General features: G+C 43.3%; 38 protein-coding genes and 1 pseudogene (1 of these 39 cut by a window edge). 9 read left to right on the forward strand and 30 right to left on the reverse strand.

What is annotated here, in order from left to right; all coding sequences use genetic code 11:
- Positions 1-175 precede the first annotated feature (175 nt).
- Positions 176-376, forward strand: a complete 201-nt coding sequence (locus AACQ38_RS04490; RefSeq protein ID WP_158538207.1) for a hypothetical protein — start codon at positions 176-178, stop codon at positions 374-376.
- A gap of 95 nt (positions 377-471) precedes the next feature.
- Here the strand turns inward: AACQ38_RS04490 and AACQ38_RS04495 are convergent, their stop codons facing one another.
- From AACQ38_RS04495 to AACQ38_RS04510, 4 genes are all read right to left on the reverse strand, one after another.
- Positions 472-2,322, reverse strand: coding sequence for a type I polyketide synthase (locus tag AACQ38_RS04495; protein ID WP_011146150.1), 1,851 nt, complete (start codon positions 2,320-2,322; stop codon positions 472-474).
- Positions 2,315-3,880 (reverse strand): biotin/lipoyl-containing protein, encoded by a 1,566-nt coding sequence (locus tag AACQ38_RS04500; protein ID WP_165577514.1) that lies wholly within the window; start codon positions 3,878-3,880, stop codon positions 2,315-2,317. Before AACQ38_RS04500 ends, AACQ38_RS04495 begins: the two co-directional genes overlap by 8 nt.
- A 9-nt stretch (positions 3,881-3,889) precedes the next feature.
- Complete coding sequence (locus tag AACQ38_RS04505; RefSeq protein ID WP_339367024.1) at positions 3,890-5,887, reverse strand: dehydrogenase E1 component subunit alpha/beta; 1,998 nt, start codon at positions 5,885-5,887, stop codon at positions 3,890-3,892.
- A gap of 950 nt (positions 5,888-6,837) precedes the next feature.
- Entirely contained in the window at positions 6,838-7,035 is a 198-nt protein-coding gene (locus AACQ38_RS04510) for a hypothetical protein (protein WP_125026226.1), read from the reverse strand.
- 481 nt (positions 7,036-7,516) lie between these two features.
- On the opposite strand from AACQ38_RS04510, the gene AACQ38_RS04515 reads away from it, so the two are divergent.
- A complete protein-coding gene (locus AACQ38_RS04515; protein WP_165577516.1) occupies positions 7,517-8,923 on the forward strand; it encodes a carbohydrate porin in 1,407 nt (468 codons plus the stop codon).
- Positions 8,924-9,212: 289 nt separating this feature from the next.
- Here AACQ38_RS04515 and AACQ38_RS04520 read toward each other — a convergent pair.
- A pseudogene (locus AACQ38_RS04520) lies at positions 9,213-9,320 on the reverse strand (transposase); the annotation flags it as partial.
- Between the two features lie 343 nt (positions 9,321-9,663).
- Between AACQ38_RS04520 and AACQ38_RS04525 the strand changes: the two are divergent.
- The 7 genes from AACQ38_RS04525 (at position 9,664) to AACQ38_RS04555 (ending at position 29,108) form a co-directional block, all read left to right on the forward strand.
- Complete coding sequence (locus AACQ38_RS04525; protein WP_165577517.1) at positions 9,664-9,837, forward strand: hypothetical protein; 174 nt, start codon at positions 9,664-9,666, stop codon at positions 9,835-9,837.
- A 388-nt stretch (positions 9,838-10,225) separates the two neighbouring features.
- Positions 10,226-11,044 (forward strand): 2OG-Fe dioxygenase family protein, encoded by an 819-nt coding sequence (locus AACQ38_RS04530; RefSeq protein WP_011146146.1) that lies wholly within the window; start codon positions 10,226-10,228, stop codon positions 11,042-11,044.
- A 93-nt stretch (positions 11,045-11,137) separates the two neighbouring features.
- Positions 11,138-23,707: a hybrid non-ribosomal peptide synthetase/type I polyketide synthase gene (locus AACQ38_RS04535; protein WP_339367025.1), complete on the forward strand. Its 12,570-nt coding sequence runs from the start codon at positions 11,138-11,140 to the stop codon at positions 23,705-23,707.
- Positions 23,704-24,969 carry an MFS transporter gene (locus AACQ38_RS04540; protein ID WP_165577518.1) on the forward strand — a complete coding sequence of 422 codons (1,266 nt, stop codon included), beginning with the start codon at positions 23,704-23,706 and terminating at the stop codon, positions 24,967-24,969. Before AACQ38_RS04535 ends, AACQ38_RS04540 begins: the two co-directional genes overlap by 4 nt.
- A 28-nt stretch (positions 24,970-24,997) precedes the next feature.
- Positions 24,998-28,195 carry a non-ribosomal peptide synthetase gene (locus AACQ38_RS04545; RefSeq protein ID WP_165577519.1) on the forward strand — a complete coding sequence of 1,066 codons (3,198 nt, stop codon included), beginning with the start codon at positions 24,998-25,000 and terminating at the stop codon, positions 28,193-28,195.
- Positions 28,196-28,246: 51 nt separating this feature from the next.
- Positions 28,247-28,606, forward strand: a complete 360-nt coding sequence (locus AACQ38_RS04550; RefSeq protein ID WP_165577520.1) for a nuclear transport factor 2 family protein — start codon at positions 28,247-28,249, stop codon at positions 28,604-28,606.
- Positions 28,607-28,940: 334 nt separating this feature from the next.
- A complete protein-coding gene (locus AACQ38_RS04555; protein ID WP_165577521.1) occupies positions 28,941-29,108 on the forward strand; it encodes a hypothetical protein in 168 nt (55 codons plus the stop codon).
- A gap of 145 nt (positions 29,109-29,253) precedes the next feature.
- On the opposite strand, the gene AACQ38_RS04560 is transcribed toward AACQ38_RS04555, so the two are convergent.
- From AACQ38_RS04560 to AACQ38_RS04680, 25 genes are all read right to left on the reverse strand, one after another.
- A complete protein-coding gene (locus AACQ38_RS04560) occupies positions 29,254-30,246 on the reverse strand; it encodes a hypothetical protein (RefSeq protein WP_165577522.1) in 993 nt (330 codons plus the stop codon).
- Positions 30,239-31,477, reverse strand: coding sequence for an MFS transporter (locus tag AACQ38_RS04565; protein ID WP_165577523.1), 1,239 nt, complete (start codon positions 31,475-31,477; stop codon positions 30,239-30,241). Before AACQ38_RS04565 ends, AACQ38_RS04560 begins: the two co-directional genes overlap by 8 nt.
- On the reverse strand, positions 31,474-32,607 hold the full coding sequence (locus AACQ38_RS04570) for a hypothetical protein (RefSeq protein WP_165577524.1): 1,134 nt from the start codon (positions 32,605-32,607) through the stop codon (positions 31,474-31,476). The genes AACQ38_RS04565 and AACQ38_RS04570 overlap by 4 nt, the downstream gene beginning before the upstream one ends.
- A gap of 2 nt (positions 32,608-32,609) precedes the next feature.
- Positions 32,610-33,773, reverse strand: a complete 1,164-nt coding sequence (locus AACQ38_RS04575) for an ATP-grasp domain-containing protein (protein WP_165577525.1) — start codon at positions 33,771-33,773, stop codon at positions 32,610-32,612.
- Positions 33,770-34,231: a GNAT family N-acetyltransferase gene (locus AACQ38_RS04580; protein WP_011146137.1), complete on the reverse strand. Its 462-nt coding sequence runs from the start codon at positions 34,229-34,231 to the stop codon at positions 33,770-33,772. The genes AACQ38_RS04575 and AACQ38_RS04580 overlap by 4 nt, the downstream gene beginning before the upstream one ends.
- Entirely contained in the window at positions 34,231-35,016 is a 786-nt protein-coding gene (locus AACQ38_RS04585; RefSeq protein ID WP_165577526.1) for a class I SAM-dependent methyltransferase, read from the reverse strand. Before AACQ38_RS04585 ends, AACQ38_RS04580 begins: the two co-directional genes overlap by 1 nt.
- A complete protein-coding gene (locus AACQ38_RS04590; protein WP_165577527.1) occupies positions 35,013-35,570 on the reverse strand; it encodes a LeuD/DmdB family oxidoreductase small subunit in 558 nt (185 codons plus the stop codon). The genes AACQ38_RS04585 and AACQ38_RS04590 overlap by 4 nt, the downstream gene beginning before the upstream one ends.
- Positions 35,563-36,573 (reverse strand): aconitase family protein, encoded by a 1,011-nt coding sequence (locus AACQ38_RS04595; protein ID WP_242685518.1) that lies wholly within the window; start codon positions 36,571-36,573, stop codon positions 35,563-35,565. Before AACQ38_RS04595 ends, AACQ38_RS04590 begins: the two co-directional genes overlap by 8 nt.
- Positions 36,574-36,590: 17 nt before the next feature.
- On the reverse strand, positions 36,591-36,803 hold the full coding sequence (locus AACQ38_RS04600) for a hypothetical protein (RefSeq protein ID WP_242685519.1): 213 nt from the start codon (positions 36,801-36,803) through the stop codon (positions 36,591-36,593).
- Positions 36,800-37,936: a homocitrate synthase/isopropylmalate synthase family protein gene (locus AACQ38_RS04605; protein ID WP_165577528.1), complete on the reverse strand. Its 1,137-nt coding sequence runs from the start codon at positions 37,934-37,936 to the stop codon at positions 36,800-36,802. Before AACQ38_RS04605 ends, AACQ38_RS04600 begins: the two co-directional genes overlap by 4 nt.
- 36 nt (positions 37,937-37,972) lie before the next feature.
- Positions 37,973-39,304: an LLM class flavin-dependent oxidoreductase gene (locus AACQ38_RS04610; protein ID WP_165577529.1), complete on the reverse strand. Its 1,332-nt coding sequence runs from the start codon at positions 39,302-39,304 to the stop codon at positions 37,973-37,975.
- Positions 39,305-39,500: 196 nt separating this feature from the next.
- On the reverse strand, positions 39,501-40,364 hold the full coding sequence (aepX, locus tag AACQ38_RS04615; protein WP_165577530.1) for a phosphoenolpyruvate mutase: 864 nt from the start codon (positions 40,362-40,364) through the stop codon (positions 39,501-39,503).
- 753 nt (positions 40,365-41,117) lie between these two features.
- Entirely contained in the window at positions 41,118-41,768 is a 651-nt protein-coding gene (gene cheZ / locus AACQ38_RS04620; protein ID WP_011146128.1) for a protein phosphatase CheZ, read from the reverse strand.
- Between the two features lie 9 nt (positions 41,769-41,777).
- Positions 41,778-42,167 carry a chemotaxis response regulator CheY gene (cheY, locus tag AACQ38_RS04625; RefSeq protein ID WP_011146127.1) on the reverse strand — a complete coding sequence of 130 codons (390 nt, stop codon included), beginning with the start codon at positions 42,165-42,167 and terminating at the stop codon, positions 41,778-41,780.
- A 196-nt stretch (positions 42,168-42,363) separates the two neighbouring features.
- Entirely contained in the window at positions 42,364-43,416 is a 1,053-nt protein-coding gene (locus AACQ38_RS04630) for a protein-glutamate methylesterase/protein-glutamine glutaminase (RefSeq protein WP_165577531.1), read from the reverse strand.
- Complete coding sequence (gene cheR, locus AACQ38_RS04635; protein WP_011146125.1) at positions 43,409-44,296, reverse strand: protein-glutamate O-methyltransferase CheR; 888 nt, start codon at positions 44,294-44,296, stop codon at positions 43,409-43,411. Before cheR ends, AACQ38_RS04630 begins: the two co-directional genes overlap by 8 nt.
- A 6-nt stretch (positions 44,297-44,302) precedes the next feature.
- Positions 44,303-45,937 (reverse strand): methyl-accepting chemotaxis protein, encoded by a 1,635-nt coding sequence (locus AACQ38_RS04640; RefSeq protein ID WP_165577532.1) that lies wholly within the window; start codon positions 45,935-45,937, stop codon positions 44,303-44,305.
- A 53-nt stretch (positions 45,938-45,990) separates the two neighbouring features.
- Positions 45,991-47,685 (reverse strand): methyl-accepting chemotaxis protein, encoded by a 1,695-nt coding sequence (locus AACQ38_RS04645; protein ID WP_011146123.1) that lies wholly within the window; start codon positions 47,683-47,685, stop codon positions 45,991-45,993.
- A 170-nt stretch (positions 47,686-47,855) separates the two neighbouring features.
- Entirely contained in the window at positions 47,856-48,353 is a 498-nt protein-coding gene (cheW, locus tag AACQ38_RS04650) for a chemotaxis protein CheW (protein ID WP_011146122.1), read from the reverse strand.
- A gap of 53 nt (positions 48,354-48,406) precedes the next feature.
- The gene (gene cheA, locus AACQ38_RS04655) at positions 48,407-50,470 is read right to left on the reverse strand and encodes a chemotaxis protein CheA (protein ID WP_165577533.1); all 2,064 of its coding nucleotides are present in this window, start codon (positions 50,468-50,470) and stop codon (positions 48,407-48,409) included.
- Between the two features lie 2 nt (positions 50,471-50,472).
- On the reverse strand, positions 50,473-51,474 hold the full coding sequence (gene motB / locus AACQ38_RS04660; RefSeq protein ID WP_165577534.1) for a flagellar motor protein MotB: 1,002 nt from the start codon (positions 51,472-51,474) through the stop codon (positions 50,473-50,475).
- The gene (gene motA, locus AACQ38_RS04665; protein ID WP_011146119.1) at positions 51,471-52,358 is read right to left on the reverse strand and encodes a flagellar motor stator protein MotA; all 888 of its coding nucleotides are present in this window, start codon (positions 52,356-52,358) and stop codon (positions 51,471-51,473) included. Before motA ends, motB begins: the two co-directional genes overlap by 4 nt.
- A 136-nt stretch (positions 52,359-52,494) precedes the next feature.
- A complete protein-coding gene (gene flhC, locus AACQ38_RS04670) occupies positions 52,495-53,076 on the reverse strand; it encodes a flagellar transcriptional regulator FlhC (protein ID WP_011146118.1) in 582 nt (193 codons plus the stop codon).
- Between the two features lie 3 nt (positions 53,077-53,079).
- Positions 53,080-53,433: a flagellar transcriptional regulator FlhD gene (flhD, locus tag AACQ38_RS04675; RefSeq protein ID WP_011146117.1), complete on the reverse strand. Its 354-nt coding sequence runs from the start codon at positions 53,431-53,433 to the stop codon at positions 53,080-53,082.
- Positions 53,434-57,216: 3,783 nt separating this feature from the next.
- Positions 57,217-57,671: the 3' portion of an MgtC family protein gene (locus AACQ38_RS04680; protein ID WP_041380037.1), read on the reverse strand. It continues 244 nt past the right edge of the window; the window shows 455 of its 699 coding nt (coding positions 245-699); its start codon lies off the right edge, out of view; the stop codon is at positions 57,217-57,219.

A 57,671-nucleotide genomic window follows, 5' to 3' on the forward strand; every position in this document is an offset into this window, starting at 1 on the left:
TAGAAATATATAATTCCATAGTAGTATTTTACAAAAGCTCACTCTGTGATAACAATCACTGTAAAACGCTTATTTTAAATTTCTTTGTAGAATATAATCCGAGTTGAAAATAATATCAGAAAAAAGTCAGGTTAATTATATTATTAAATTAGGACAATAATGGCGTTAATTAAGCTTGATCTTAACCCTCACTAAAAATAATTATTTCAAAGATATATATACCCTATGGATTTCAAGATGCATCGCGACGGCAAGGGAGCGAATCCCCGGGAGCATAGATAGCTATGTGACCGGGGTGAGTGAGTGCAGCCAACAAAGAAGCAACTTGAAAGATGACGGGTATAGATCTGATATTTCATCTTTATCACAAGGGTGAACAGCATAAATTGTGCCTCAAAGAAACCCCACAACCTCTTACGAAATTGTGGGGTCTCCACCATGCTTTCTGGTTTTCCTATCCCGCTTCACTGCTTACTGTTTTGCAACCACGGATTCATTGTGAGGTAACCAGTAACGCCGATGTTCAAAAGCATATTTGGGTAATCGAATACGCAACGGTTTCTGCCCGGAAGGCCAGCAAGTACGCCAATCTATATCTTGACCTCGTAACCATAAAAATCGAGAGTCATCTTCCGCCATATGAAGCCATTGATCTTCTTTCGTTGCCGTAGACGAAGCAAAATCCCGTAACTGCTTCAAAAGATCCTGTCGTGATGTTGCAACAAACAGTGCCCGATAGGATAACGCTGCCCTGCCAAACTGTAATGTCCAGCTAACCGCTGGTAGTTCAACACTTTCATCATTCTCGATAAAATCCCCTAGCATAGCCACTATTTTTTGTAACGATGCCTGGCTATTAGCCGAGATGGGATAATAATACCCCTCAAGGTTGGCTTTAATCTGTTGCTGCGCTTGGGTTGGTGCCTCCTCTAAAATGACATGGGAATTGCTGCCCCCCAATCCAAAAGAGCTGAGTCCAGCGAAACGCTTTTGCCCTGCCCCCACTCGCCAAGAATTTTCCTCTGTAGCCAGTTGTAAACGTGAATCCACACTATCAATTTCAGGATTCAAACGCTGAAACGCAGCGCTAGGTACAATAGATTTATGCTGCAACATTAATAAAACTTTAACGATGCCAGCTAACCCCGCAGCGCCTTCTAAATGCCCAATGTTGGCTTTTACTGAACCAATATAGCAAGGTTGTAGCGTTCCTCCTGATTCATCGCGATTAAAGACCTCATTAAGCGCATTAAATTCTATAGGATCACCCAACGAGGTTCCCGTTCCATGTGCTTCAAGGTAACTGATTTGTTCCGCAGAAATTCCAGCCTGTAGCAAGCAATCTTTAACCAACGCAATTTGCTGCTCAGGGTTAGGTGAAGTCAGTGAATTAGCACGTCCACCATGATTAACCGCCGATGCCCGAACGTATCCATAAATCGGATCCCGATCCTCTAATGCCTGTTTTTGCGTTTTCAAGAATAGACAGATAGCCCCTTCACCACGGACAAAACCATTAGCATCCGCGTCAAAAACCCTACAACAGCCATCTTTAGATAACATCCCCGCCCGGTAATAAGCAGCCATGTTGAATGTGTTGCTCAATAGGTTAACGCTGCCAACTATCGCCTGTTGGCATTCCCCAGAACGCAATGAATTCACCGCTTGAGTCAGTGCCGTCAATCCACTTGAACACGCGGTATCAATTTGCAAACTTGGGCCAATAAAGTTGTAATAAAATGACAATCTGTTAGCCAAGAGGCAATTCAGTGTCCCTGTCGGCGCATAAGCATTTGCCATCGCCATATCGGCCGCAACCAGTTCACGATAATCATTACTGCACGAGCCAATAAAAACACCCGTCTTTGATCCTGAATAGCCAAGCGGATTCGCACCACTATCTTCGATCGCTTGCCAAGTCAGCTCTAATAGCATTCTCTGTTGCGGATCCATCATGGCCGCAACTCGCGGAGAAATACCAAAGAATGGCGCATCAAAACCATCAATACTATCGAGCAACCCGGCTTTTAAGGCTTTTTTCGGCAATGGAATGACGTAAGGTTTCCCGGATGCAAACCGCTGCTCGGGAATCTCTTTTATTACACTGTGTCCAGATCTTAAGATCTCCCACATTTGCTCTGGGGAATCTTCCGCTCCAGGCAGTCGGAAAGCCATGCCCACAATAGCAATAGGCATCTGTTTGGTATCACCCGCACTACTTACTGAGGGGGTAATGGAACTTAAATGTTCCAACAAGGCAGATTTAGCTATCCGTTGTTCATCCGGACTAAGCGAATGATATATGTGGTGCAGATTATCCATGCTTTCCTCCTTCTATGAGGCGCTGTAACCTTAATGCTGCTTCGCCATCAAGACCACGCATCGCATTAATAAAGTCATCTAAGGAATGTTTGTTCTCAGTCAGTTCAGTTTTGGCAGTGTCAAGATATTCAATCAATCGATGCGGTGAACTATAACGCCAGAACAGCGTCGGCGATAATTTCCGACGAAAATGCACTGACATTAACTCTGCAAGCTTTACTGCCTTGAGCGAATCAATGCCCAAATCAGCCCAAGTGCGCGGCATCATTGATTCAGTAAAATCTTCGTCCCAATGCAGGAAATCCGCCAGCAACGTGCGTAATTGCCCAGAAACCGATTTACCTACTTTACCTTCTATCTGATGTGCGGCAGATCGTGGCCCAGACAGAGCACGAACCTGAACAATAATCTCGGAAATAAACTCAGATGCCTCTACCCCATTGAGCAGATAGTGATTAAAGGCCAGAACGAGGCTCATCTCTTTGTTGTGAGGCGCACCAATGAACAATGTTGACTGAGATGGCGGCACAATAACAGGTACGGCAAAGGTAGCACCATCGTTGCCGGTATAGGAGATCATCATAGGAACATCAATATCAACAGGCAGTTTTTCCGCATCGGGATCAAGTACACCATTCAAGTGTTGCCTGAACTCAAAAAAGCTCATGGTCTGCGTGTTCGGTACTTTTAATGAACTCAAATCGCCTTTCTCATCCAGAAAAGCAATACCCAAGTTGATATCCGTATAAGTGTGATAACGCTCCTGATCAAGCGGTCTCGAACGCAACATCGGGAATTTTTTCAACGCCTGAGAAATCGCATAAGTGATGACCTGAAATGGCGTTATCCACTCCTGCTGCCCGGAGGTTTCCGTTAAATGATGAATGGCGTTATCAACAAGCTCAATCGGTAGTGGTTTAGCTGCCCAACAAGGTTGTACCGCAGCACTATTTAACCGTATTGCACGATTAAGACGCTGCTGATCTCTGGACAGAAAACCCACATTGTCATTTTCTGTATTGCTCTTTTCTGATGGCCTGGTTTCTTCTGATATCTTAGTTTCGCGGTGCTGCTGGAGGTAATCATCTATATGACCAGGCAATAATGTGCCATGTTTTTCCGCCAGTTGACTAAGAATGTGTGGCTCAATTTGGTGCTCTTGTGCGTACTGACGGGTTTTTGGCGGAATACGCGCAGGAGGAGCGGAGACTTCAGGAGCCGCCTCCACTTTCTCTATTTTTTCGACATCCTCCGCCACTCTCTCCATTTTCTCCGGCGGAGGCGTTAACGCTTCACTGACAGGGGAAGGCTCTGCCATCTCGCCAACAGCTCTGATAACGGCAATAGGCGATCCAACAGGGATAATATCATTTTCCGCCGCCAACCATTTTTCCAAGATCCCCTCAACATCAGATTCAATGGTAAAGGCAGCCTTATCCGTCTCCATTTCATAAACAGGTTCATCACGTTTGACATGATCCCCCACCTGCTTAAGTAATTGGATGATGACGACTTCAGTGGTTCCTTCTCCCATCGGGGGAATAAGCAACTGTGCCATAAGTTCTCCTTAGCTCATTACCGCATAGACGGAGGCTAAAATGTCATCCGTGCCGGGTAAAACAGCTTTCTCTAAACAAGGATTAAAAGGAATATGAATATCTTCACGCGTCACCAAGCGCGGAGGTGCCAATAAAGAGAAGAAATTGTCATTCTCATCCAAAATATCAGCAATAATGGATGCACCAACACTGGCCGTCCGGGTATCCTCCTGCACAACGATAAGCCGCCCGGTTTTGCGTAAAGATTCCGCAATCCGTTGTTTATCCCAAGGTACCAGACTACGTAATTCAATCACTTCAATGTCAATATTGTCTTTTTCCGCCTGAAGAGCCGCCATCGTCGCAAGCTGAGTCGTATTTCCCCAAGCAACCAGTGTAATGTCCTTTCCTGCCCTGACGATATTTGCCTGCCCAAGCGACACTGGACTCACCAGCCGGCGTTCATGGCGCTCTCTCATAAGGTGTTTAGGGATCAGAATCAGACTCGGCATGTCCAGACTTAACGCGGTACGGAACAACGCGACGGTATCAGCCGGTGTCGTTGGAACCAGAACGTTAATACCGGGAATATGCGCCAGGATACCGTCCGAGCTTTGGCTGTGCCATATACCACCGCCAGGGAGATAAGCGCCATAAGGAGCATATATCACCACCGGACAGCGCCATTTTCCCACCGTTCTCCAACTTAAAGTGCCAAGTTGTGACTGTAACTGATTGAGACCTAGCCCAACAAAGTCAATAAATTGCAGTTCAACAATCGGACGCCAACCACTGGCAGATAACCCAACAGACGAGCCAATAATCGTGGCTTCGGAAAGGGGAGCATTAATAACGCGATCAGGATAGCGAGTGGATAAGCCACGGGTGAAACCAAAAACACCACCTTTAGGATCTTCAATATCCTCACCAAATATCAGCACATTCGGATGCTGACTCAATGCCTCGTCCAAAACTTGATTTACCGCTTTGACCTGTGTCTCTTCGGCTTCCATCTCAACATGTACGGTAGGCGTCCCTTCACGATTGCATAAATAGGTACTGACACTTGCAGGATCAGGCTCTTCTTCGTGGTAAACACGCTCAAATATTTCCGCGACATCCGCTTTAATGCGCTCTTTTTGTTCAGCCAGAGCTTGCTCGGTAATCGCTCCTTTTTCCTTTAAATAAGCGACGTAATTTTCAATAGGGTCCTGTAGTACCTCCAGCTCATCCGGGGTACGGTACAGTTTGTGAGAATCTGAATTGGAATGAGAATCTAACCGATCCATACGACAAACCAATATGCAGGGAGTCCGCTCAAATCGCGCCTTATTGAATACCTCCTGTGCAACAGGAAACAAAGTTTCCGGCTTACGGGCATCAACACGACGGATCAAACACTCGTTAAATATTCCCAATCGATACGGAGCCATCTTCTCCGTTGAGGTACTAATACCTAATTTATTATCGGAAACCACAAAGACGACGGGCAAACGCTTTTCAACCGCAAAGCTGACCGCTTCATAAAATTCTCCCTGCCGAGTTGCCGCATCGCCGACACCACACACAACAAGCCCATTTTTATTGTCCAACACGCTTGCCCAAGCAGCGCCAGCCGCGGGAATACATTGGGTTCCGGTCAAGCTGACTACCGAGAAGATATTATGCTCTTTGGAGCAGAAATGATTCGACATGGTTCGGCCGGCCGAGTGAGAAGTGGCCTTACCCATAAGTTCCCTTGTCATTTCAACAATAGACATACCACGCGCTAATACTAACGCCCGATCACGATAGTAAGGAACCAGTACATCATTTTTTTCCATAAGCTGAGGCAACACAGCCAACCCTTCATGTCCAGCAGCCGACACATGAAACCAAGCTCGGCCTTGTCGTGTGACTATCGCACTACGATTATCAAATTCCCGTGACAGCAGCATGTCATAAAGTAACTTTTGCTCATCCAAACAATCATTAATTGAAGGGCGGTGTTCCTTAAGAGGTACTTCATTGATCTGTACGTCTATCACTCTCTTTTTCCTCACAAATAGTTAACGTGGTAGTTGTCGTTATTGCGCTTAATGCTTGATAAAAAAGCGAACACGGGGTAGTCCCGTTCATGATTACTTGAGAGACTATAGATCCCGATAAAGAAGTGAATGTAGGGTTATTGCCTACACGAATTGCAAAAGATAGAGATATACGGCCACAATTTTTAATTACGTTTATACCCGTCATCTTTCAAGTTGCCTCTTTGTTGGCTGCGCTCGCTCCCTTGCCGTCGCGATGCATCTTGAAATCCATAGGGTATATACATCTAACATGGGGGGAAAAATTATCTCCATAACCATAAATGGTTTCGGCTGTCATGGTATTCCCTAAATTTTTAGCATTGTCCTGAACATAATGTGACACCATTTAAAAAACTCCAACCGATGAACAACAGCCATTCGTTAAGAGTAGGACCAACAAGCACCGGCATTTCCATGATTACAATACAATATAATCACAATACGAATAATCACAATACAATTAAAAAACAGGTTCTTACCTATATCTTTGAGCCCTGCAATGATAAGACATAGGAATAATTCATTACTTTGCTAAATTATTTTGATAATCAGATTTTTTCGACAAGCTCTTCATTAGGTATTTTTATGTTTAACCAAGACATAGCCTCAATAATAACACGTATTATATCAATCGAACTTGAGGCTTTATGCTCACATTAGAATTCATTATGTTTTGTGATGAATATCAATAATGACCTCCTCATATCAAACAATAGATAAAGCTGAATTGATGAAATCATCCAACATCAATCCTGATATTTTATACAAATTTAGCTTATTATCTCTTATGTTTTATCATAAAAAAAACTGTAGTAATGCGGGAATGATCACAAAAAGGGCAGCAAAAAATTTAACTATATGATTATTATGAAGTTATCATCCCAAACAGCGCTGATAATATAATGCAATTAGTAGGATATCAACATATATCCGTTATCTTTCAAGTTGCTTCTTTGTTGGCTACACTCGCTCACCCCGGTCACCCCGGTCACATAGTTATCTATACTCCCGACTCCCGGGGATTCACTCCCTTGCCGTCGCGATCCATCTTGAAATCCATAAGGTATATAAAAATATATTTTATAGGTTTTTGAATATATTACCAATCATTCAAATAGTAAATTAAAAAAATGATAAGATAAAATATAATTTCCAAAAGATTGATTTTAATGAACTTATCTCTATAAATTATTTCGATAAATATAGAATAAAATAGATCATTTTCATACTTCGAAAAATGATTAATTCATGCAATTATTCCTATTTCAGATATTTTCTCTCATTTCAAATAACAACGGCTTTGACAACCCCCTTGGTTTAACATTGACAAACAGCTCCAGCACTTTCGCACCATGCCAATCATTCCTGTTGATCTTGCAAACGCAAACCTGAACACTCGGTGGTGGTCATCCATTCCACTGTTACTTATCGTTCATGTCAAATTTGCGTATTCGATCACAATAGTTTTATCTGGTTAGTCGACTTGATTGCGATCTGCCAATCAACTCAATTATCTTTTAATCCAAAAAAACCAGCTTGATAATTTAGCTACGATATAATAACTAATATCCTAAAGAGTACAGTATCATGAAGAACCTTCGCTATCTGATTGTCACACCAGGATTAATGCTTTCGGCCTCAGTCCTTGCTTCACCTGCTAATAGCATCGAAGCACGCCTTGATGCACTGGAGCAGCGACTACAACAAGCAGAACAACGAGCCGCCCAAGCGGAAGCACGCGCCACTGCCGCCGAGCAACACGCACAGCAACTAGAACAACGCGCTATCGAAACCAAACAACAGACCACACAAGTAGCACAACACCCCACTTCGCAGGAAAATAGTGCTCCATCAACCAGCAACTTGAAATTGAATGATTTTGGCGATCTAAAATTGTATGGCGATGTAGAATTCAACCTCGATAGCGCCAGCCGAACCGGTCAGCTTACTTCACTTAAAACCAGCGATAATAAAGACTGGAAACCTGGCGACAAAGAGCGTTGGAATGTTAATGGCCGCATTTTGATCGGGCTGGACGGTTACCACCGTGATCAAAACAACAACTTTGCCGGCTTTAGAGTGCAACCATTAGCAGACATGACTGGCAAAATGAATCTCGACGACGCCGCTTTCTTCTTCGGCAATGAGAAAAACTGGCAGGTAAAAATCGGGCGTTTTGAAGCTTACGATATGTTCCCACTCAACCAAGATACTTTTATTCAGTATTCTGGTAATACTGCCAACGATTTGTATGCCGACGGTTTCGGCTATATCTACATGATGAAAGAAGGACGTGGCCGCAGTAATAGCGGTGGTAACTTGATGCTGAGCAAATACGCAGGTAACTGGTATTTCGAACTCAATACTCTACTTGAAGATGGCACTTCACTATTCCGAGATAACACTTACCACGGCAACACACTGGAAAATAAAAAAAATGTCGCCTATTTGCGCCCGGTAGTCGCTTGGAAAAAAGATCAATTTAGTGCAGCCATAGCGATGGAGAGTAATGTCGTCAATAACGCCTATGGCTACCAGAATAATCAAGGGCAATGGGTCGATCAATCCAGACGCAATGGTTACGGTATGACATTAAGCTGGAACGGCCTGGAGGCCGATCCTGATGATGGCATTGTCGCTAACCTGAATACCGCTTATCTGGATGCCTCAGATGAACACAATTTCACTACCGGAATTAATGTGATGTGGCATCGTTTCGAACTGGGTTATGTCTATGCCCATAACAATATCAAAGCGTTCAATACTGACGATACAACCGCATATATTAATCACCCATTCAATGAGCCGGGTAAATACGATATAAATACCATCCATATGTCATATCAGATTCCTAGTATCATGAATATGAAGAACTTTAATCTCTATCTTGGGGCCTACGTCTCTATGTTGGAGGCAAATGATAGCAACAAAATTGCCAACAGTAATAATGACCGACGCTACGGTGCACGTGCCAGATTTAAATATCTCTTCTAATTGCAAACGAATAAGCCTTGAGGTGACTCTTCCAACAGGTAAACGCATATACCCGTTATCTTTCAAGTTGCCTCTTTGTTGGCTGCACTCGCTCACCCCGGTCACATAGTTACCTATGCTCCCGGGGATTCACTCCCTTGCCGTCGCGATGCATCTTGAAATCCATAGGGTATAGCTTTCCACCTTTAAGGAAGAAAGCCCGCTCTGCGGACTCAGATTATTGACAAAGTGCTGGTTTTTATCCGGCACTTTGTCTTAATTAACCTCGGTTTCGTTTAAAAAGCCATAAAAACCAGCCCGTACTCGTTTTTCCTCGCTGCTCAACTCCCTCAAATACTCTATGACGGGGAATATAGAGGTTGTGACAAACAGCAATTTTGGTCGAATCAATAAAAGCGGTTGATGATATACCAAAGTTAAAATCAATTAAGATTAATATCATATTCTAATACCTCTTTATATGTAAATTTTTTTTGCCAAATTAAAAATAAAGACCCGAGTTGACATTGTATACTTTGAGATCTATTTTCTATTTAATTTTAGTGAACATATTTTTATTATTGGACTACTTAGAGCCTATCTCAATAGGCGTAATTGTTGCAGACAGTTTGAACACGGACAGCGCGGAAAAACCGGAGCGTACACGTAGTACGTGAGGATTTTGAGCACTGCCCAGGTTCAAAATGGCAAATAAAATAGCTCTATTGGGATAGGCAGTTATATACCCAATGGATTTCAAGATGCATCGCGACGGCAAGGGGGTGAGTGAGTGCAGCCAACAAAGAAGCAACTTGAAAGATAACGGGTATATATTGTTTCACCCGGCAAGAAAGGTAATACTATTGAGGTCATTAATTCCCTCAAAAAACAGTTGCTATAATATAGTAGGTTTTTTTAATAGCCTATTTATTTAAATTTAGCTCTCTTACTTATCCAGCAATATCCTTTACTATCTGATTTGTCAGAAATTGATTGATTGACTTTGTAGATCGACAAAAAGCATGGCAGTGTTGTTCTATGCTAAATCGAGATATTCTTATTTATAGGTGTTTTTTTAAATCATTAAATATATACCCTATGGATTTCAAGATGCATCGCGGCGGCAAGGGAGCGAATCCCCTGGAGCATAGATAACTATGTGACCGGGGTGAGTGAGTGCAGCCAACAAAGAAGCAACTTGAAAGATGACGGATATAACTAAATAATTTTTTGAGTTAATCAGTATTAACTGTTTTTTCCCAAGATATCGTAATTAATTTAATACGATGTCATCGTAATTCACCCTAATAAAGAGATATTACAATGGGCTGGAATATATTTATTAACGCACCAGATAGTTACCATCTTACTTCCACACATATCCGCAACAGCTTGCACCAACAAGGTTTTGCCACTTTCAATGCCACCGATCTTGACCTTTCTGACAGTGAAAAAATCGATCTTATCTCTCTGTGTGAATTATCTAAGTCACTGCCGTTAGATCGATTTGGTGAAGGTGGTCGTCACCGCAGTTATTGTGAGGGAGTGTGGCACCGTGAAACAGAAACTATTGATTGGAAAACAGGTCATCAGCAATCTGATGGTAGTATAGAGATTGATTATCATCAGGGAAGTGAATATCAACCTGAATTTGGTGGTGTGGTACGAAAATTCCTGCGTATGCCTGATGAGATACTTAATAAAGGGCTACTTAATAAACTCATTTGGCACGATCTGAGTCTAACCGGCATGGCAGAACATTATTCCCGTTTGCTATGTGGTGTACATCTGATCCGAATGCAGGCACTACCGGGTAAACCGGCAAAAATTACGCCTAACTGTTTTCATCGTGACGGTCAGCCGTTCACCGCTGTACATTTAATTGAACGTTACAATATCGAAGGTGGTACAACGCATATCGCGCCACCTTCTTATGCGAATTGCCAGCTTGAAGAAGTCCCTGCTCATGAGATAACTCGTTTTCTCCTTAATGATCCCCTTGATAGCTACATCATCGATGATGCAGCGATTTGTCATTACATCAATCCCGTAACTTGCGATGAAAACGCTAGCGTTGGCGTCCGCACTATCATTCTGATTGATTTCACCCCACTAGAACAGATTGACAGGTGTTCCCAGTAGCGCTTTTGCCATGAAAGTGGCTGACACCCAGGAGTGATAGCTTTTACGGCAATCACTAAGCTGCAAAAATCTTTTTATCTTAGGAAAAATTTCGTGAGTAATTATTCAAACACCTTATCGAATGTTCCATTCTTATTACCAACGCCGGCTCAACGCAGGTTATGGCTTATTAGCCAAGGAAATATGGACTCAGCATTATATAACGTGCCATTTTCGCTACGTTTGCGTGGTACGTTAGATAGAGAAGCGCTTGAAAAAACGATTATTTTTATGATTGAGCGTCATCCGGTATTGCGTTCACAATTTCATGTTGTCAATGGAGAATTACAGATAGTACTGAATCCGCAGTGGCCTGAATTACGTATCAGTGATCTCAGCGATTATTCCCCGGAGGAACGCGAAACCAAAATACAGTCAATCTGTGATAATGAAGTCAGATATTGTTTTAATCTCAGTAACGATTTGCCTTTTCGTTATTTACTGCTTCGTCGGCAAGAGAACGATCATCAGTTAATATTTACGCTGCACCACATTGTATTTGATGATTGGTCTACTCACGTTTTTCTTAATGATTTTAGCCATGCCTATAACCAGTATAAAGTAGGTCAACAACCTAAGTTGGCGACGATTACCTACCCGCATGTCAATGATTCTATAACAGATATTCATATAAATAGCGCTCGTCGGCAACGCTTACGCAACTATTGGGGAAAACAGTTAGTGGAATTGCCTGAACTGCATAAATTACCTACCGATCGGCCACGACTCTTGGAACAACGGGGACGTGGCGCGGTATATCATAAGTCACTTCCTTTATCTCTCGTTGGACGTATTTCTAAAATCTGCCAACGTTATGGATTGACACCTTATATGGTGGCAATTTCCGCTTTTGCGGTATTACTGAATCGTTATTCACACGATGACGACATCGTTATTGGCAGTCCATTTGCGAATCGTCACAATATTGATGAACATGTCCGCCTTGGCTTTTTTATCAATTTGTTACCGTTGCGTTTTCGCGTTAATGAAGGGATAAGTTTCAGTGATCTATTGGTCCAAGCACGCGATATATTACTTGATGCATATGAAAATGCTGATTTGCCGTTTGATGAGATTGTCGATGTGGTACAACCCCTGCGTTCTCTGAGCCATTCCCCTGTTTTTCAGATTATGTTTGATTATTTGAAGAGTCCGGGACAAGCATTGCAACTGGATGGGTTAGCAGCAGAAGTACAATTTATCCATTCTGGTACTGCTAAATATGATTTAACGTTATCGATAGAAGAATCCCCAAGTTCACTACTCTGTCTGGTTGAATTTGATACCGATTTGTTTGATAACCTCACCATTACTCGCATGGTGAATCACTATGAGACATTGTTGGATGCATTGCTAAGTGAACCTGAGCGTTCTGTCGCCAAATGTAGCATGTTGCCGCCAGAAGAGCTGGAAACACTGGCTCGCTTCTCCCGGCCGGCAGAACCTCTGCCGGTATTGGAATTTATTTCGGTAGCTGAACGCATCAAGTTACAGGTGCGTAATCATCCAGATGCACGGGCTATGGTGTGGCGTGATCAACGTTTCACCTATGCGCAACTGGACGAGTACGCGCAATACCTGCTCGCGAAGATGCGCCAGTGTGGCGTTGGGCCGGGTAGCCGGGTTGCAGTATTGATGAGCTACCGGCCAGAAATTGTCATCTCTTTTTACGCTATTCTCTCTGCCGGTGCGGTTTATGTGCCGTTGTCCCCTTCTGATCCTCGCTTCGCCGATAAGATAAATGATGCACAACCAGTACTGATCCTCACCAGTGAACAGGATGCTGTTGGTTTGCTTGATTTTCGTGCCATTATGCTGGACGTTGATGAGCTGTTTCGTCAACCCGCGCCGCCGGATGTGCAACCCATTTGGCCAGTTCAGGAGAGTGATTCAGCCTATGTTATTTACACTTCTGGTTCAACCGGCAATCCAAAAGGGGTGGAGGTAAGCCACGGTAGTCTGCATGCATCGTACCATGCTTGGTGCCATGACTATCGTTTCACCCAACCCGGTGAGCCGGTATCACTACAACTTGCGGCACCGATTTTCGATCTCAGTATAGGGGATTTCAGTCGTACTCTGGGCTGTGGTGGATGCTTGGTTATGTGTCCGCGTGAGTGGTTGCTGGATGCCCCTGAAATGCACCGCTTAATGATGAGCGAAGGCGTGACCTTCGGTGATTTTCCTCCCGTGGTACTACGTCAATTAATTCAGTTCTGTCAGGATAATGGGAAACGTCTGGATGGATTATCAACACTGGTGTGTGGGGCTGATGTCTGGTTCGGTCATGAGCTGCATGCAGCACAAGCGCTGTGCCGCCCGGATACGCGTATTCTGGGTTCTTACGGTGTAACTGAAGCAACCATTGATAGCACTGTTTTTGATCCGGAAACACATCCATTGGAAGCCGGGCGAGTCATTCCATTGGGTAGGCCGCTGGCTAGCTGTGAGTTGTTCATTGTTGATAAACACCTGCAACAAGTGCCGATTGGCGTTAGTGGTGAATTGTTGATTGCGGGTGTTACCGTAGCAAAAGGATATCTCAATAATCCCCAACTCACGGCAGAGAAATTTATTACCGGCAAATTCGATAGCCATGGCCGTTTTGTGGCAGACGGCCTTGTAGCAGAGAATAGCAGTACGCGATTCTATCGCACCTCAGACATTTGCTGTTTCCTGGCTGACGGCACTATTGATTTCATGGGACGCAGTGATCATCAGATTAAAATTCGCGGTTTTCGCGTTGAATTAGGCGAGGTGGAGAGTGCATTACTGGAGCACGCCGATGTGCGCCAGTGTGCAGTTGTCGCCTGTAATGACAGTACAAATAATAAAGTGTTGGTCGCCTATGTTGTGTCATCGGCTGATACTGACAAGTTACGTGGTTATTTGTCCCTGCGGCTACCCGGGCATATGATGCCGCGTGCTTTCGTGTTTCTCGATAAATTACCAACCACCCCCAACGGGAAGGTTGATCGCAAGCGCTTACAAGTTCCGGATTTCTCACTACCAGAAAATCAGGAGTCTATGACAGAACCGGCTAACGCCCGTGAAGAACAATTGCTGGCATTATGGAGAACAGCATTAGGAGTTCAGGTCATCAGTACTGAAGATAATTTCTTCTATTGTGGTGGTAATTCATTAATTGCTGCCAATCTGATTACGCAGATCAATAAGACATTTAGTGTTCAGCTTAAACTTTCCGCTATTTTCAACCATCCAACTATCGTCGGGTTAGCCTCGTTACTGGGCAGTGTTGAAAAAGATAGTATTGAAAAAGATAGTATTGAAAAAGATAGTATTGAAAAGAACAGTATTGAAAAGAACAGTATTGAAAAGGACGGCGTTGAAAAGAGCAATGCGAAACAGAGTGTTACTGTGCAGCACGTTTTGCAGGTCAGTGATTTACTCTCATTCGGTCAACGCAGTTTGTGGTTGATTGCCATGCAACGACCGGATGATTGCAGTTACAACGTGCCTTTCACATTGCGTTTGCATGGTAATCTGCATTTTACTGCGTTAATGCAGGCGCTGAATGACATAGTGCAACGTCATGACGTATTACGTACCACATTCTCTAGCCAAGTCAGCAAAGTAAGCGAGCCAGATGGAACATCCAGTTTTGAACCTAGCCATCAGGTTGCGTCTGAATTAACGCTAACCCTGCGCCAGCAAAATATCTCCGGCGGTGAGTCTGCACTGGCATCGAAATTGCGGGAAGAGATGATGGCAAGTTTCGATCTCGTCAATGGGCCACTCATCCGTGCGGTACTGTTTACGCTGTCCCCGCAAGAGCATGTGCTTTGTATTACTCTGCACCACATTATTTCCGATGGTCGCTCACTGGCAATACTTTTCGATGAGTTACGGCACGGCTATCAGGCACGTCTGGCCGGTAAGGCACCCATGCTACCCATGTTGGAAGCAAACTATGGGCATTTCATTAGCTGGCAGCGCACCCGACTGACTGATCCAGCGGTGCAGCAACAGATTCATTTCTGGCGTCAACAATTGGCGGATGCGCCAGCGACTCTGATACTGAATGAGATGGCGGCACCAACTGACGAAGCGGCTGCAATAAGTTGTGCTATTCCTCATGTGTATGTTGAAGGTGTAGAGAAACTGGCTCGTGAGCAAAACTGTACACCGTTTATGGTCTGGTTGAGTTTGTTTGCCCTCCTGTTGCGCCAGCAGAGTGGGGAGCAGGATCTTATCGTCGGCACACCAGTGTCGCTGCGCACTATACCTGCATGGGATACGCTAATTGGCTACTTTGCTAACACTTTGCCGGTACGTATCAATAGCCGTGAGTTGCAAACTTTTCAGCAACTCCTGATGCACACGCGACAGGTTAGTCTCGACATTCTTGAAAATCGTGATTTGCCGTTCGATTATTTGGTACAAACACTTAATTTGCCGCGTGTGGCGGGTAAAAATCCCGTTTTCCAAACTATTTTTTCCTGTGAACTGGATCAACCAAACGATGCAACATTCGGGGACATGAAGGTTTCAGACGTTGAGTTGGGGGACTATCGCGCCAAAATTGATTTAGAGCTGGCAATTAATCGTGTAAATGGTCAGGTTTACGCTCACTTTATGGCCATGCCGGGGGGGTTATCTGCCGTCACTCTGGGACGGATGAGTGAGTATTTGCTGGCGATGTTGCCACAACTCATTGAAAAACCAGATACTGCATTGGCTGATTTGTTGACGGTTAATTCTGACCGTAGTGCTCAACCAGAACTCGTTGTTGATAAGCCACAAGGACTGTTTCAGTTGTTTCAACAGAACCTGTCCCGGTATGGCGGACATGTGGCGCTGGAAAGTGATGAATTAAGTCTAAGTTATCAGCAGCTTGATACATTGACCGCATATGTGGCGCAACAATTACAACAAGTAGGTGTAGGCCGAGGTGATCGAGTTGGCATTCTGATGGGACACCATCCACATAATGTCACGGCAATGCTGGCAATTAACCGAATTGGTGCGGTGTTTGTGCCACTGGCTCCTGATAACGCCGAACCAGCAAATCGATATGTGATTGATAATGCGGAAATAAAAGCGATATTGTGCCGAAATGAAACAGCGCCTCTGTGTCAGCGTCTTAGTCTGGCGGCAATGAATATCGATGAGTTAGATATAGCCAATGCACCTTATATGACTATGGCGGCGATCTGTCAGTCGGATGATTGCGCTTACGTTATTTACACTTCTGGATCAACGGGTAAACCAAAAGGTGTTGCTGTCACCCACCGCAGTGTCTGCCATAACATTCTGGCAATCCGCGATGAGCTGAGGCTTGAACCTTCTTCTCGCATAGTGCAGTACTCCTCGCCCGTATTTGATGTGATGTTGGGAGAAATTTTTCCAGCACTTGTAGCGGGTGCTTGCGTGGTCTTCGCTAATAAACAGCAACTGTTGCCTGGCAGTAATCTGACAGAGTGGCTGGCACATAAACAGATTACGCATATGTGGATTGTCCCTTCTGCGTTGGCGATAGTGCCGTTAGTACCGCTGCCAAGTCTCCAGGTGATTATCGTAACCGGTGAGCCTTGTATGCCCGAAGTCGCCCAGCGCTGGTCTGTAGGGCGCAGGCTGATGAATGGATACGGCCCTACTGAATGCGCAATTGTGGTATCCCTTACCGATTATCATGCCGAAGGGCAAAATCTGGTGCTGCGTCCAATGGGCGATGTTCGCTTCCATCTGCTTGATGAACAGAGAAAGCCCGTAGCACCGGGGGAAATGGGTGAACTTTATTTAGCGGGAACCTGTGTTGCACAGGGCTATCTGGGTATGGATGAAAAAACCGCTGGGGTGTTTTTACCCGATAGCTTTGCACCACAATTAAAGGCTCGCATGTACCGTACCGGCGACATTGTGCGTCAACGCATGGATGGCGCACTGGAGTTTATTGGTCGGGTTGACCGTCAGGTAAAAATCCGTGGTCACCGAATTGAGCTGAATGCTGTGCGTGCTGCCCTAAGTGCGCTACCGGGTGTACGTCAGGCCGAAGCACTGGCGATCACCGATAGCCAAGGGAATAAAGAGTTGGCGGGATACATTGTCGGCGAAACCAGCCGTAGTGAGATCCTGAGCGCATTACGCCAACAGGTTAGTGAGGTGATGGTGCCAACAGCGTTGTTCTTTCTTGATGCACTGCCTACCGGCATTACGGGAAAAGTCGATCTGAAAGCGTTAGCTGAAATGAAACTGACACGTGCCGGTCAGCATCAATCTTCTCCTTTGCCAGCCAAAGTTGTGTCATCACTCAGTCGCGTTGAGGCTATCTGGCGTGAACTGCTAGAGAGGGATGAAATCGGTTATGACGAAAACTTTTTCGATGCTGGCGGCCACTCACTACGGGTTATGGCGCTATTCCAGCAATTGAATGAAGCATTTGGTGTCAACTTGTCTGTGACCGATATTTTCGCCCATCCCACCATTCGACAACAGGCGCAACTACTGGACACGCTGTCGCAACAAAAAACACCCGTTACAGTCGCAGTCACACCGCTGATAGTCACTGAAAAGAGAGCAATACCAACAGCAATACCAATGTTGGATGTTTCGACTCAGGATAGCAATGCTATTGCGATTATTGGTATGACTGGCCGCTTCCCACAAGCGCCAGATCTCGACACTTTTTGGCAGCGGTTGTTGGCGGGTTACGATGCCAGTGTGGAGTTGTCTGACGAGGAATTGTTACAACGGGGCGTCAATCCAGCGCTGTTAAGTCACCCACAGTTTGTCAGACGCGCACGTTTGCTGGAGGGTTGTGCGGAGTTTGATGCACGCTTCTTTGGTTATTCATCACGTGAAGCGCAGGTGATGGACCCACAACAGCGGTTATTTCTTGAAATGGCATGGGAAACGTTGGAACTCTCTGGCTATGGCAATGATAGTACACCGCGTTCAGTCGGTGTCTTTGGTAGCAGTGGCTTCAATTATTACCTGCTGGAAAACGTCATGCCAAATAAAGACCGGATGCACCTCGACCCCGGTCAGTGGCAAATAGGTAATGACAAGGATTTTATCGCTACACGTGCCGCTTACAAACTGAACCTTAGCGGACCGGCTGTCAGTATTGGCACCGCCTGTTCGTCATCACTCACCGCTATTCACTTTGCCTGCGAAAGCCTACGACGTGGTGAATGTGACATGGCATTGGCAGGCGCTGTAGCACTCGATCCACAACAGGTTGGCTTCGTCCATGTCAGTGGTGGAATTATGTCTCCAGATGGCCTTTGTCGGCCATTTGACGCTGCGGCCAACGGTACAGCCAGCGGCAGCGGCGGTGGGATGATATTACTGAAACGTCTGTCCGCTGCTTTGCAAGATGGCGATACCATCCATGCGGTAATTAAAGGTTCTGCTATCAATAATGATGGTGCACAAAAGGTGAGTTACACAGCACCAAGTATTGACGGCCAATCTTCAGTGATCAAAGACGCGCTGCGTAATGCCGGGGTATCGCCTGCCAGCATCAGTTATATCGAAGCACACGGTACGGCGACTTCTTTAGGCGATCCAGTAGAAATACGTGCGCTGACTCAGGCTTTCCTGGAACAATCTGATGGTGAAGTGCTACCTGTAGGGAGCTGCGCAATAGGTTCTGTGAAAGGAAATATAGGACATATTGATGCTGCTGCCGGTATAGCGGGGGTAATCAAAACCGTGTTGGCGCTGCGTCACCAGACTTTGCCACCAAGTATTCACTATCATCAACCCAATCCTGCAATCCCCTTCGAACAGACCCCGTTTTCTGTGATCAATACAGCATGCCCGTGGCCGCAGACAAGTCAGCCACGTCGTGCCGGTGTAAGTTCTTTCGGCATTGGCGGCAGTAATGCGCACCTTATTCTGGAAGAAGCTCCGCACCAGCAAGATGCCCGTATATTAGATGACGAGCGCTGGCATCTGCTGCCAATTTCAGCGAAAACGCCGCAAACGTTGCTTCAGCAAGGGGAACGCTTGGCAGTAGCATTGACTACCGGTAATGAGCCATTAGCGGATATTGCCGGAACTTTGCAACAAGGACGCAGCGCTTTCAGTGAGCGTGCTTTTGTTGTGGGAAAAGATCGGGAGCAATTAATCAATCAACTACGCCAACTATCACCGCAGACGATTAATCGCAAACAACAGCCTCGTGCGGTGATTTTTATGTTTCCGGGACAAGGCAGTCAGTCTATTGAAATGGGGCAATCGCTCTATCTGCGTGATGGTGTATTCCGCCAGCAATTTGATCGCTGTGCCGAACTGCTACAGCCACACATCAAACTGGATATCAGGCAGTTGATTTATCCGCAATCGGAGCGCGACAATGCTATCAGCCGGTTAAATGCTACACGTTATACCCAACCTGCGCTGTTCACTGTTGAGTATGCGCTGGCCTGCCAGCTACAAGCTTGGGGTATTACACCGCAAGCAATGATTGGTCATAGCCTCGGTGAACTGGTTGCGGCCTGTGTAGGGGGTATGCTTGAACTGGAAGATACACTGGCATTGGTAGCAAATCGAGCGGCAATCATGCAGCGCCAGCCCACAGGAGCAATGCTGGCGGTACAGGCATCATCTGAACGTATGGTTGCGCTGGCACCGGAGTGTGAATTTGCAGCACTCAACGGGCCCGCACAGTGCGTGATAACTGGCAGCCATGACAATATTGCGGTACTGGAAGAACAATGCAACAAGGCAGGTATTTCTTGCCAGCGACTAACGACATCACATGCATTTCATAGTTCATTGATGGATGCTGCCGCACAACAGATGCGGGAATTCAGCGCAGGCTTCACGCTACAATCCAGTACCATTCCGATGATATCCAATATCAGTGGCCGTTGGTTCAGTGAACAAGATCGCGATAATTCTGGTTATTGGGGAGATCATCTGCGTCGGCCAGTACGCTTCTATGACGGTATTCTTACGTTACTGAACCATTATGACAATCCGATCCTGCTTGAAGTCGGTCCAGGGCGTGCACTGACCAGTATGCTGAAAGATCTACAGCAAACAGGCCAAGCCCAGATACTAACCACGATGCGCCATACTCGCCAGCAAAAACCGGATGAAGAGGTGCTGCTCAATACCGTTGGGCAGTTATGGCAGCAAGGAGTTGCTATCGATTGGGCTGCATTTGGTCATTCACACAAATTACATCGGGTTATGCTGCCAGTGTACCCTCTCCAACGACAACATCTCTGGCTGGAACAGCCTGTCACTACATCAGCCACCGTCATCAGTACACAGCGGAGAAAACTACCGACTTTCACACGGTCATCAGATAAAGAGGGAATCACCCGGTTTACTTGTAAGCTAGATGATAATGTCTGGTTTATCGATGAACATCGCATCTTCGAAGGGCAAGGTGTATTGCCGGGTACAGGTTGCCTGGAATTAGTGCGTCGTGTTTTCAACGAATTGCAACCCGGTGGCACAGCTACTTTCAGTGAAGTTTACTTCCCCTCACCGTTGGTACTATCGTCAGGTGTTGAACGTCAGATACGCATCAGTTTGACTGCCATTGATAACAGCCTGGCCTTTACGCTGGAGTCTCACGACGATGGTAATGACATGTGGCAACTCCATGCAAACGGCAATGTTACTGCCGTATGCTCTCCACCAGCAGAAATTGTTTCACCTTATGAGTTGCGTCGGAATTTGCAGCTTGAAGAGGTTGCAGAGGCACCGGAGCGTTTCAATCAGGCATTTGCTGACTATGGACCACGCTGGCAATGCATTGCAGGTGTATGGATGGGGGATCGCTGTGCGCTGGCACAGTTGCGACTCAATCAGGCATTTATCGATGATTTGCCGGATATTGCATTACATCCGGCTTTGCTCGACTTGGGCACGGTGTTCTTACATGCCTGTCTGTTGCCGGGTGATGCTTCAATACCGTTCCATTACGGTTCGCTGACGCTGCACCAGCCATTATGCGCCGAATTTTACAGTCTGGCGGTTGAAACGGCACCTCGGACTTATGACATAACGCTATTTAGTTGGGATGAGCGTCAAAATTGCAAACAGGTGCTGGCTGAAATCCACGGTTACAACTTACGACAGTTCAATTCCTTACCATTCCAGCCAGCCAGCGAGTCGAATGTAGCACGGTGGTGTCGTTACCCTCGATGGTTACCGAAGCCTCTAGGCGAAGCAAAACAGAATCGTGCGCCGTGGTTGATTTTTGGTGCCCAAGCCGCTGAGCTAAGTGATTTATCGGAAGCGGCGGCACCCGGTAGTATCGTTGTTGAAGATGCTGATGAATTTCTGCAACAGAGTACCTACCGCTTTAGTTTGCGTAAGGACCAGCCCGAAGATTATCAACGACTGATAGATTGCCTGATACAGCAACAAGTGCTACCAGAACGTATCATCTGGTGCTGGACTGCGGCGGGGATTTCTCAACCAGAGGCTGCATTTGAACAACTGGCGGCTGCAATTAAAGCACTTACCGGTCATCACAGGGTTTTTAATATTACCCTGATTTCCCGCGGGCTACAGGCAGCCAAAGTGCTAGAAGCCTGTAATGCCGCACCCGCGCTTGGTTTGCTCGGAATATTGGCGGCCGAGTATCCGGGATGTTCTGCACGTCATATCGATCTAAATGATGACACTTTTGCTACATATCAATCGCTGATTGCGGAACTGTATACGGATATGCAACCGGAAGAGACGACAGAAGGAATACCGGTTACCAGCATTTCGCTTAAACAGGGTGAACGTGAATTACAGACATTTACTGAGCTTGATGAGATACCTCGTCGGCAAATTCTGCGGGATGGCGGTGTTTACCTGATTACGGGTGGATTGGGGGGTATCGGTCAGTTACTGGCACGTCACATCAGCAATCAATGCAGTAAGGTTAAACTCGGTATTTTGAGCCGCCGAGGAACTAATGCGGTAAGTGAAGCTTTACTCGATGTGTTACAGAAATCTGGTGCTGAAGTCATGATGTTACGCGCTGATGTTGCTGATGATGCGGCATTGACTAAAGCACTGGCACAGATGCGGGCAAGATTTGGTGCTATCAACGGTGTGATTCATTCAGCGGGTATTGAAGCCAGTGGATTGCTGGAGCATGGCACGTCGCAGGACTGGCGGCATGTGATGGCAGCAAAAGTAAGTGGTACACAGCAATTGATGACGGCGATAAGTCAGGACCCTCTCGACTTTGTTCTGTTGTGCTCTTCACTTGCCTCATTGGTAGGTGGAATGGGTCAGGCAGACTACGCGGCGGCGAACCGTTATCTTGATGCCGTGGCGCACTACTGGCGACAGCAGGCTATACCGGTAACGTCAGTTAACTGGGATACCTGGGCAGAAGTGGGGATGGCCGTGGATTATGCTGCACGCCGTCAAGAAAGCGTGATCGGTCTCAGTAATCAAGAGGGCTGCGCTATTTTCGATCTGGCGATCGCTGGAATGGAAGCACAGATCGTTGTCAATAAATTTCCCCCTGTTCAGCGCACACAATTACAGGATTTATCAGTGATATCTGATTCCGCCAGCCCAGAGGAAGCGGTTCGTCAATTGTGGTATGAGCTACTGGGCGAAGAGACGATTCACTTGGAAGATGATTTCTTCGAACTGGGCGGTCATTCACTGTTGGCAACGCAGATGATCTCCCGTTTGCGTGATCATTTCCAGCACTGCCTGACGCTGGCGGAGTTTCTCGAACAACCGACAATGGCACGTGTTGTCCGTTCACTATCTGACGAGAAAAAGAGCTCGGTTCCTGAGAATGCCCATATCCGCTATTGCCTGGTGCCAATTAATCACGGCGGTAACGGTAATTATTCACCCTTCTTTTGTGTGCCGGGTATGGGCGGCAATGTTACCCAATTTATGCCCCTAGCCGGGGCATTACCACCAGAACTGCCATTTATCGGTATGCAGTATTTGGGGCTTGATGGAAAAACTGCGCCGCACCAATCGGTGGAAGAGATAGCAACACATTATATTGCCTGTTTGCGCTCGGCTCAAAAACAGGGGCCATATCATATCGGCGGTCATTCATTGGGGGGCAAAGTAGCTTATGAAATGGCACGGCAGCTTCATGCTGAGGGAGAAAGCATCGGTTCTCTGGTGCTACTCGACTCTGCCGCACCACCCTATGCACCGGTTCCATATCAGGAAGATGCTGATATTGCCAAAGTTATTCTTGGTATTTTTGCCTACTACACTAACCGACTGGAGATGATCGACAGCTTGGATGACAACGAAATGCGTGCATTACCGCGTGAGGCGTTACTGAGCTATATCAAAGAGCAGCTAAAACGTTTCTCGTTGATTCAGGCACAGAATGATATGGGCTCAATTAACGGATTGTTCAATGTCTATCGGGCTGCGTCGGATATGTCACCGAAATATCGACCAATACCCGTACAGTTGCCAATTCCTATGCTGTTAGTAAAAGCGGTAGACCCCCTACCGAAAGGGGTTGTTGTGCCGGAGATCCGGGAGACCAATGGCTGGGGTTGGGAAAAATTCTCCACTCTTCCCATTCGTATCGCAGAAGTGCCGGGGAATCATTATAGCTGCCTGATGGAAGAGCACGTAGCACATGTATCGCGGGCGATAATCCATCACTTTCCATCAATAATAATAGGAGGACAGATATGAGTGATTCTTCCCCAACGGTTCACTTTCCTGAAAACCGCCAACATAAACGCCGATTGGCCGTGATCCTAATGACATTGGCTGTGGATGCTTTGGGTATCGGGATTGTACTCCCGGTTTTACCCGATCTGTTGCGGGAGGTTGCCCCGCAACCACCGGAAGCGGGTATGCCGTTAATCGGGTTATTTGTCTCACTATATGCTTTTGCACAGTTCCTTTTCGCCCCGTTGTTAGGGGCGCTTAGCGACGCTTGGGGCAGGCGGCCGGTATTGCTTGCAACCCTGTTTGGCACAGCGCTGAGCTATGCGCTGGTGGCGACAGCACCGTCACTAGGATGGCTGGTAGCCGGTATATTTCTTTCAGGCTCCACCGCCGCCAGTACTTCCGCGGCATCGGCTTACGTAGCAGATGTGACACCAGAAGCACAGCGGGCCGCACGTTTCGGTCTGGTCAGCGGTGTTCTTGGCTTCGGCATGGTTGCCGGGCCAGCCTTCGGAGGGTTATTGGGCATGATTGCACCGCGCCTTCCGTTTGTGATTGCTGGCTCACTGGCCGCCGTGAACGCTATTGCCGCTATGTTCGTTCTGAACGAAAGTCTGACCAAGGAGAACCGGCGTTCGTTCGACTGGCGCCGTGCCAACCCTTTGGGCAGCCTGAAACTACTGGCGACGGATGGGGTATTAAGACGACTGGTTTATGCTTCAGCTCTTGGCATGGTGGCTTATGGCATTTTTCTGGCCTGTTTTGTCTTACTCAATGAAATGCGTTTGGGCTGGGGACCACGTGAAAACGGGCTGGCTCTCACCGGACTCGGCGTCGGGATCATCATAACGCAAACTTGGTTGCTAAAAATGTTCGTGGCGCGTTGTAACGAATACCGCACAGCGATCATCGGTTACGGACTCTATACGTTAGCATTTATCGCTTATAGCCTGGCGGTATCACCACTGATTGTTGCTGGTGCAATTGCTCTGCATGCACTGGCGTTGATCAGCGATTCAACGCTTCGTGCTTTGATTTCATTGCGTGCCGGCAATGAGCGACAAGGGGAATATCTGGGAGCGCAGAACTGTATGTTAGGTCTGGCTATCACTGCTTCACCCCTGTTAGGTGCATTATTACTGCATTTTTCATCTCGTCAGGAGCAATCTCTCTATTTTCAAGGAATTCCCTTTGTTATTGCTGTCGTTGTTTGCCTCTGCGCCATATTGATTTTGCTGCGTGGTTCTCAGGCAGACATCACATTACGCAATTTATATAAATAAAAATATCACCAGCCTGTGAGGATTAATTATGAAACAACATCAAGGAAGCTATTACCCCCTGACCGCAGCACAGCAGGAAATTTGGCTGGCTGAACAATTAAATGTAAGCACAGGAATTTATAACACTGGTTGTTATATTGATATTTCAGGTGCTATCGATATTGAGACACTTAACACGGCGTTGTCCCAATTGATAGATGAAGCTGAATGTTTACGAGTAGTCGTTGTGCAACACCCACAAGGACCACAACAACAGATTGTTACCAACCTGCAATGGAAATGCCCACTTATTGATTTATCTCACCATGAAGATGCGTTAATAGAAGCTGAAACCTGGATGAATGCTGAATTGGTGCGGCCGATGGCGTTAACCCTAGGGCCGTTGTTTGGTCTTGCGCTGCTAAAAATCAGTGATGAACACTATTTTCTGTTTATTCGTGTCCATCATCTGGCTAGTGATGCTTTTGGCACTACGTTGCTGATTCAGCGGCTTGCTGAACTGTATACCCAGAAATTGACTGGCGCTGCTGAGCTGGAAAATCCTTTCGGACCTCTTAGCGATCTGTTGGCTTTTGATGAAGAGTACCGTCGCTCGGAAAATTTTCAACATGACCGTCAGTGGTGGTCACAATATATGGTAGGCCGAAGTGAGCCACAGAGCCTTGCCGTGGGGGCGAAGCCCGGTCAGTTTGCCGACTTGGGTTCGTTCAGTTGCACCCCGTGTGAAATCCCGGCCAAGGTCAAGGATATCCTGCGTACTCTGAGTGAAGAGAGTGGAAGTAGTATGGCACAAATTATTATTGCTATCGTTGCTTCCTGGATTTCTCGTCTGACCGATAAGCAGGATATTACTTTAGGTATGCCAGTCACTGCGCGTTCAGGGCGTGCGTTACGTAGTATTCCAGGTATGATATCGAATGTATTACCTCTACGCCTGACAATAGATCCTGCTCATTCCATCGGTGACATTAGTAAGCTGGTCAGCCAAGAAATCCGCCAGTTACTCAAACATCAACAGTATCGTTCTGAAGATATCTATCGTGATTTACAGCGAAATGGTTCTGCTCCCCGCTTGTTTGCGCAGAATATCAATGTGATGCTGTTTAACAGCAATGTGAGCTTTGCGGGTAATTTTGGGCGTACCAAAAATTTGTCCAGTGGGCCGGTAGAAGACCTCACTGTGACCATTTATGATCATAGCGAAGGCGACAGTTTGCAGTTTACGCTCGATACCAATGATAACCTCTACACTCCCCACGATATTAACCTGCAAAAATCTCTTTTTCAGCATTTCATCACTGAATTGCTGGCGGATATATCACGCCCCATTGGTGAGCTGACATTGCCAGATTGGCACATAGGAGACAGCCTATTGCCTGCACGGCGCACCGTATTAAATGAGGAAACACTGACCTCGCGCTTTGAACAACGAGCAATTGCCATGCCGGATAGTGTGGCGCTGACTTATCAACAGGAGAATATTAGTTATACGGTATTGAACCAACGTGCTAACCAACTGGCGCGCTATCTGGTATCACGGCAAATAGGCCCAGAACAGCGTGTTATGGTCTGTTTACCACGTTCTATTGAGATGATGGTGACACTGCTGGCTATCATCAAGGCTGGTGCTGCTTACGTGCCGGTGGAGGCAGATTATCCGCAAAGTCGTCTTGATTTTATGATCGACGATGCTGAACCTGCTTGTGTGATCACCACCAGTGAAATTGCGCAACGCCTGACAGCCAATATCCCCATGATATTGCTAGATGATCCCGAATTGCTCACCCATCTGGAAATGCAAAGTGTTGCTGATCTGTCTGACAAAGAGCGCTTGCAACCGCTGATTTCAGCACATCCTGCTTATATCATTTACACCTCTGGCTCCACCGGTGTGCCCAAGGGCGTGGTAGTGACTCATCATAATGTGATGCGTTTGCTACAAAGTACTCAGCGCTGGTTTAACTTCTCTGAAACTGATTGTTGGACAATGTTTCACTCTTATGCTTTTGATTTTGCGGTCTGGGAGTGTTGGGGAGCATTATTGAATGGCGGAAGATTGGTGATTGTTCCCTGGGAAGTCAGCCGTTCACCTACAGATTTTTTGCAGCTTTTAGTTAGCGAAAAAGTGACGGTGTTAAATCAGACACCTTCAGCGTTTCAGGCGTTGATCCATGCTGATCGCGAAGCCCCTGAACTTGGGCAGAGTTTGGTACTACGCACGGTGATTTTTGGCGGAGAAGCGCTGAATGCGCATATTCTGGAAGAGTGGTATCAAAGACACAATGATAACGCTCCTCAGTTGGTCAACATGTATGGCATTACTGAAACTACTGTACATGTAACCTATTTCCCTCTTTCACGTGAAGTCGTTGCTCAGCCTGCTTCAAGTCTTATTGGTGAACCTATTGATGATCTCGGTATTTATATTCTTGATGAGGCTCAACACCCGGTTCCGGTAGGTTTCGTGGGAGAGATATATGTAGGCGGCGCGGGGGTAGCGCGTGGTTATCTGAATCGTCCTGAACTTACTGCTGAACGCTTCATGGCTGATCCCTTTATCGGCACAGATGCACGCATGTATCGCACGGGTGATCTGGCAAGATTGCGTCGTGATGGGGTACTGGACTTCCTTGGCCGTACTGACGATCAAGTTAAAATCCGCGGTTTCCGTATTGAATTGGGCGAGGTGGCGGCAGCGCTAAATGCACACCCTGATATCGTGCAATCTGAGGTCATTGTGCGTGAAGATGAAGGTCAACAGAAGCGGTTGGTAGGTTATGTCATTGCCCATAAAGGTATTACGCTTGAATCACAGTTAATACGGTCCAGTCTGACCACATGCTTGCCCGAAGCGATGATTCCAGCAGCAATAGTGCAGCTTGATCACTTCCCGTTGACCATTAACGGAAAGTTAGATCGTAAAGCGTTACCGAAACCCATGTGGAACAGTGTAGTAATCAATGAAAGTAGCTCCTCCAGCCCACAAGAACTCTCGCTTTGTCGTCTGTTTGCCGAGTTGCTGGGATTAGAAAATATCTCTCCAGAGGATAATTTCTTTGAGCTCGGCGGCGAATCTTTGGTTGCAATGCGGGTAATAGCAAGAGTGCGTAGTGACTTCGGCGTTGAAATAACGTTGCGCGATCTATTTAACGCACCGAGGGTCAGCCAACTGGTGCAACGATTGAACGCTTTGCAGCAGGAAAATGAAGTCGTTAGCCAGACCTAAATTTTTAACGTGATTATGCTGGCAAATAAATAAAACAGAGGAAAAAACATAATGAACCGAATAGATGAATTAACCGCAGAACTTCTTAGCTCAATGAATCAGTATGACCTTAAACGGCTGGATAATATTTTCTCTGAAGATATTTCACTTTATTATCCGGGCCTTACTCCAATGGTAGGTAAAAAGATGTCGATTATTTTTCTCAAGAAACTTTTTTCGAATTTTGAATATTTACATTTTAGGCAAACGGGGTTCATTGCTAGTAATAACCAGGCTTGCATTATTTGGGAAAATGAAGGACGCCGTAAAAATAGTGATACTTATAGCAATATGGGCGTGACATTAATAGAAATTATGGACGACAAAATAGTTCTCCTCAGCGATTACTTTAAATTTGAAGTACCTCATTAAGCAGGATATCACTGTAATAAAAGATTTGGTGCTCTCTGGATATTGTATTTAATTTATACCCTATGGATTTCAAGATGCATCGCGACGGCAAGGGAGTGAATCCCCGGGAGCATAGATAACTATGTGACCGGGGTGAGTGAGTGCAGCCAACAAAGAAGCAACTTGAAAGATGACGGGTATAGATATTATCGCTACGCTCTTATTTTATTAGTCTGACTTGCAAGGCGAAGGTGAAACAGTGGCTATAAAACGGTGGTTATAAGCTGTTTCACCTTTAGTATCCGTTGTCATATGTAACGACATGGATGATTGCATATACCCTATGAATTTCAAGATGCATCGCGACGGCAAGGGAGTGAATCCCCGGGAGCATGGCAAACTATGTGACCGGGGTGTGGGCAAGTGCAGCCAACAAAGAGGAAACTTGAAAGATGACGGGTATATAACCGTTTCATGCAAAGATAACCACAACTGTTCTATTTCATTCCGCAAGAGAGAATAAGATTAATACCGTTCAATACTATCAATGATATTTCCGGAAATTGTTAACCACTACCGTATACCTGTAATGCAATGTGGTAGACCAATTTTACATGCTTACTACACACCCTAAGTATGTAGTAACAAATTTATGAAGTTACATAAAGCTAATATTCGGTTATTGCCATTGCAAGACTGTATTCAATATCTGCCATCTGAATTTGGCGTAATGTTTCCTGTTTAGGCCGGTAAGGTAACAGATATTCCTGACACTGTGGAAAAGCAAGACATTGCGGTATCGGGCAAGGAGTTGTGGTTTTTTCATTAATTATGCTGACACTATCAATAATATCCGGCCAATACCGCTGCATCTTTATTCCCCCGACGATTGCAGTCGGAGCCAACGGAAATAATAGTGATATATTTGTATAATTATCATAAACATATGCATTTTCCCACTGATGTGTATCTTCAAGTTGATATTCATTAAGTTTTCGGCTTTGTGCATGAGTTAATAAATTCAATAACCAAGGGTGTACACCAGGTTGCTGTCTGGCAAGTGTCTGCATCAATAAGATCAATATATCCAGTGGGAGATAAAGGGTTCTGGCGGCAAGAGAAAACCCCGATAACTGTTCCTGAAATGCCTGCAAAATAATATATGAGAGAGCCAGATTATCGGCATATTGCGCTAATTGTATGCCATGCCCAAGAACAGAGGGATAATACTGTTTATCTAATAATAAAGGAGGTTGACTGGAAATAATATAATGTTTTTTCTTTTTATTACGACTGAATATAGATTGTTTTATTAATACTCCTTCCTCATTGAGATACCACCAAGAATAAGGACGCCAGCCAAGATCACTAAAATTTGTGTGAGTCAGCACAACCCGGAGATGAAAAATTTCATGGTCTTCCTTCTGTTTGTCAGTAACGAATTTACTGACACCAGCCCGTGGAAAAAAGATATTAGGACTGGCATGGGGTAAAGTGACAAATATTTTTTTTGCACAGAGAAAACGTTTCAATGTTACCTCATTCCAACCTAATAAAGACCATATTTGATGTGATAATGTATCCGGCATGGTTGGAAAAAGCAGAGATTTTTTATTATTTATCTGTGAAATAACTAACTGACGATAAATTATATTATTCATGTTTTTTTATTCCTTTATAAGGTAAATCTCGCTGAGATAAATACCATTGCAAAGAAAATAATAATAAGATACCAACCACCAAGTAATAAGTAGTTTTCAGGGAAAAGAGTGATAATAATGCCCCAGCACCTAATGAAAACGTTATCTTAGACAATGAAGCAATGGATGTTCTTAGCATAATAAATTTGCCGACATCCTGTTTTTCAGGCACCTGGTTACATTTCACCTGGATACATATAATGTGACAGGTGGTAAACAGTATTACACAAAATAACAATGCAGCTACCAGATATTTATTCTCTGCTCCAGCCATTAATACAATTATGATTGCACTGATTAATAGCGCATGATTAAGAATAAATTTTTCTCCGACTATTTTTCGCGACAGAAGTAACCCAGAGATAAACCCCGCTATCATACAGCTAATATTGAGTGACGCGTAAAAATTCGCCCCCGATTCAGTAAGAATATCCGCCAGTGGTGGTAAAGAGGTATTAATAAATTGCAATGCACCACTGGCAGGAATCGAAAATAATAATACTTTTCTTAATTCCTGTCGGTTAAATACATGAACGAGATACGCCTTATCCAGTAGTTGTTTCTGTTTTTTATCGGTATGAACTGTTGTTGGTATCACTGATAAAGTAAAAGAAGTAAAAAAGCCGGTTGCTATTGTACTGGCGGCATAAAAAAAACCAGCAATAAATAAGCCTGAATTACCAGCATCCAATGTGAGAAATACTCCTCCCAATGCAGCACCCGATGTTTGCGAAATCTGAATATTTGATGCCGAAATTTGCAACATTTTACTGCCATCCTCCGGCGTAAAATTATCCCGGACAATACGGTTAACCGACGTTTTATTGAACATCTTCACTAGAGATAAAATGCTTTGTACAGTTACAACTGCCAACATGAGTAGTGTAGGTTGTGTTGATGAAAATAAAAAAAACAGTGGCAGGCAGAGTGCTGACAGAGTGAGGATGCCATTACTGACAGTGAGTTGCCGGACAGGGTTTTTAGTATCAGCAAATGAAAGAAGAAAAAACCCCATAATTGCGGACGGAAGATATCCTGCTATTATCGTGAGACTGACAGCTAATGGACTATGTGTGATTTGGAAAACCAACCAGAGAATAATCACACTTTGCATCCCCTCAGCTAAGGCAGAAAAAGCCGTATAAGTTTGGAACCCTATAAATTTTTTCCGCAATAACTGTTGATTCTTCATTGTACTTCTCTCTTAACATGCGTTGATGGGGAAGAGTCTGACAATTGATTAATCAAATTATGAAATTCAGCCAGACTTTGACATGAGGCGAATGCCAAATAGCGAAAGTCGTGAGCACCAGTACGTGTCATTTTATGGCGTGTTTTTTCTAATTCCGATACAGCAACAACATTTGGTAAACGTAATAAATCTGATGCTCTGAGCCTCTCGGGATAAACACCAATAACCCCAGAATAACCGTGATAATCCTGTGATGGTATATTATTAATTGGGCGCAGTAACTGGCTGTTAACAAAAGCCTGCCATAAATTTACTCCAGTAAAACGCAGTAGTGACTCAGCAACGCCAACTCCTGGTGGCCGTAGGCCAATTTCACCAAAAATTAATCGTTCACCCCGTCTGTAAACTTCCATATGAAAAACACCTTGTTTTAACGCTAATTTGGTAATGGCTCGTTGAGCCATAGAATAGGCTATTGAAAACATTGGATGGGATGAAGGTAGGTGAATACTTGCCCTTGTTTGACCTCTGGCACTGAGGATAGGAAGGCTGTAACAAGAAAGGCAGGCTACAGCGATCTCAGACAAATTGACGATACCGTCAAGATGGAATTCTTCTTCTATATCTATTTCTTCCTCAATCAACATTAATGTATCCAGATGAGTAAGTTTTTGATACAGCTGATCGACGGTTAGACGTTCAACATTCTGGCATGAAGAACTAGACAGCGGCTTAATAATAAAATGGGTGGCTGCTCCTTGGGTACATTGTGCAAAATTGTTGTAGAAATGACCGGAAAGCCAACACCTTGGGGCAGGTAATTCATCTTCAAGACATTTACGCATACGCCATTTATTGGTTACACATAACGCCTGTTCATAATTTAAGCCTGGCAATCCATAGCGACTACGGAGAAATCCAGCAAATGCCATGTTACTCTCTGAACTTGCAACCACATAATGAAAAGGCGTCTGATTCATTATGTTATCTATTTTTGCCAGCGTTTTCTCCTGTGAAGCAAAGTACACCTGCGGTTCAGAAACACGAATATAATCAATATCCTGATGTTGATTAATCGATTGTTCTAACATTATTTTGTGAGTATCCAGAATAAGGGCTCGTTCAGACATTATCATTCCCCCGTAAACGCAATAAGTTTATTGACATTTTCTACTAATGTGTAGTGATCCTTATGCGTGATAATCGCGTAGCCAGCACGACCATAAATACCTTGAGATTGCATCTGTGTATCTTCTGTCCAATCCAGTTCAACCAAATCAAAATTCTGGTAAAAAGACTGTTTTGTCAGTGAAACACCGTCAAAAGCACGTAATAGCACAACAGCAAAAAGCTGAGAAGGATATTCAAGCAGGTGGTGTTCATAAGGTAGCCCCAAAGAAAGTGTGGCATGAGCACTATATAGATCGACACCATAGCTCAGTTTTATCATTTCAGGTACCCAGGCACCAGCAGGTCTTAAAGCACATTCACTAAAAAATACCCCTTCCCCATTTTTAAAAAATTCAAGATGGAATACCCCATTAACGGCATCTAAACGTTCCAAAATACGTGGACAAAACTGATCAATTTGTTGGTAAATATCTGGAAAATCTCGACGTGATAGTATTTGTAAAGCCAGTGTTTTTCCTTCATTACATTGCATCACCGGGGTGGCATATTGGCTGATAGAGAACCAATGTAATTTACCTTCAGACCAAATCCCATCAACACAAAATTCATCAGCAGTGATCTTATTTTCCGCAACGTAGGCCACATTACTTAGATTTTTTTCATACTGTTGGAAATAAGTTTCATACTCTGATTCTGAGTTGATAGCAGTAGTAGCAAAAGAACCCATGCCATTAGCTGGTTTTATGATGAAAGGGGTACCTAACTCAACAACCAATTGTGAATAATCGTCATCACGGGTTACATACCGGCAATAAGCATGAGGGACAAGGTGTGCCAGCTTCTGTTTTTGTAAAAATTTATCCCGAAAATATAAAGTATTACAATAATCTTTAGGGCCAGGTAATTGCAACATATCGCGTAATACCGCCGCCGTAAATACACCGTCTTCGTTGCCTGTAACAATACCTATAACTGTATGTAAGGAAAAGTTTAATACACACCGAAGAACTTCTTGTGCATCTTCTAGATTTTTAACTATATAGTACCTCGTGCCATTAAGGGCAGGCTTAACTCTTTTCACTATATGAATAATCTGATATCCCTGATGGGCTAGAGCTGTCGCAATACCTTCACGATATCCTAATACAATAACCGTGTTGTTCATTCATTTTCTCCTGATCGCCAGATATAGAGATCGTGTTCGTTGGTATTAAAAGGGCCTAAATATTCAAATCCTCGTTGAGTAAAGAAATGAATATTCATCGCCAGTGAACGACGTAATGCAATAATAATAGGTAATTGCGCCTGCTGGACTGCTTCTTGGCAAATGATATTGAGTAATTTGCTGGCAATTCCCCGGCACCTGAATGCCGGTAATACAGATAAATAACTGAATGTTAAATTATCGTCCTCTTGCTCAATTAATACAGCCGCAACAACCTGATTATCATATTTAGCAATTCTCCAATAAATTAACTTCTCCATAATACTGACAGGCGTTTCATTCAGTGCTGTCGGCATAAAATCAGCCACAAATGGCAGATAAACGTCTTGCAAGAGTACCAATATTCCCTTGATATCTTCCTCAGTTGGTATAGAGAAGCTGATTGCTATTTCTGACATTATTCATTTCCAGAATTAACCTGCTTAACAACCATAAACAGTTGGCTTTCATATAAAATTGCCAAATTCCCCTCAAATTGATATTTATCCACCAGCATTTTTAATCTTTCGATAAATAACTCACCGTAGGCAGCTAAAGCACGTTGCACTTGAGTTGATGAACGACTCATCCCGATAAACGCTTCGCCGGGAATAGGTATACTCCAACGGGTATTGAGTGTAATATGGAAAGCATTTTCATGCAGGAATACCGTATTCAATTCCTGCGCATAATCAAAATCCCGATAGTGACGGCTATAGTTAGGACTTAATTCTTCCAGCAGATTTTCATACTCATTCAGAAATCCACTATTCCGGTAATCTCGGTTATTTTGCAGGATCGCTATGACGCCATTATCTGCCAGACTGTTTCTGACCAGATTTAATACCATTGCCCGATCCATCCATTGAAAAGATTGTGCTGCCATGATTAGGTCAGGATTACCCACATTGGCGAGATGCTGTTCAGCACTACCATGTAACCAACTGACCCACGGCAGTTTCTGTTTACCGGTGTCGATCATATCCTGCGAAATATCAATGGCAGTGTAATGGTGTTGCTGACCAAGCAAATTTGCCAGCCCTTCGAGAGCAATGCCAGTTCCAGCACCAATATCGACAACAGACAGTGCCTTGTCCTTAGGCAGCCAGTAGCAAATTTCACGGAAAAGTGCCTGCGGGTAACGAGGGCGATAACGATCATAACCTTTAGCCAAACCATCAAATTTTTCTTTATGCTGTGTCATATTATCCTCGGTTCTTTCTCTTTGGGTGATGGATTTTCGGGCAATTGATTAAAAATGTAATTGAGTCGTCCACCTGCGCGGACAACAGCCAACATTTGTTCGGATGGTGGATAAAAATCCGCTAATGACGTTTCAGCGATAAAACGGCCTTCGTTAATTAAACATTCAACAACTAATCCTTCACGAAAACCTTCAATGTCGGCTTCAATCGCTAACAAACCAAGATTCCATGCATTGCGGAAAAAAATCCGCCCGAAAGCAGGAGCAACAACCACAGGTATACCTACTGCTAATAAAGTACTCACCGCCTGTTCCCTTGAACTGCCAATACCAAAAATACCATTACAGACAATAATATCTCCGGGTTGAAGTGTAGAGACAAGCTCAGGAAACCGGTTTTCAAACAGATGAGGAGCCAGTTGAGCTGACTCTGTGTACATATGTTTATAACGTGCAGGGATAATATCGTCGGTAGAAATATCTCCCGTAATCATCCTGACACGTTGATTTTTGATGGAATCCCTTTTTACAAAATCGTTTTTTTGATCAATCATGCCATTCAAGCTCCGTAATCAGCGGCACCCTGCCATGTAATGCCACATTTGCTGCAACTAAAGGCGATGAGAGATAAATTTCCGCTTCAGCATTGCCCATACGCCCTTGAAAATTCCGGTTCATCGTTGAAAGAACCCTTTCCCCTTTGGCGGGAATGGTACCTTGTGTGCCAACACAAGCCCCACACCCGGGAGGAGTCACCAGAGCACCCGCAGAAACAATTTTTTCAATATAGCCACGTCGCATAGCTTCCAGATATACACGTTTTGAACCAGGCGTAACGATACAATGAACATCCTGATGTACGTGGTGCTTATCAAGGATTGCCGCTACTTCCGCAATATCTTCTAATCGGCTGTTGGTACAACTACCGATAAAGACATAATCTATCTTCTGCCCTGACAGAGTTTCCAGCGGCACTGCCTGAGAAGGGGAATGTGGCAGGGAGATATGCGGCGTCAGTCCTGACAGAGAAAATGTCAGATGATGATCAGCGACCTCTGGATTGATAGGCCGCATATTGGCTGGCCTGCCTGGCCCATCCGGCATAAAGACACATTTGGCACCAAGTTCAACACCCATACTGGCGAAACTGGCAGCAGAATCTAAGGAAAGTGTCTGGCTCCATTCCCCACATAGCTCCACTGAGCGGTATAAAAAGGGGGATTGCCCGAAATGTCGCAGTAAAGCGAGCATCACATCTTTAGTCCGCGTAGCCGGATGGGGTTGACCGGAAATACTCAAACTGACTGTTTCCGGTACCTTCAGCCAAGTCTGCCCAGTCAACATTGCTGCCAATACATCTGAAGCTCCCATGCCTAAAGCCAGTGACTGTACGGCCCCCCCTGTACAAGTATGAGAATCAGCTCCAATTACAATGTTACCGGGTTGAAACCACTGCTCTTCCAAGGCAATTAAATGGCTGATACCTTCACCTCTAACAAAAATATTGACACCAATCGACTTGGCAAATTCCATTGCTTCATTAACACGTTCAGCCATTAACCTATCGGGCACAATCACTGAATGGTCGAAAAAAAACCAATTTTTTCCGGGTGCAGAACCCGTTTCAGATTATGTTGGCGAAAAAGTTTAGCGATAGTCGGTGAATTCCCATCCTGAACATAAATTCTATCGACATCAACGGTGATCAGCTCCTTAGCCATAACCCTGGGTTTCTGGCTGTGTTCAGCAATAATCTGATTAGCAATAGGCTGTTCATGAATCATCATTCTGATGTTCCTTCTGCCTGCTGATAGAGTTCATGCAATACATGTGTTGGGATCCCGCCGGGATATTCTCCAGCTGCTTTTCGTACTAGCACCAGACAATATTCCAGTACCAGTGGATCTGTCTTTATGCTATCTTCTTCTAACATATTTTGTAAGATAGCCCGACCGGAATGCTTGCCGATAACCAGACGACGCTGACCGCCAACCTGCTCAGGCTCAAAAGGTTCAAATGTCTTGCTATCTTTCAGCATTCCATTGACATGAATACCGGATTCATGGGCAAAAACATTATCACCAACAATAGGTTGCCAAGGAGAAATTGTATGTTTACTGGCCTGAGCGACTTTCTGAGAGAGGCGGGTAAGTTGTCGAGTATCAACACCGGTATCTATCTGATGGAAATGTTGCAAAGCCATTACCATCTGGGCTAAATCTGGCATCCCGGCTCGTTCCCCCATCGCATTAACGCAGACATGGAAATAACGAGCCCCCACTTCAAGACCCGCCAGCGTATTGGCTACAGCCAGCCCGAAGTCATTATGGCAGTGACACTGCAAATCAATAGCTGATGCCTGACGAACAGCAGAAACCCTCTGTGCATATTGCTGGCTATTCAGAATGCCTATCGTGTCTGAAAGACGTAGACGGTCGGCACCAGCCTGCTCGACGGTAGCCGCGTATTCTTGCAAAAAACTGATTTCTGTCCGGCCGACATCCTCGGCACTGATTGAGACAAAAGCACCTTTATCTTTAGCGAATTTGATCATATCTCCGGCGGTCATTAACAACCAATCTCTGTCTTTGCTCACACTGTGTTTAAGATGAATATTGGAAGTCGGAAGGCCGATATGTATCGCCTTAAATCCCAGAGAGAAAGTATATTTAATATCTTCCAATACCCCCCGATTCCAGCCGATAATATTCACTTCATTCTTGCGTTCCAGCATCTCTTCTAATGCCAGAACTTCATCCCCTTTCATGGCTGGGATCCCAGCTTCTATCCACTTAACACCGGCGTCTACCAACGAATTAAAAATACTCACTTTTGTTTCTTTTGAAAATGCAACACCAGGAGCCTGCTCACCATCGCGTAACGTTGTGTCTTCCAGAATAATATTCTGTTGAATAGTCATAGCATCATAACCTTATTTTTTATTAATGAGTATTATTTAAACGTGAAATTTACTGGGTGGTTTGGGAATATTCAGCTTCTCCCTTAATGTTCCTAATTTATAATCCGTTTTGAACACGCCCAGTTTTTGTAATTCAGGTACAATATGAATCACAAATTCATCCAGACATCCGGGCATATAAGGAGGCATAAGATTAAATCCGTCACAGGCTTTTTCCTGTAGCCACTGTGCCATTTGCGCAGCAACTTGTTGGTAAGAGCCAATAAGAATTAAATGGCCTCTGGCAATAATGATTTTTTCGTATAACTGTTTAATCGTTAAAGACTCTGATCTGGCCATTTTTTCAATAATCGCCCGACGGCTTTGATTTCCATTAGAAACAGGAAGATCTGGCAGAGGTTGATTAATATCGTAGCCTGACAAATCAATACCACCGAGCAAATCAGATAACATGCTGAGACCAAATTCAGGGTGAATAAGCGCCTGCAAATCATTAAATTTATTTTTGGCACTCTCTTCATCAGCGCCAATAAAAAAGCACAGCCCCGGCATAATTAAAATATTGTTATAGTGCCTTTTATATTGACTGAGCCGGGATTTTAAATCGCTATAAAATGCTTTTGCTAAATTCATATCAGGTTGTGCGGTGAAAACTAATTCAGCCGTTCTGGCTGCCAGTTCTTTTCCTGGTTCTGAAGAACCAGCTTGTACAATAATGGGATGGCCCTGAGGAGGACGGGAAATATTTAATGGCCCTTTTACGGAGAAATATTGCCCCTGAAAATTTAATTCATGGCATTTTGATGGATCATAAAAAATACCACTCTGCTTATCACGTGGCAGAGCATCATCATCCCAGCTATCCCACAATCCAGTCACAATGTCCCAGGATTCAGCCGCCTGATGGTATCGTTCATCATGCTCAGGATGTTGAGCAAAACCGAAGTTTTTCGCTGCATGAGATTTAGATGAGGTCACCAGATTCCAGCCAGCGCGCCCACGGCTAATATGATCCAACGAAGCAAATTCACGGGCAATATTAAATGGATGTTTATAGGTGGTGGATGCGGTAGCAACCAAACCGATATGTTCAGTCACCATTGCCAATGCTGATAAGAGAGTCATGGGTTCGAATACGACTACCCGGCTACCATAACCCCGCTGATCATCCTGAAAAACCGAAGGTGTATCAGAAAGAAAAATTAAATCGAGTAAACCTTTTTCCGCTATACGAGCCATATTCAGATAATGCCCGATATCTTGTGCAACTTGCGGATTAACATCAGGGTGACGCCATGCCGCTGGGTGATGCCCAGTACCATAAGCAAGATAAGCACCAAGCACGAGTTGTTTCTGGTTACTTTCCATTATATTTTCCTTATATAATACCTGTCATCTTTCAAGTTACCTCTTTTCTGGCAGCAGTCACTGTTTTCATAAACACACGGTTATCTATGCTCCCAAGAATTCGCTCTTTTGTCACCACGATGCAATTCGGCATCCATAGGTTATATATATGTGTGAGAATATATTTTCTTGATAGAAAAATATTAAAATTCAGGTATCAAGATGCATAAGGAATAAGAGTGATGACTTTTTTTATACTTATGCAATCTTTCTCTACTTCCGCAGAGCGCCCATACTTTAATATTTCGTGAGATACATGCTCCATTGCTTTATAAGCCGCTCTGAGCATATGGTTGGCATAAATAATAATATTAAAACCTGCTTCACTCAGATCATGATGATAAGTTGCTGAATAAGTCGTTGGTACACATATTAGTGGTAATTTTGGATATTTCCTCCTGAATGACTGACTAAAATCAATAACTTCATCAGACGTATTCTGGCAGCTATGGATCATAATGCCATTAGCACCTGCTTTAACATAGGCATTGGCTCTCTCCAATGCATCTTCCATTCCGTAACCAGCAATTAAACTTTCCAGTCGTGCAAAAATCATTAATCGGCTCTTTTGTTGTGCCGCTTTACCTCTAGCTATTTTGTTACTGAATTCTTTAATATCAGCCAATTCTTGTTTAACGCTAGTGCCAAACAGAGAATTTCTTTTATTGCCTGTTTTATCTTCAATAATGACTGCATCAACACCTATCTGCTCCATTTTTCTGACATAATGGACAAAATGCTCAACCCGTCCGCCTGTGTCGGCATCCATAATAACCGGCATTTTAGTGAGTAATTTTATCTCATGAATATTTTGTAAACGACTATTAATATCCAATGTTTCATTATCAGGAATACCTTTAACAGCTGAGTCAGTTAAAGAACTTGACCAGATACCATCAAATTTATGGGTACAGCCATCATCATCTGTATAATTTGTATTTTTGATAATGAGTGCCGAAAGCGGGTTATGTGCTTCAATAAAAGTAAGCGATTTCTTCTCTTTGAGTAACTTCTTCAACATAAAACAACCTCAGTTTAAAAGCCAATCAGATCAAGATGCTATTTCAAATAGTTCAATGAGTATTACTGCCAACACTGCTTGGTTATAACTCTCTCTAAATGAAATTTAGGTGCCCATGTTCTCGCCCTGAGGACTTATACAATGAATTGAAAAATGAAAAAATAATAGTTAAATTTATGCAAAATACCCACTTTTAGTTAACTACAAATTAACATATAAATGCAATTTATCCGTGATAATCATCACAAAATAAAACAGGGGTTCAGATAATATTAACCCGGAGGTGATCTACATCGTTATAAACCCAGAGTTTATGCGGCTTTCAGCCACATAAACACTTATTTAAACTGCCGCCAGTTTAAATAAGTGTAACGCTTGTGAGAAAAAGATGAGAGGTTACTCCAATACTTGTACAATCGGGAACTTCCACCATATAGATTAAGAAATATTGTAAGCTGTCAATGTTATGAATAGAGATGAAACTATTCTCATCATCAAACAAAAATGCGACCCCGTTCAATCCAATCTATAATACGTTATTATCTATGATCCATTGGCTGCAAGAATTACACATCGGGTGGCGAACGAAAACTCCCGTGGCCTGAAAGGGAGAGCAAAATTGCGGTACATCTGCGCTCTTTTGGAAGCAGATATCGTTGGACACATAACCCACCGTCTGACAATGAAAGTGATCCGGTCTTTTATGTAGTAATCTTTAATCCTGAGTGGCAGGTTTACCCCTGCCACGTTTATTTAGAAACCTAAGCTATCCAGTAGATCATCAACCTGAGCCTGATTAGCAATAACACCCACGCCATTTTGATTCACCTGCGGACCATTTAGCAAACTGTCAGCTTCTTTCTTGGTTTTTATCACCTGATCAGCCGGCATGTTTTCCATTAATACCATCACCAACTGTTTTTCTATTTCCTGAATAACATCCATCATCCGCTTGATAACCTGACCGGTAAGATCCTGAAAGTCTTGCGCCATCATGATCTCCAGCAATTGAGCGTTAGTGAAAGCAGTATGTTCAGGTACCGTATTGAGGTAATTCCGGGTATCTATAACCAACGAGCGAGCCACAGGCATCTCAACTGGGTTTTCAAACCACTCATCCCAACGCTTTTTCAGTGATATTGCCGATGACTCTAACTCATTCTGACGAGGTTGCGCCGCTTCAACGCAATTAAGCGCCCTTTCCGCCGCCTGCGCTGTCATCTGCACAACATAGTCCAAACGTTCCCTTGCATCAGGTATTGCCTCAGCCGCCTGAGCAATAGTTTTATCCAATCCCAACTCACGTAAACTATCACGCAACATGCGCGTAAGCTGGCCGATACGGCTGATAATTTCACTGGCGCTAATGGTCTCATCCCTTGGCATGACTGGATTTACACTCATTATGTCTCCTTAGAGGCCCAGTTTTTCAAATATTTTGTTGAGCTTTTCTTCCAGAGTAGCTGCGGTAAAAGGTTTAACGACATAACCACTGGCCCCGGCTTGCGCAGCAGCAATGATATTTTCTTTCTTCGCTTCTGCGGTCACCATCAAAACCGGTATCTTGGCCAATTGGGCATCTTCACGAATGATTTTTAGTAACTCTAAACCATCCATATTGGGCATATTCCAATCAGAGATAATAAAATCAAATTGAGATGCACGAATCTTAGCCAAAGCTTCTGCCCCATCCTGAGCTTCTTCTACATTATTAAAGCCTAATTCTTTTAAAAGGTTACGAACAATGCGACGCATGGTTGAAAAATCATCAACCACCAAAAATCTCAGATCCTTATTCGCCATAAAAACTCCTTGAAATTAGTTACCAGTCAGCACAGAGCCGCTTAAAAAATATTAAATTTATACCCGTTATCTTTCAAGTTGCCTCTTTGTTGGCTGCACTCGCTCACCCCAGTCACATAGTTTGCTATGCTCCCGGGGATTCACTCCCTTGCCGTCGCGATGCATCTTGAAATCTTTAGTGTATATCCGACAGCCGTTAAATACGGACAGCTTGCCCCGAGCTTATTTTTGCCAGCATTCTCTTGCTCATTTTGAGTATATCCATGACCTCGTCCACCGCCCCCATTTGTATTGCCGCTCTTGGCATACCAAATACCACACAACTTGCTTCATCCTGAGCCAACGTGTACGCTCCCGCTTGCTTCATCTCCAGTAAACCCGCTGCGCCATCACTGCCCATGCCGGTTAGTAACACTCCAACAGCATTCTTCCCGGCAAATTTAGCCACTGATCGAAACAACACATCTACAGATGGACGATGACGATTAACAGCCGGTGCATCGGTGATCAGAACCTGATAATCAGCACCATTGCGACATAGTTCCATATGGCGATCACCCGGAGCAATGTAAGCATGCCCCGGCAAAATCCGTTCACCATTTTCAGCCTCTTTCACGGTAATTTGGCTAAGTTTATTCAGTCGTTCAGCAAAAGAACGGGTAAAACCAAGTGGCATATGTTGAGTAATAAGGAGTGCCGGGCTAGTGACAGGTAACGGTTGCAATAAATTCTTTATTGCTTCCGTTCCTCCAGTAGAAGCGCCTACTGCTATCAGTTTTTCACTGGATAACAAAGGCTTAAAACTTAAAGGAGCAGAACTTACCGGTGTGATTATTGGCACAGATAATTTAGCCTGTGCTGCTGTCCGTATTTTCTCCGCAATAAGTTCACTGTAAGCCAGCATGCCTTCACGAATACCCAATTGAGGTTTGGTTATAAAATCAACAGCACCAAGTTCCAATGCCCTTAATGTGATTTCAGAGCCTTTGGCTGTCAGAGAAGAGATCATAACCACCGGCATTGGCCGTAAGCGCATTAATTTTTCCAGAAAATCAATACCATCCATGCGTGGCATTTCAACATCCAGTGTGAGCACTTGTGGATTATGCTTTTTAATGAGATCACGTGCTACCAGTGGATCTGGCGCACAAGCCACTACCTCCATATCCGGGTGACTATTGATGATCTCTCGCATGATTTGACGCATAAGCGCTGAATCATCGACACAAAGAACAGTTATTTTATTCATGACCTCTCCTTGCCCGGCCTACACCGTAAACGGTCTGTCCTAGCAAGTAGAATTCCCGGCTTATTTGAGTGACATTTTCAGAATGCCCTGCAAAGAGCAATCCATCAGGTTTTAACAAAGCAACAAAATGGCGCAGTATCCGTTCCTGCGTCTTTTTATCAAAATAAATCATAACATTACGGCAAAAGATGGCATCAAACTTCTCTTCAAACGGCCAATTGGGATCTAACAGGTTTAGATGCTGGAATGTCACCATGTCAGCAAGTTGCGGCCGGACACGAGCATAACCCTCATAAGATCCAATCCCTTTAAAAAAGTAACGTTTTCTCTGTTGATCGGTCAGGTGACGCAATTCATCCAGTCGATAAACCCCTTTGCGTGCTTTTTCCAATACATGGGTATCAATATCACTGGCAATAATTTTTGCCCGGTGAAAACGCTCCCCTAAGACATCACTTAGTGTCATTGCAATCGAATAGGACTCTTCTCCTGTCGATGCTGCTGCACTCCATACCCGGTACGATCCATTCTTCTTACTTGCATGTTTAGCTAACAGAGGAAAATGATGCGCTTCCCTGAAAAACGCCGTCAGGTTAGTTGTCAATGCATTGATAAATTCCTGCCACTCCTCACTATTCAGATCATTTTCAAGAATGAACAGGTATTGCCCAAAATCACGTATTTCGAGGGTACGCAAACGCCGAATTAAACGGTTGTAAACCATCTCCCGTTTATGTGCAGCTAGCACAATACCCGCACGTTGATATATGAGCTGGCAGATGCGCTCAAAATGCGCATCTGACATGGTATAACGCTGAATCATGTGATGCAGTGGCGAAGATGGCAAACTTGTCACTGAAGCAATTAAATTTGATTTCATCTGGCCTCAGTGAGTCTGATTGACTGCCCCTTCGCTATCCGCAGACCTCAGCGTCAGTGAAAGTTCATTTTCAAGCTTATTTTCTGAATTATTGGGTAACTCAAATTGTGCCACTATTTGCACCAAAATATCGGCCTGATCTTCAAGTGCCGCCGCCGCCGCCGCTGACTGTTCAACCAATGCCGCATTCTGCTGAGTAACCTGATCCATCTGTGTAACCGCTTGTGCTACTTGATGAATTCCCCGACTTTGTTCATCAGATGCCGCAGCAATTTCAGCCATCAGATCCGTGACTTGGTTTACAGAAACGACCAATTCATTCATGGTCTTCCCTGCATGACTAACCAACTCGGAACCTTGGCTTACCCGCTGAACAGATTCACTAATTAATGTCTTAATCTCTTTCGCTGCTTCGGCACTTCGCTGAGCAAGATCCCTCACTTCACCAGCAACAACGGAGAAACCTCGGCCTTGTTCACCTGCCCGTGCAGCTTCTACTGCCGCATTCAGTGCCAAAATGTTGGTCTGAAATGCAATACCATCAATGACGCTGATAATGGCACTGATTTTCTGTGAGCTATTGGCAATTGCATCCATTGTTTCCACAACATCAACGGTCAGTTCGCCTCCTTTAGAGGCTGTTTTCGATGCAGATACCGCCAATTCACTGGCCTGGCGAGCATTTTCCGCATTCTGACGCACAGTTGCAGTCAGTTGTTCCATACTGGCTGCCGTTTCTTCCAGTGATGCAGCTTGCTCTTCAGTGCGGGAAGAGAGATCGGTATTACCCTGAGTAATTTCCTGAATACCGTTATACATCAAGTTAGTATTCTCTTTTACCAACGTAATGGAATTAACCAGTGAACGTTGCATTTCACGTAATTTGAGGAACACTTCACCAATTTCATCTTGAGTGAAAACAGAAACTTCTTTATTGAGTTTTCCTTCCGCAACATTCTGGAAGTGACTACGCATATTGGCAAAAGGTCTGAGCAGATTTTTTTTCAACCACCAATGAGCCGCCCAAGCAACAACCAGTACCATTAAGATCGCACCTACAAACATGGCAACTGAAATTTGGTAATAAAGACGACCATCTTGAACGGCGGTTGTAATCACCTCACCGATATATTGCATATAATGATTGAAATCAGATTCAAGCTGCTGCTGATACTTTTCTGTCGGCTGATCTAAGAATGCATCATAATTACCACTTTCTAAAAAAGCCGAGAGTTCTCTAAGCGCTTTGATATATTCCTTATAACTGGTTTCTACCGAGGCCAGCAATACACTACTACCATCCTCGTCATTCAATTTAGGCAGCGCAATAAACTCAGCAAAATGCATCTCAGCCCTATCTAAGGTTTCCTTAACATTAGCAACCATACTGCCAATATGATCCTCAGATTGTTGTAACGTTTTCCCTACAGCGATTCGATTAAGTGTATTACGCGATTGCAGCAGAGCTGCCCAGCTCAACCCTAAGGTATCCCTCTTCTGTGTTCCCAGATCAATCTGCTCAATATAAGATTGATCTGCGTGAATGATTCCAAGTGATAAACCACTTGAGATTATCTGCATTACACAAAACATCATCAGTAACAGATATAAACTGGTTGATATACGAAGCCTGCCTAACATGTAATCACCTCTGTTAACGGCTGCATGTGCAGCCGTAGTTATCGCTTAGTGTTTTAAAATGTTTCCCAATTAGCTTGTTCTTCCACATTGTTGGCTTTCTTCAACACCAGTGGATTCGATTTTGCAGGAGGAGTTTTAGCCACAGGCAAATGCTCAATTTTCATTTCGGATTGAGATTTATCGTCAAGATTCGGTAATTGGAACAAAGAAACTAGTTTCTTCAATCCAGCAGCTTGATCTTCCAGTGCAGCCGCCGCAGCCGCGGATTGCTCAACCAAAGCAGCATTTTGTTGTGTTACACGATCCATTTCGGAGATAGCCAGGCCAACCTGAGTTATCCCTCTACTTTGTTCATCAGATGCAGATGCAATTTCACCCATAATGTCAGTGACACGGGTGACTGAACTAACAATGTTATTCATTGTTTCACCAGCGCTCTCAACCAAGACAGAACCGGTATCTGCGCGGCTTACTGAATCTTCTATTAGTGCTTTGATCTCTTTTGCTGCCTCAGCACTACGCTGTGCAAGGTTACGTACTTCTCCTGCCACAACAGCAAAACCTCGCCCATGTTCACCAGCACGTGCTGCTTCCACTGCGGCATTCAGTGCCAAAATGTTAGTCTGGAACGCAATAGCATCAATAACACTGGTAATATCGGAAATCTTCTGAGAACTACCGGCAATTTCACGCATTGTCTGTACAACATTCGCCACGACTTTCCCACCCTGGCGTGCAACTTCAGAAGCACTATCAGCTAAGTTACTTGCCTGACGAGCATTTTCCGCATTTTGGCGTACAGTTGCTGTCAATTGCTCCATACTGGCGGCGGTTTCTTCCAAAGAAGCAACCTGTTCCTCAGTGCGAGAAGAAAGATCATTATTTCCAGCAGCAATTTCACTGGTTCCGTTATAAATACTTTCACTGCTTTGACGAACACTACTGACAGTAGTGATAAATTCTTTTTGCATATGCTTCAGGCCAACAGCCAACGTACTCATCTCATTTCTGCCTGAAACAGTCACATTTTGTGTCAAATCACCGGTAGAAAGTGCCTTAATATTCTCCAATAATTTGTTTAACGGATTCAGCAAACTATGCTTAATGCTAACCCAACTAAAAATCATGGCTGAAACCAGAATCAGCATGATAATACCCAACATAATCACCGCATTTCTGTAAGAGATACTGGCATCAAATACCACATCAGAATAGAGATGATCGTTTTGGGTCAAATAGAAGTTATATTCTTCCTCAAAAGCGCTCTGATATTTGCCCGTTGGTTGGTTGAAAAACTCTACCGCCCGATCATGTTCAAGCAGAACAATAAGTTCATGAAGCGCTGAAATATAAACATCATAGGCTTTTTTAAGGCGATTAAGACTTTCTGATTCATGAATAGGCAATTTAGCGGTCTGTTCGTATTGTTCAAAACGCTGCTCTGCGATAGAGAGGTTACTTCTGGCATCTGTCAGTAACTGCTCCAGTGTGTAGTAATTATCGACTCCCTCATCTTTTTTCATCATGTAACGAATGCCCGCACGGTTCAAGTTGTTACGGGCCTGTAACAAATTAACCCAAGTGTCATTCAAAAATGTCTGCTGTTCCCGCATTTTATCCAGTATTTCTAGATTTTCCTTGTTACTTTTCAACTCATGGAAGAAAAGTCCTCCGGATATAAATTGCAGAGCACCAAATAATATGATGACCGCCATCAGTCCGGTCACTATTTTCATTCGGTTAAACATGTTTTCCCTTTTTACAATAGATCAGCATGGCTCTGTTATCGGCATCATCAAAGGAAACTTTACTGGTCGTATAAAAGAAATTTGAATATTTTTTCTGATGAAATTAACGAGGGATAGATAAAAAGTAGCTGCCATCTGTCGATGTCGATGATGGCAGTGATATTTAATGATTAACTTTTGGCTACTGAATCTACCAGAGCCATCTCTTCACTGTTAAGCAGCTTCTCAATATCCACCAAAATCAGCATGCGATCATCAAGTGAACCCAATCCTGTTAGATATTCGGTAGATAATGTTACTGCAAATTCAGGTGCCGGACAGATTTGCTCAGCTTTGAGCGATAAAACATCCGAAACACCATCAACGACAATACCCACCACCCGGTTTAACAGATTCAAAACAATAACAACGGTATTATCATTATAGGTAACCGTTTCCTGAGCAAATTTAATTCTCAGGTCAATAATAGGCACAATAACGCCACGCAGATTGGTTATCCCTTTAATGAATGCTGGCGTATTTGCAATACGGGTAACCTGATCATAGCCCCGAATCTCCTGTACTTTCAGTATTTCGATACCATACTCTTCATCACCTAGGGTAAAAACCAAATATCCTTCCCCGGCAGTTTCTCCTGACAATTTATTAAACGCTTCTATGGCCGACATGATCTTACCTTTTACTGTGAGATTGACGATTTTCCATGGGGATTCCTCCCCATTCAGTGCTTATTTTTTGCTAATAACTCAGCTTTGTTGAGTGCCAATTGGTCATGATTGAGTTGCTGCAAGGCAGAAATATCAATAATCAACGCCACACTGCCATCTCCCATAATTGTGGCAGCGGAGATCCCGGGTACCTTGCGATAGTTACTTTCGATATTTTTCACAACCACCTGATGCTGCCCAACTAATTGATCAACCAGCAAGGCATAACGACGACCCGCACTTTGTACAATCACAATAATCCCTTTCGTCGGATCTGTTTTTGCATCAGGAATATCAAAAACTCGATATAACTTAATGAGTGGCAAGTATTCTCCTCTGACATGCAATAATTTTTCATCTCCCGCCAAGGGATAAATATCTTCTTCCTGCGGTTGAAGAGAACTTACTACTGCACTCAACGGCAAAATAAACACTTCGTCATTCACTTTCACTGACATCCCATCAAGGATTGCCAGTGTCAGAGGTAACAAAATCCGCGTCACTGTCCCTTTACCTGCCTGGAAGTTAATCTGGATTTGCCCTCCCATTTCCTGAATATTTCGCTTAACCACGTCCATTCCTACACCGCGGCCAGATACATCTGTTACAACTTCAGCCGTGGAAAAACCCGGTGCGAAAATCAACATCGCAACCTCTTCGTTACTCATGTTTTCACTGACTGATAACCCTTGTGATATCGCTTTGGCCAGAATCTTTTCACGGTTCAACCCGGCACCATCATCCACAACTTCAATACAGATATTCCCGCCCTGATGTTCAGCAGAAAGTGTCAAGTTGCCCATTTCAGGTTTGCCCACAGCAAGCCGAGCTTCTGGCTCTTCAATACCATGATCCAGACTGTTACGGACTAGATGAGTTAGCGGATCAATAATGCGCTCGATTAAACTCTTATCCAATTCAGTGGAACTGCCAACCAAAGTTAGATCCACTTTTTTATTCAGCTTGCTAGCAAGATCCCTGACTAAACGCGGGTAACGGCTGAACACATATTCCATTGGCATCATACGGATAGACATCACAGATTCTTGCAAATCTCTGGAATTTCTCTGTAACTGAACCATGCAATTTAGCAAATCGCCATGCAAAGTCGGCTCAAGAGCGTTACAGTGCTGAGCCAACATAGATTGGGTAATAACCAATTCACCAACCAGGTTTATCAGTTGATCAACCTTCTCAACCGCAACCCGAATACTGGAAGATTCTGCCCGTTGACGTGGCGATCCCGCCGGTGGTATCGGCGCAGGACGCCCGGCAGGCGGTGTGGAACCTTTTTCCGGTGCAGTTGTTTTAACGGCTTTAGCTGTATCTGTATCTGTATCTGTATCTGTATCTTTAACTTTGTCTTTGGGTTCAGCTACCGGCAAGAAAGTGATCTGTTCCGGTTCAATAACAAAACAGAGAACTGCCGTGATATCATCCTCTGTGGCTGATGTTACCAATGATGCTTCAACACTATCCCGAGTCTGTTCAGCATCATAAACCTCCCCCAGATTACTCAGCTCATCAAGCATCAGAGAAACTTCACGCTCTTTCAGACCAGAAAGATGAACCCGAACTCTACCTTGCTGATTTTCAGTCGCAACAGGCTCCGATTTTAATTCTGGCTCAGATTCAGGCACCTCTGGCATCACCGCATCTGTGGCAGACTCAACCCCGCCTTCATTCTCTCTCTGTACTTCCAATGCAAGCTGGCGCAAAGTCTCACAGATGTAGGTAAACGCACTTTCATCCGGCTCCTGAGAACTTTTATAGGCATCCAACTGTTGCTGCATAATATCTTTCGCTTCTAAAAACAGGTTGATAATATCAGTCGTCAGACTCATTTCATCTCGTCTGGCACTGTCCAGCAAATTTTCTAGAACATGTGTGGTTTGCTGTAGTTTGATAAAACCAAAAGTCGCAGCGCCACCTTTTATTGAGTGAGCACTACGAAAAATAGCATTCAATTGCTCCTGATCTGGCGCATCAGGATCGAGCTGCAATAGATGCTGCTCCATATCCTCCAGCAATTCGTCTGCTTCATCAAAAAAGGTCTGATAAAACGCGGTAATATCCATCGTTACTTTGTCACCTTGGTCGGTACACGATTAGGCTCAGCACTCTGCGACGCTGGTGCTGGCTGGGCCAATACTGTGATTTCATTGGACTGCTGTGTTGGCCTACTTTCAGCCGAATCCTTTCCAATCACCTCGTGAATTTCCTTACTATCATTAATAATCAAGGAGTCGCTGCCGGTGTTTTGCTGTTCAATCCGCTCTTCCGCTTGTTTATTGAGCACTAAGATACTGATACGACGGTTAACCGGTGCACTGGCATCTTCCTGTTTCAAACGAACCGTTGAAGCCATGCCAACTACCCGCAATATCTTTACTTCATCCAGCCCACCTATCAACAGCTCTCTCCTTGATGCATTCGCCCGATCTGCGGAGAGTTCCCAGTTACTGTAACCACGCTCACCATTAGCATATTTCAAGTCATCGGTATGACCGGATAGACTAATTTTATTGGGAATATCGTTCAAGATGGGTGCAATAGCCCGCAAAATGTCACTCATGTAACTTTCAACTTTTGCACTGCCAACCATAAACATTGGCCGGTTTTCCCGGTCAATAATCTGGATACGTAACCCTTCATCCATCATGTCAATCAACAGATGTGGACGTAATGCTTTAAGGCGAGGATCCGTAATGATCAATTGATCAAGTTGCTCACGCAGCCTATTTAATTTGCGAGCCTCATCATTAGCTTCAACGACTTCAACCTGACGCAGAATATCGCCTTCCTGATGAAGCACATCTTCCCCTCCTCCCGGAATAGGATTCGAGCTATCACTGCTACGCTCCCCTTTATTAATTGCAACTTGTAACGGGGTACGGAAATATTCTGCAATTCGGGTCAATTCTTGTGGGCTGGAAATTGCCAACAGCCACATAACCAGAAAAAATGCCATCATGGCAGTCATAAAATCAGCATAAGCAATTTTCCATGAACCACCATGATGTTTGATGCCATTCCTTTTACGTCTTTTTACCCTAATGACTGAGACGTTACGCGCTTTCATACCTGTTCTTCAGTTTCTTGCTGAACAGGTGCTTTTACCCGGCGAACATGTTCTTCCAATTCAGTGAAAGAAGGGCGATCTGTGAGGTAGAGTGTTTTACGACCGAATTCAACCGCAATTTGTGGAGCATAACCATTCAGGCTGGACAATAATGTCACTTTAATGCATTGCATCATTTTAAGATGTTCACCGCTGCGCTGACGTAGCAATGTTGCCAATGGCGAGATAAAACCATATGCCAGCAAAATACCGAGGAATGTCCCAACCATTGCATGAGCAATCAGCACGCCAAGTTCTCCTGCCGGGCGATCTGCCGACCCCAAAGCATTAACAACCCCCATAACAGCAGCGACAATACCAAAAGCAGGAAGAGAATCTCCAACCATCATCAAGCTGGTTGCCGGAATCTCGCTCTCCTGCTCATAAGTTTCGATTTCTTCATCCATCAAAGCTTCAATTTCATGGGGATTCATATTGCCACTCACAATCAATCGCATGTAGTCAGTGATAAAATCCATCAAATGCTTATCCTTAAGCAAACGCGGATACTGGGTGAAAATATCACTCTGCTGAGGATGTTCGATATCTCGCTCTAATGCTAAGACACCATGCATGCGGGATTTTGCTAACAACCGAAAAAGCAACGCCATCAGATCCATATACATCACCTTGTTATATTTAGATCTACGCATGACCTTTGGCAAAACACGTAATGTTGCCTTAATCGCTTTTCCGTTGTTACCAACAATGAAAGCACCGATACCAGCACCAGTGATAATTAAAAATTCAGCGGGTTGATAAAGTGCGCCTAAATGACCACCTACAATCAGGTAACCACCGATTACCGCACCAAAAACTACGATATATCCTAAAAGTACTAACACGCGATATCCTTTAGCTAAGCTGGTGAGCGGATGGGAAGTTAAGCAGTTTGAATCCAGAATGGTTGTGATTTCAATACAGGTTACAGGAGGAAAAAGTAAAATCTGTAACCTGTAGGAATAATTTTCCCATTTAAATTCACACTGCGTGCTGAGCAAGTCCATCCAGCAGTTGTGAATTAGTATCGGCAGACTCAGAGGAAAGTTTACGTTTTTTTACTGCACGTGATGGCGGTTGGCAAAGGCTACAAACAAAGCTATTCACAGGTTGATGAGCATGAGTAATAAAAGTTCCACCACAAGTCCGACATTGTGAAGGTTGCAACATGCCACTGTCCACAAAACGTACCAACGTCCAGGCACGAGTCAACGCCAAAACCGGTGCATCCCCTTCAGCAGGAGGACATTGTTCAAGATAGAGTCGATACGCTTTAACAACAGCCTCTACACCTTCACAATAACCACTCTTGAGTAAAAAACGATAGGCATTATAGAACATCGATGAATGAATATTCTGTTCCCACGTCATAAACCAATCTGTTGAAAAAGGCAGCATCCCCTTGGGCGGAGGACTCCCTCTCAATTCTTTATAAAGCTTAATTAGTCGCCCTCTGCTCAATTGTGTTTCACTTTCAAGCATTTGTAACCGTGCCCCCAAAGTGATGAGTTCCATCGCCAATTGTATATCCTTAGCTTCTTGAACTATACTTTTCTCGGCCATCTCTTATGCTCTTTTTTTCACTGACGTATCGTCTTTTTTCGAAAATAACTTCTGAAACAAATGAGTCGATAACAAAATGCCTGTATGTATTTGTTGTAAATCATCCACTCGAGATTCCCTAGTAAGCTGCTGAATAGTTTCACTCTCTTCGAACCGGAAATTACAGACTAATTGATTAGTCTCAGCGAGCTTGACCAACTGAGGTAATGTCAATTCAGACAACGTATCAGCCATAGAATCGCTAATACCTAAACGGAACATCGCTGACGCTTTTTCATGGTTAATTAATCGCTGAGCTAAAAGCAAATACGATAAATTTATGTCATAAATATGTTTGAGCAATTCAACCGTACTCATTTCTCTATCCCGTCCGATTACATTAAAAAATCAGTTAAGTGTTCGAAAAACCACTCGTGACAAAATTCCTAAAATAGCTTAGGGATTAATAATCTCTTACATAACTAAAATATACAGGCTTAGTCAGAGCAGTAACCATCCTTTGTATTACTTTTGATTCATCCAACTTCAAAAATATTACGGTAGTGAGATGCAAAAGTATTATTGCGTTACCTGATATAACATTTTTCATTGGCGATTAAGAATATTCTTAATGCAGAACAACTTTACTCCTGAATCATCAACTTATACAACGGAAAGAGGGCGCAATTTTAAATACTATGTGACATAACTCACAAAAACAAGGGCTTTTAATATGCATTTAATCGATGAATTGCTCATTAACTATTCAAACAATTAAATAAAATCCGAATTCTCAATTTTAATAAGTTAAATTATCTAAATAAAAATATTAGATATATTTTTTGATTTTATACGATCTATTAAACTTATAAATTTAAAATAACGATAAAAAATCCTATCTTGAGTCAAACTAGCACTAAAAAAGACAGTTTTATCCCTGAGTAATAAGTGTAAACAATAATCTTATTCTGAGATCCGGCATCTCCACTTGTACGATAAAACAGATTGAGTTTATGTAAAATTTAGTTGCAAAAAAGATACTGGTATGATCACTTTTCGTTTAGATTTGTGCTTTTTTTAAGCAAAAGGCTTAACTAAAAATGCATACCACCATGCAAAGATAACACTAACCATACAAAAATAGCATAAAATACAGTAAGATAATGAATAAAAAAACAACTATAACAACATTTTATTGATTGCATAACAATCAATATCCAGCCTAGAGATAGCCAGAAAAATCGGTCTATTTCGACTCCTGACAACCCAAACCGCAGCAAAATTAATTAGAAAAATTTATCAAAAATTGTATCTCATGATATAATAATACGCAAAACCCCTCTATCAACTACTTTATCTTTTTCATCTTTAGTCTTCATACTTCAAATTAATCATTAATTAAATTCACACATGTTCAATATATATATTTCAAATACATTAATAATTTTAAACTAATTAAATATGATTTATTATCCTCACAATCTACATTTAAAGTTCTATAAGAGATACAATTCCAGAAATAAAATTCCCAAACTACATAAATATATAACCCTATTAAATATCTATCATAAATTAAATTACCACCCTTTATATAATATAAAAAATGAATAATACACACATTAATATTTAAATAAAAAATACACGATATTTCCGAATTCATATTCTTATGATACAAATCAAGTGAAATATTAAAAGTCATTTTTTCCATTTTTCATTATTTCATGTGATATTTACGATTATCATCCCAAAAACATTATTTATACGTATAAAAAACATAGCTAATGATGTCATTAATATATATCATTAACGTCATTTTCTTAAATGATAAGAATAGATAAAATAATTAACTCTACAGGAACAAAATAATTAATTGAGATTTACCGTATAAATAATTAATAGAAATAGAGATAAAAATCAATATCATTTCCCACCAGAATAATGAAATTAATAATCATTGGTGATATAAATATCCTGATATCCATAAAAAAGATGAAAAAAATAGGGTTTTGATAAGAAATTTACTTTCCCATATAAATAATAGTGATAATTTTCCAAGTAATTATAACTCTTCATCAAACATGACAGTTAATGCAACAACCGATTACAACCTAACCTAATCACAGAAACACTCTCAGAACGAAGACACTAAACCCAATAGTTCATCAAACAAGAAGAGAATATGGCTATCGAGAATCATTATCAATTATGTAATCAATAACACTGGAAATGTATCTGTTTTTTGGATAAAACACATCCTTTATATGCACAATATATAAGCAAAAGATATCTGAAAAAATAACAATTCAATACACTAATCTGGCTAAAATAAAACCTGACGAACGAAATTTTTCACTAAAAAATTATCAATATCAACATATATATCTATAAAATCAAAATGAAGTAAACTAGCTCTGCCAGTACCACAGAATATTCAACATTTTTGATACCTCATTTATAATGATCTTCTCAGGAACTGTTTAATCCATTTTATCTCAATGTAAAAAACCAAGAAATATCACACATCAGATCTTGTACTAGTAAATGAATATTTTGCGCCAAAAAGAATGGAATAAAGGCTCTGGTAATCAACATTGAAAAAACATTGCAAAGTTCAAACTTGCCGTTATATTCAAGCACTTGATAATACTTCCACTCGCCTCTCTTCTCTTAACGGCCCTTCATTTGACACCCCTAAATTCTTATCAAGCCTAGTAATATCTATCGCTTTTTTTGCACTATCTGTACCTTTACTAGCAAAAACGCCTACACTAGCGTATCTCAATACCACAGCACCATTAATGTTATCATCAAGAAACCAACTGTATGCCCATTCTTTTGCAATACAAGATTTTTACGATGCACAGTTTGCTAAATACCAATCTGATTTCATTTCTCAAGATTTCAGTCACCATCAACTCTGTTTGTTAGAATGCTAAAATAACTTTGAATTCTAACCCTACATCATGGCAAATCCTGACAGTAATAGCAGAATTATCCTCGGTAAGAACTCCTGCTGCTGTGTTACTCTTTCTTAATACAGAAATAACAGGGACCACACTCCCCTCCACGGGATCAAGGAAAGTTAGCAACTCCTGTAATATCATCACGCTTTCATCACCATAAAGATGACAAACGTTTTTACTTTATCATCGGATAAATATCGAACTGTTAAATTAATACTCTAAGATCTTGTCTGATGGTAACCATCAGCTACTTCCATTATTTTTTCACGACATTCTCCATCAAGCAGAATTATTATCTATTTTACTCTTATATAAGAACAAACTTAGATCACTTCTTCTACTTACCCTTTGAAAATAATTGATATTTTCACTGAAAATTCTGAGCAATAATGAGCGGCTGATGGAGAACCAAATTAAATATCAACTCATCAATTTTTCTGTACCCGCGTATGATACCGATATCAGGTTTACCACGACTAAATTCTGATATGAGAATAGCAATGTTCAACAGTCAATCCAGTGACAAAACCAAGGCTAAAAATACCGCATTGAACGACTTTTACCTAGAGAAGCTATTAATCAACAATACCATCCGAAACTATTGCTAGCATAAAGCAAATTTGTAATCAACTTGGTTTACGACTAAATGTCAGATGAAATCTACATCAACTATAGATTTAATTGTAACAACAGTAACTATTTGACCAGTACCATTTCGCATATCTGCCTCAAATATACCTATGGATTTCAAAGGTGCATCGCGACGGCAAGGGAGCATAGCGAACTATGTGACCAGGGGTGAGTGAGTACAGCCAACAAAGAGGCAACTTGAAAGATAACAGGTATAGCAGCAAGAACATCCTCTCTCTTGGTACAAGATATTCGATCAGTCATTCTTAGTACCAAGATCTGCAAAACTACAACACAGTACTGTTACCACCGTTCTAATCACAAGCTTCACCGCTTTGTTTATAATTTATCCCCTTGCCAGAATCACCAACATATCAATAAAAGCGTTACGGGCGAAATATTCACCTTAATTATTCGGAAAAATAGTGCTAAATAACTGCTTAATTAACGTTGCCTAACCGAGGAAACACACCATAGGCAACGTTTTGTTTGTTTCTTATGACGAAACACCATTCGTCAATGGTGATTCCTTATCAAACTAGTGATTGCTGTTTTACACAAAAGATTTTCAGATCGGTAGTTCAGAAGCCATTTTCCAGTTTATTGAGCTAACGCTCTTTTCCAGACTTATACGACAAACAATTGCTTCTATCTCTTTTTGCTCATCCAGTGTTGCTAACACTTCAACGCACACTTCAAATTTTCCAGGTTGAACTTTATCAGCGAAACTCAATGATTTTAACCTCACTGCTACTCCATTGAGCGCCTGTAATACTAACGTTCTCACCAGAATTTCGTCATCACTGTCACACACTACGTGAATTTTATAACACTGTACTTGATCAATGGCCTGCTGCCTGGGTTGTAAATTAATACGTTGAGCTGCTTCACGTAACAATATATTTGCGCAAAGAATAATGGCAGTTGCTATCGCAGCTAGCCAATATTGGCCAAGGCCACACAGCACACCAATTCCAGCAGAACACCATAAGGTTGCTGCGGTATTTAATCCACGAATGTTCA

It is taken from the genome of Photorhabdus sp. RW14-46, from assembly GCF_963887965.1.
GTDB classification, from domain to species: domain Bacteria; phylum Pseudomonadota; class Gammaproteobacteria; order Enterobacterales; family Enterobacteriaceae; genus Photorhabdus; species Photorhabdus laumondii.

Bases quoted from the DNA above. Each gene is read 5' to 3' on its own strand.
- cheZ (WP_011146128.1), bottom strand. From the start codon at position 41,768: ATGAGTGTAAATCCAGTCATGCCAAGGGATGAGACCATTAGCGCCAGT.
- AACQ38_RS04530 (WP_011146146.1), top strand. From the start codon at position 10,226: ATGGGCTGGAATATATTTATTAACGCACCAGATAGTTACCATCTTACT.
- AACQ38_RS04560 (WP_165577522.1), bottom strand. From the start codon at position 30,246: ATGAATAATATAATTTATCGTCAGTTAGTTATTTCACAGATAAATAAT.
- AACQ38_RS04500 (WP_165577514.1), bottom strand. From the start codon at position 3,880: ATGGCACAGTTGCTTATTCCCCCGATGGGAGAAGGAACCACTGAAGTC.
- motB (WP_165577534.1), bottom strand. From the start codon at position 51,474: ATGAAAGCGCGTAACGTCTCAGTCATTAGGGTAAAAAGACGTAAAAGG.
- AACQ38_RS04575 (WP_165577525.1), bottom strand. From the start codon at position 33,773: ATGAACAACACGGTTATTGTATTAGGATATCGTGAAGGTATTGCGACA.
- AACQ38_RS04630 (WP_165577531.1), bottom strand. From the start codon at position 43,416: ATGAATAAAATAACTGTTCTTTGTGTCGATGATTCAGCGCTTATGCGT.
- AACQ38_RS04495 (WP_011146150.1), bottom strand. From the start codon at position 2,322: ATGGATAATCTGCACCACATATATCATTCGCTTAGTCCGGATGAACAA.
- AACQ38_RS04605 (WP_165577528.1), bottom strand. From the start codon at position 37,936: ATGACTATTCAACAGAATATTATTCTGGAAGACACAACGTTACGCGAT.
- AACQ38_RS04600 (WP_242685519.1), bottom strand. From the start codon at position 36,803: ATGATGATTCATGAACAGCCTATTGCTAATCAGATTATTGCTGAACAC.
- AACQ38_RS04580 (WP_011146137.1), bottom strand. From the start codon at position 34,231: ATGTCAGAAATAGCAATCAGCTTCTCTATACCAACTGAGGAAGATATC.
- AACQ38_RS04595 (WP_242685518.1), bottom strand. From the start codon at position 36,573: ATGGCTGAACGTGTTAATGAAGCAATGGAATTTGCCAAGTCGATTGGT.
- AACQ38_RS04570 (WP_165577524.1), bottom strand. From the start codon at position 32,607: ATGTCTGAACGAGCCCTTATTCTGGATACTCACAAAATAATGTTAGAA.
- flhD (WP_011146117.1), bottom strand. From the start codon at position 53,433: ATGAGTACGGTTGAATTGCTCAAACATATTTATGACATAAATTTATCG.
- AACQ38_RS04590 (WP_165577527.1), bottom strand. From the start codon at position 35,570: ATGATTGATCAAAAAAACGATTTTGTAAAAAGGGATTCCATCAAAAAT.
- AACQ38_RS04540 (WP_165577518.1), top strand. From the start codon at position 23,704: ATGAGTGATTCTTCCCCAACGGTTCACTTTCCTGAAAACCGCCAACAT.
- AACQ38_RS04565 (WP_165577523.1), bottom strand. From the start codon at position 31,477: ATGAAGAATCAACAGTTATTGCGGAAAAAATTTATAGGGTTCCAAACT.
- aepX (WP_165577530.1), bottom strand. From the start codon at position 40,364: ATGTTGAAGAAGTTACTCAAAGAGAAGAAATCGCTTACTTTTATTGAA.
- cheW (WP_011146122.1), bottom strand. From the start codon at position 48,353: ATGTCGGCCATAGAAGCGTTTAATAAATTGTCAGGAGAAACTGCCGGG.
- AACQ38_RS04545 (WP_165577519.1), top strand. From the start codon at position 24,998: ATGAAACAACATCAAGGAAGCTATTACCCCCTGACCGCAGCACAGCAG.
- AACQ38_RS04585 (WP_165577526.1), bottom strand. From the start codon at position 35,016: ATGACACAGCATAAAGAAAAATTTGATGGTTTGGCTAAAGGTTATGAT.
- AACQ38_RS04640 (WP_165577532.1), bottom strand. From the start codon at position 45,937: ATGTTAGGCAGGCTTCGTATATCAACCAGTTTATATCTGTTACTGATG.
- AACQ38_RS04645 (WP_011146123.1), bottom strand. From the start codon at position 47,685: ATGTTTAACCGAATGAAAATAGTGACCGGACTGATGGCGGTCATCATA.
- cheY (WP_011146127.1), bottom strand. From the start codon at position 42,167: ATGGCGAATAAGGATCTGAGATTTTTGGTGGTTGATGATTTTTCAACC.
- AACQ38_RS04515 (WP_165577516.1), top strand. From the start codon at position 7,517: ATGAAGAACCTTCGCTATCTGATTGTCACACCAGGATTAATGCTTTCG.
- AACQ38_RS04550 (WP_165577520.1), top strand. From the start codon at position 28,247: ATGAACCGAATAGATGAATTAACCGCAGAACTTCTTAGCTCAATGAAT.
- cheR (WP_011146125.1), bottom strand. From the start codon at position 44,296: ATGAAATCAAATTTAATTGCTTCAGTGACAAGTTTGCCATCTTCGCCA.
- AACQ38_RS04555 (WP_165577521.1), top strand. From the start codon at position 28,941: ATGCATCGCGACGGCAAGGGAGTGAATCCCCGGGAGCATGGCAAACTA.
- AACQ38_RS04610 (WP_165577529.1), bottom strand. From the start codon at position 39,304: ATGGAAAGTAACCAGAAACAACTCGTGCTTGGTGCTTATCTTGCTTAT.
- flhC (WP_011146118.1), bottom strand. From the start codon at position 53,076: ATGGCCGAGAAAAGTATAGTTCAAGAAGCTAAGGATATACAATTGGCG.
- cheA (WP_165577533.1), bottom strand. From the start codon at position 50,470: ATGGATATTACCGCGTTTTATCAGACCTTTTTTGATGAAGCAGACGAA.
- AACQ38_RS04525 (WP_165577517.1), top strand. From the start codon at position 9,664: ATGCATCGCGACGGCAAGGGGGTGAGTGAGTGCAGCCAACAAAGAAGC.